This window comes from Listeria grandensis FSL F6-0971, from assembly GCF_000525835.1.
GTDB lineage: Bacteria > Bacillota > Bacilli > Lactobacillales > Listeriaceae > Listeria_A > Listeria_A grandensis.
Window position 1 is genome coordinate 1 of sequence record NZ_AODD01000035.1, and the last position, 57,671, is coordinate 57,671.

At 42.7% G+C, this 57,671-nt stretch carries 57 protein-coding genes, 2 pseudogenes and 1 riboswitch (1 of these 60 running past the window's edge); of the genes and pseudogenes, 21 read left to right on the forward strand and 38 right to left on the reverse strand.

Features of this window, described 5'->3' with window-relative positions:
• From PGRAN_RS14330 to celB, 4 genes are all read right to left on the reverse strand, one after another.
• Positions 1 to 214: acyltransferase family protein (locus PGRAN_RS14330; protein WP_036068160.1), on the reverse strand; the 214-nt coding region annotated here is incomplete at its 3' end.
• A gap of 146 nt (positions 215 to 360) precedes the next feature.
• Positions 361 to 1,086, reverse strand: coding sequence for a glucosamine-6-phosphate deaminase (locus PGRAN_RS14335; protein ID WP_036068161.1), 726 nt, complete (start codon positions 1,084 to 1,086; stop codon positions 361 to 363).
• Positions 1,087 to 1,107: 21 nt separating this feature from the next.
• On the reverse strand, positions 1,108 to 2,424 hold the full coding sequence (locus tag PGRAN_RS14340) for a 6-phospho-beta-glucosidase (protein WP_036068162.1): 1,317 nt from the start codon (positions 2,422 to 2,424) through the stop codon (positions 1,108 to 1,110).
• Complete coding sequence (gene celB / locus PGRAN_RS14345; RefSeq protein WP_051998677.1) at positions 2,421 to 3,764, reverse strand: PTS cellobiose transporter subunit IIC; 1,344 nt, start codon at positions 3,762 to 3,764, stop codon at positions 2,421 to 2,423. Before celB ends, PGRAN_RS14340 begins: the two co-directional genes overlap by 4 nt.
• Before the next feature lie 212 nt (positions 3,765 to 3,976).
• Here celB and PGRAN_RS14350 point away from each other — a divergent pair, with 212 nt between their 5' ends.
• Both PGRAN_RS14350 and PGRAN_RS14355 read left to right on the forward strand, forming a co-directional pair.
• Positions 3,977 to 4,729, forward strand: coding sequence for a MurR/RpiR family transcriptional regulator (locus PGRAN_RS14350; protein ID WP_036068163.1), 753 nt, complete (start codon positions 3,977 to 3,979; stop codon positions 4,727 to 4,729).
• Between the two features lie 24 nt (positions 4,730 to 4,753).
• Positions 4,754 to 5,620 carry an alpha/beta hydrolase gene (locus tag PGRAN_RS14355; protein WP_036068164.1) on the forward strand — a complete coding sequence of 289 codons (867 nt, stop codon included), beginning with the start codon at positions 4,754 to 4,756 and terminating at the stop codon, positions 5,618 to 5,620.
• Positions 5,621 to 5,680: 60 nt separating this feature from the next.
• On the opposite strand, the gene PGRAN_RS14360 is transcribed toward PGRAN_RS14355, so the two are convergent.
• The gene (locus tag PGRAN_RS14360) at positions 5,681 to 6,871 is read right to left on the reverse strand and encodes an ROK family protein (RefSeq protein WP_206537382.1); all 1,191 of its coding nucleotides are present in this window, start codon (positions 6,869 to 6,871) and stop codon (positions 5,681 to 5,683) included.
• Between the two features lie 181 nt (positions 6,872 to 7,052).
• Here PGRAN_RS14360 and PGRAN_RS14365 point away from each other — a divergent pair, with 181 nt between their 5' ends.
• Together PGRAN_RS14365 and PGRAN_RS14370 are read left to right on the forward strand one after the other, a co-directional pair.
• Positions 7,053 to 7,871, forward strand: a complete 819-nt coding sequence (locus PGRAN_RS14365) for a purine-nucleoside phosphorylase (RefSeq protein ID WP_036068166.1) — start codon at positions 7,053 to 7,055, stop codon at positions 7,869 to 7,871.
• Positions 7,872 to 7,930: 59 nt separating this feature from the next.
• Positions 7,931 to 9,148, forward strand: a complete 1,218-nt coding sequence (locus tag PGRAN_RS14370; RefSeq protein ID WP_036068168.1) for a nucleoside permease — start codon at positions 7,931 to 7,933, stop codon at positions 9,146 to 9,148.
• A gap of 59 nt (positions 9,149 to 9,207) precedes the next feature.
• Here the strand turns inward: PGRAN_RS14370 and PGRAN_RS14375 are convergent, their stop codons facing one another.
• Positions 9,208 to 9,648, reverse strand: a complete 441-nt coding sequence (locus tag PGRAN_RS14375) for a universal stress protein (RefSeq protein ID WP_036068171.1) — start codon at positions 9,646 to 9,648, stop codon at positions 9,208 to 9,210.
• 244 nt (positions 9,649 to 9,892) lie between these two features.
• Between PGRAN_RS14375 and PGRAN_RS14380 the strand changes: the two genes are divergently transcribed.
• Positions 9,893 to 10,348 (forward strand): MarR family winged helix-turn-helix transcriptional regulator, encoded by a 456-nt coding sequence (locus PGRAN_RS14380; protein WP_036068173.1) that lies wholly within the window; start codon positions 9,893 to 9,895, stop codon positions 10,346 to 10,348.
• A gap of 4 nt (positions 10,349 to 10,352) precedes the next feature.
• Positions 10,353 to 10,712 carry a Lin0512 family protein gene (locus tag PGRAN_RS14385; protein WP_036068178.1) on the forward strand — a complete coding sequence of 120 codons (360 nt, stop codon included), beginning with the start codon at positions 10,353 to 10,355 and terminating at the stop codon, positions 10,710 to 10,712.
• Between the two features lie 67 nt (positions 10,713 to 10,779).
• Here the strand turns inward: PGRAN_RS14385 and PGRAN_RS14390 are convergent, their stop codons facing one another.
• Together PGRAN_RS14390 and PGRAN_RS14395 are read right to left on the reverse strand one after the other, a co-directional pair.
• Complete coding sequence (locus PGRAN_RS14390) at positions 10,780 to 12,294, reverse strand: ABC transporter permease/substrate-binding protein (RefSeq protein ID WP_036068180.1); 1,515 nt, start codon at positions 12,292 to 12,294, stop codon at positions 10,780 to 10,782.
• Positions 12,291 to 13,265: an ABC transporter ATP-binding protein gene (locus PGRAN_RS14395; RefSeq protein ID WP_036068189.1), complete on the reverse strand. Its 975-nt coding sequence runs from the start codon at positions 13,263 to 13,265 to the stop codon at positions 12,291 to 12,293. Before PGRAN_RS14395 ends, PGRAN_RS14390 begins: the two co-directional genes overlap by 4 nt.
• A 244-nt stretch (positions 13,266 to 13,509) precedes the next feature.
• Here PGRAN_RS14395 and PGRAN_RS14400 point away from each other — a divergent pair, with 244 nt between their 5' ends.
• Positions 13,510 to 13,974, forward strand: coding sequence for a DUF1877 family protein (locus PGRAN_RS14400; protein ID WP_036068192.1), 465 nt, complete (start codon positions 13,510 to 13,512; stop codon positions 13,972 to 13,974).
• A gap of 452 nt (positions 13,975 to 14,426) precedes the next feature.
• Here the strand turns inward: PGRAN_RS14400 and PGRAN_RS14405 are convergent, their stop codons facing one another.
• The 23 genes and pseudogenes from PGRAN_RS14405 to PGRAN_RS14515 form a co-directional block, all read right to left on the reverse strand.
• Positions 14,427 to 15,728 (reverse strand): pyrimidine-nucleoside phosphorylase, encoded by a 1,302-nt coding sequence (locus tag PGRAN_RS14405; RefSeq protein WP_036068193.1) that lies wholly within the window; start codon positions 15,726 to 15,728, stop codon positions 14,427 to 14,429.
• Positions 15,729 to 15,748: 20 nt separating this feature from the next.
• A pseudogene (deoB, locus tag PGRAN_RS14410) lies at positions 15,749 to 16,929 on the reverse strand (phosphopentomutase).
• A gap of 15 nt (positions 16,930 to 16,944) precedes the next feature.
• The gene (locus PGRAN_RS14415) at positions 16,945 to 18,126 is read right to left on the reverse strand and encodes a NupC/NupG family nucleoside CNT transporter (RefSeq protein ID WP_036068195.1); all 1,182 of its coding nucleotides are present in this window, start codon (positions 18,124 to 18,126) and stop codon (positions 16,945 to 16,947) included.
• 192 nt (positions 18,127 to 18,318) lie between these two features.
• Entirely contained in the window at positions 18,319 to 19,332 is a 1,014-nt protein-coding gene (locus tag PGRAN_RS14420) for a LacI family DNA-binding transcriptional regulator (protein WP_036068197.1), read from the reverse strand.
• Positions 19,333 to 19,397: 65 nt separating this feature from the next.
• On the reverse strand, positions 19,398 to 20,072 hold the full coding sequence (deoC, locus tag PGRAN_RS14425; protein ID WP_036068199.1) for a deoxyribose-phosphate aldolase: 675 nt from the start codon (positions 20,070 to 20,072) through the stop codon (positions 19,398 to 19,400).
• A gap of 82 nt (positions 20,073 to 20,154) precedes the next feature.
• Positions 20,155 to 21,090: a sugar-binding transcriptional regulator gene (locus tag PGRAN_RS14430; RefSeq protein ID WP_036068201.1), complete on the reverse strand. Its 936-nt coding sequence runs from the start codon at positions 21,088 to 21,090 to the stop codon at positions 20,155 to 20,157.
• Between the two features lie 332 nt (positions 21,091 to 21,422).
• Positions 21,423 to 22,225: pseudogene (locus tag PGRAN_RS14435) on the reverse strand (amino acid ABC transporter ATP-binding protein).
• Entirely contained in the window at positions 22,222 to 22,932 is a 711-nt protein-coding gene (locus PGRAN_RS14440; RefSeq protein ID WP_036068203.1) for an amino acid ABC transporter permease, read from the reverse strand. The pseudogene PGRAN_RS14435 and the gene PGRAN_RS14440 overlap by 4 nt, the downstream one beginning before the upstream one ends.
• A 21-nt stretch (positions 22,933 to 22,953) precedes the next feature.
• Positions 22,954 to 23,658: an amino acid ABC transporter permease gene (locus PGRAN_RS14445; protein ID WP_036068205.1), complete on the reverse strand. Its 705-nt coding sequence runs from the start codon at positions 23,656 to 23,658 to the stop codon at positions 22,954 to 22,956.
• A gap of 21 nt (positions 23,659 to 23,679) precedes the next feature.
• The gene (locus PGRAN_RS14450) at positions 23,680 to 24,507 is read right to left on the reverse strand and encodes an amino acid ABC transporter substrate-binding protein (protein WP_036068208.1); all 828 of its coding nucleotides are present in this window, start codon (positions 24,505 to 24,507) and stop codon (positions 23,680 to 23,682) included.
• Between the two features lie 11 nt (positions 24,508 to 24,518).
• Entirely contained in the window at positions 24,519 to 25,058 is a 540-nt protein-coding gene (locus tag PGRAN_RS14455) for a GNAT family N-acetyltransferase (protein WP_036068211.1), read from the reverse strand.
• 12 nt (positions 25,059 to 25,070) lie between these two features.
• Positions 25,071 to 26,396 (reverse strand): LLM class flavin-dependent oxidoreductase, encoded by a 1,326-nt coding sequence (locus PGRAN_RS14460; protein ID WP_036068214.1) that lies wholly within the window; start codon positions 26,394 to 26,396, stop codon positions 25,071 to 25,073.
• 18 nt (positions 26,397 to 26,414) lie between these two features.
• A complete protein-coding gene (locus tag PGRAN_RS14465; RefSeq protein WP_036068216.1) occupies positions 26,415 to 27,416 on the reverse strand; it encodes an LLM class flavin-dependent oxidoreductase in 1,002 nt (333 codons plus the stop codon).
• Positions 27,392 to 27,676 carry a glutaredoxin family protein gene (locus PGRAN_RS14470; protein WP_036068219.1) on the reverse strand — a complete coding sequence of 95 codons (285 nt, stop codon included), beginning with the start codon at positions 27,674 to 27,676 and terminating at the stop codon, positions 27,392 to 27,394. The genes PGRAN_RS14465 and PGRAN_RS14470 overlap by 25 nt, the downstream gene beginning before the upstream one ends.
• A 16-nt stretch (positions 27,677 to 27,692) precedes the next feature.
• Positions 27,693 to 28,238: an NADPH-dependent FMN reductase gene (gene ssuE / locus PGRAN_RS14475; protein WP_036068222.1), complete on the reverse strand. Its 546-nt coding sequence runs from the start codon at positions 28,236 to 28,238 to the stop codon at positions 27,693 to 27,695.
• A gap of 102 nt (positions 28,239 to 28,340) precedes the next feature.
• Positions 28,341 to 28,451, reverse strand: a riboswitch (SAM riboswitch).
• Between the two features lie 171 nt (positions 28,452 to 28,622).
• Positions 28,623 to 29,552: an ABC-2 transporter permease gene (locus PGRAN_RS14480; protein WP_036068224.1), complete on the reverse strand. Its 930-nt coding sequence runs from the start codon at positions 29,550 to 29,552 to the stop codon at positions 28,623 to 28,625.
• Positions 29,533 to 30,165, reverse strand: a complete 633-nt coding sequence (locus PGRAN_RS14485; protein WP_036068227.1) for an ATP-binding cassette domain-containing protein — start codon at positions 30,163 to 30,165, stop codon at positions 29,533 to 29,535. The genes PGRAN_RS14480 and PGRAN_RS14485 overlap by 20 nt, the downstream gene beginning before the upstream one ends.
• Before the next feature lie 137 nt (positions 30,166 to 30,302).
• Positions 30,303 to 30,881, reverse strand: coding sequence for a VanZ family protein (locus tag PGRAN_RS14490; RefSeq protein ID WP_077914714.1), 579 nt, complete (start codon positions 30,879 to 30,881; stop codon positions 30,303 to 30,305).
• A 26-nt stretch (positions 30,882 to 30,907) separates the two neighbouring features.
• A complete protein-coding gene (locus PGRAN_RS14495; RefSeq protein ID WP_036068231.1) occupies positions 30,908 to 31,429 on the reverse strand; it encodes a VanZ family protein in 522 nt (173 codons plus the stop codon).
• Between the two features lie 24 nt (positions 31,430 to 31,453).
• Positions 31,454 to 31,864 carry a hypothetical protein gene (locus PGRAN_RS14500; protein ID WP_036068233.1) on the reverse strand — a complete coding sequence of 137 codons (411 nt, stop codon included), beginning with the start codon at positions 31,862 to 31,864 and terminating at the stop codon, positions 31,454 to 31,456.
• A gap of 93 nt (positions 31,865 to 31,957) precedes the next feature.
• A complete protein-coding gene (locus PGRAN_RS14505; RefSeq protein ID WP_479481396.1) occupies positions 31,958 to 32,302 on the reverse strand; it encodes an avidin-fold protein in 345 nt (114 codons plus the stop codon).
• A gap of 95 nt (positions 32,303 to 32,397) precedes the next feature.
• The gene (locus PGRAN_RS14510; protein ID WP_036068240.1) at positions 32,398 to 32,976 is read right to left on the reverse strand and encodes a nitroreductase family protein; all 579 of its coding nucleotides are present in this window, start codon (positions 32,974 to 32,976) and stop codon (positions 32,398 to 32,400) included.
• Positions 32,977 to 33,042: 66 nt separating this feature from the next.
• Positions 33,043 to 34,383 (reverse strand): metallophosphoesterase, encoded by a 1,341-nt coding sequence (locus tag PGRAN_RS14515; RefSeq protein WP_051998678.1) that lies wholly within the window; start codon positions 34,381 to 34,383, stop codon positions 33,043 to 33,045.
• A 509-nt stretch (positions 34,384 to 34,892) separates the two neighbouring features.
• Between PGRAN_RS14515 and PGRAN_RS14520 the strand changes: the two genes are divergently transcribed.
• Together PGRAN_RS14520 and PGRAN_RS14525 are read left to right on the forward strand one after the other, a co-directional pair.
• Positions 34,893 to 35,324, forward strand: a complete 432-nt coding sequence (locus tag PGRAN_RS14520) for an SMI1/KNR4 family protein (RefSeq protein ID WP_036068242.1) — start codon at positions 34,893 to 34,895, stop codon at positions 35,322 to 35,324.
• Positions 35,325 to 35,501: 177 nt separating this feature from the next.
• Positions 35,502 to 35,900: a (deoxy)nucleoside triphosphate pyrophosphohydrolase gene (locus PGRAN_RS14525; protein WP_036068243.1), complete on the forward strand. Its 399-nt coding sequence runs from the start codon at positions 35,502 to 35,504 to the stop codon at positions 35,898 to 35,900.
• Between the two features lie 64 nt (positions 35,901 to 35,964).
• On the opposite strand, the gene PGRAN_RS14530 is transcribed toward PGRAN_RS14525, so the two are convergent.
• Positions 35,965 to 38,988 carry a DUF3427 domain-containing protein gene (locus PGRAN_RS14530; protein ID WP_051998679.1) on the reverse strand — a complete coding sequence of 1,008 codons (3,024 nt, stop codon included), beginning with the start codon at positions 38,986 to 38,988 and terminating at the stop codon, positions 35,965 to 35,967.
• Between the two features lie 285 nt (positions 38,989 to 39,273).
• On the opposite strand from PGRAN_RS14530, the gene PGRAN_RS14535 reads away from it, so the two are divergent.
• Complete coding sequence (locus tag PGRAN_RS14535; RefSeq protein WP_036068244.1) at positions 39,274 to 39,681, forward strand: (deoxy)nucleoside triphosphate pyrophosphohydrolase; 408 nt, start codon at positions 39,274 to 39,276, stop codon at positions 39,679 to 39,681.
• Between the two features lie 13 nt (positions 39,682 to 39,694).
• Here PGRAN_RS14535 and PGRAN_RS14540 read toward each other — a convergent pair whose 3' ends face one another.
• Positions 39,695 to 41,125, reverse strand: coding sequence for a DEAD/DEAH box helicase (locus PGRAN_RS14540; RefSeq protein WP_036068245.1), 1,431 nt, complete (start codon positions 41,123 to 41,125; stop codon positions 39,695 to 39,697).
• Positions 41,126 to 41,477: 352 nt separating this feature from the next.
• Between PGRAN_RS14540 and PGRAN_RS14550 the strand changes: the two genes are divergently transcribed.
• The 4 genes from PGRAN_RS14550 (at position 41,478) to PGRAN_RS14565 (ending at position 46,906) form a co-directional block, all read left to right on the forward strand.
• Positions 41,478 to 42,899 carry a CapA family protein gene (locus PGRAN_RS14550; protein WP_036068248.1) on the forward strand — a complete coding sequence of 474 codons (1,422 nt, stop codon included), beginning with the start codon at positions 41,478 to 41,480 and terminating at the stop codon, positions 42,897 to 42,899.
• A 324-nt stretch (positions 42,900 to 43,223) separates the two neighbouring features.
• Entirely contained in the window at positions 43,224 to 44,189 is a 966-nt protein-coding gene (locus tag PGRAN_RS14555) for a cation diffusion facilitator family transporter (protein WP_036068249.1), read from the forward strand.
• A gap of 225 nt (positions 44,190 to 44,414) precedes the next feature.
• A complete protein-coding gene (locus PGRAN_RS14560; RefSeq protein ID WP_036068252.1) occupies positions 44,415 to 45,896 on the forward strand; it encodes a DHA2 family efflux MFS transporter permease subunit in 1,482 nt (493 codons plus the stop codon).
• A gap of 104 nt (positions 45,897 to 46,000) precedes the next feature.
• Entirely contained in the window at positions 46,001 to 46,906 is a 906-nt protein-coding gene (locus tag PGRAN_RS14565) for an AEC family transporter (RefSeq protein WP_036068255.1), read from the forward strand.
• Between the two features lie 58 nt (positions 46,907 to 46,964).
• Here the strand turns inward: PGRAN_RS14565 and PGRAN_RS14570 are convergent, their stop codons facing one another.
• From PGRAN_RS14570 to PGRAN_RS14585, 4 genes are all read right to left on the reverse strand, one after another.
• Positions 46,965 to 47,915, reverse strand: coding sequence for a quinone oxidoreductase family protein (locus PGRAN_RS14570; RefSeq protein WP_036068256.1), 951 nt, complete (start codon positions 47,913 to 47,915; stop codon positions 46,965 to 46,967).
• A 124-nt stretch (positions 47,916 to 48,039) separates the two neighbouring features.
• Complete coding sequence (gene rlmN, locus PGRAN_RS14575; RefSeq protein WP_036068258.1) at positions 48,040 to 49,155, reverse strand: dual-specificity RNA methyltransferase RlmN; 1,116 nt, start codon at positions 49,153 to 49,155, stop codon at positions 48,040 to 48,042.
• Between the two features lie 63 nt (positions 49,156 to 49,218).
• A complete protein-coding gene (locus PGRAN_RS14580) occupies positions 49,219 to 49,908 on the reverse strand; it encodes an aspartate/glutamate racemase family protein (RefSeq protein ID WP_036068297.1) in 690 nt (229 codons plus the stop codon).
• A gap of 81 nt (positions 49,909 to 49,989) precedes the next feature.
• Positions 49,990 to 50,811 (reverse strand): alpha/beta hydrolase, encoded by an 822-nt coding sequence (locus PGRAN_RS14585; RefSeq protein WP_051998680.1) that lies wholly within the window; start codon positions 50,809 to 50,811, stop codon positions 49,990 to 49,992.
• A gap of 448 nt (positions 50,812 to 51,259) precedes the next feature.
• Here PGRAN_RS14585 and PGRAN_RS14590 point away from each other — a divergent pair, with 448 nt between their 5' ends.
• The 7 genes from PGRAN_RS14590 (at position 51,260) to PGRAN_RS14610 (ending at position 56,007) form a co-directional block, all read left to right on the forward strand.
• Positions 51,260 to 51,679: a permease prefix domain 1-containing protein gene (locus PGRAN_RS14590; protein WP_036068260.1), complete on the forward strand. Its 420-nt coding sequence runs from the start codon at positions 51,260 to 51,262 to the stop codon at positions 51,677 to 51,679.
• Entirely contained in the window at positions 51,676 to 52,314 is a 639-nt protein-coding gene (locus PGRAN_RS14595) for a hypothetical protein (protein ID WP_036068261.1), read from the forward strand. The genes PGRAN_RS14590 and PGRAN_RS14595 overlap by 4 nt, the downstream gene beginning before the upstream one ends.
• 64 nt (positions 52,315 to 52,378) lie before the next feature.
• Positions 52,379 to 52,807: a hypothetical protein gene (locus PGRAN_RS14600; protein ID WP_036068262.1), complete on the forward strand. Its 429-nt coding sequence runs from the start codon at positions 52,379 to 52,381 to the stop codon at positions 52,805 to 52,807.
• A 169-nt stretch (positions 52,808 to 52,976) separates the two neighbouring features.
• Complete coding sequence (locus tag PGRAN_RS15890) at positions 52,977 to 54,131, forward strand: hypothetical protein (RefSeq protein ID WP_051998681.1); 1,155 nt, start codon at positions 52,977 to 52,979, stop codon at positions 54,129 to 54,131.
• Entirely contained in the window at positions 54,118 to 54,993 is an 876-nt protein-coding gene (locus PGRAN_RS15895; RefSeq protein WP_051998682.1) for a polysaccharide lyase family 8 super-sandwich domain-containing protein, read from the forward strand. Before PGRAN_RS15890 ends, PGRAN_RS15895 begins: the two co-directional genes overlap by 14 nt.
• Entirely contained in the window at positions 54,896 to 55,330 is a 435-nt protein-coding gene (locus PGRAN_RS16465) for a polysaccharide lyase beta-sandwich domain-containing protein (protein WP_159101158.1), read from the forward strand. Before PGRAN_RS15895 ends, PGRAN_RS16465 begins: the two co-directional genes overlap by 98 nt.
• Positions 55,331 to 55,647: 317 nt before the next feature.
• Positions 55,648 to 56,007 (forward strand): immunoglobulin-like domain-containing protein, encoded by a 360-nt coding sequence (locus tag PGRAN_RS14610; RefSeq protein WP_036068264.1) that lies wholly within the window; start codon positions 55,648 to 55,650, stop codon positions 56,005 to 56,007.
• 45 nt (positions 56,008 to 56,052) lie between these two features.
• Here the strand turns inward: PGRAN_RS14610 and PGRAN_RS14615 are convergent, their stop codons facing one another.
• A protein-coding gene (locus PGRAN_RS14615; RefSeq protein ID WP_036068266.1) for a PTS sugar transporter subunit IIA crosses the window boundary here: on the reverse strand, positions 56,053 to 57,671 show its 3' portion. The gene runs 124 nt beyond the window's last position; only the last 1,619 of its 1,743 coding nucleotides appear in the window; its start codon lies beyond the right edge, outside the window — the gene reads right to left on this strand; its stop codon occupies positions 56,053 to 56,055.

A 57,671-nucleotide genomic window follows, 5' to 3' on the forward strand; every position in this document is an offset into this window, starting at 1 on the left:
TAAATTTTTGCTCTTGCGACAAAGTAAAGTAACCACTTAGTAAAATAAACAATGGAACTGCTGTGCGTGATATCGAATCATAGAAGTTCGCGATCGCAAAATTCGTGTTCATTTGGGTGGCATTCCCTAAAAGATGCGTAGCAGATACATGAATAACAATAACCATCAAAATCGATAAACATCTGAGCAAATCTAGATTATCTTTTCTCTCCATTCGGTCTTTTCTCCCTTTAGAAATGCTTTATTTGGCAACACTTAAGTATGTAAGTTTTCCTTCTAAGGATACTACATAACGGAATAATACTCAATAGAATAAAAAGTCTTGCTCCGAAACTTTTTCTGGGCAAGACTCTTTATTGCTTATAAAAGTGCGTTTTGGTCTACAAAAATAAATGCACTGTTATGATTTCTGAGTACAGTCACCGGCCAGTCGTTCGTTACTTTTTCTTCGAGAAGATGAGCGATAGCCGCTGTTTTTTTCTCACCGTTTGCTACTAGTACGGCGGTTTTGGCTTCTAAAATATGCTTCACTCCTAGCGTGATCCCCTTGGTGCGGTCAACTTCTTGTGTGAAGTACTTTTGACCGACGCTTTGGGTGGTGCTGTCGAGATCAATAATATGGGCATAATTTTCAAAGCTGACACCTGGTTCATTAAAGCCAAGATGGCCGTTCACGCCAACGCCTAGTAAAATAAGCGCTAGTCCGCCATGACCTTCTATAAATTTATCGGCTGCTTGGCATTCTCCTTCTAGGTCAGCAGATTTGGCGTTGAAGTAATGGTAATGGGATGCGTCAATCTGAGCAGGACCGAAGAGCTCTTTTTCTAAATAATAGAGACAACTCCCTTCATCGGCTCCGTCCAACCCTACCCATTCGTCAAGCTCTACAAAATAGGCTTTTTGAAGGTTAATTTCACCGGATTTATGTGCGGCAACGAGTCGGCGCAATGTACCCACAGGCGTGTCTCCACCAGCGAAACAATATAGTCCTGTTGGTGCCTGTTTGAATTTTTCAATCACGAGTGCTGTTGCGGCGTCACTCATCGCCTCATAGTCTGCTGATACTGTCAAATTAAGTCCGTTCATTCTGTCTCCATCTTCCTCTCATCATATATTAAATTGCGGTAAGTATTGTTGGTGCGCCTCGAGTAATTCATCTAAAAGCTGATGCGCTATTTTATCGCTTGGCACAAGTGGATTAACCGTCATTGCAAGCAGTGCCGTATTGTAATCTCCTGTCACCGCAGCTTCTGCCGCCAAGCGTTCAAAGGTTTTAATCGACTGCACGAGACCGTTTACTGCGATTGGTAGCGCCCCTGTCGTCAATGGAATTGGGCCATGGCTCGTAATCACACAGTTCACTTCCACCGCTGAATCTGGATCAATGCCAACAACGGCGCCATTATTTCGCGTGTTCACCGTTTGGATGTCTCGTTTATCATTATAAATGGAATGAATCAAATTGCAAGCGGCTTCACTGTAATAAGCGCCACCACGTTGTTCGAGTTGTTGCGGCTTTGCGGCCAGATCTAGATCTTTATACAATTCAAAAAGTTCGGTCTCGACACGTTTCACGACTTCTGCTCTTGTTCCCTCTTTCGCAACAGACGCCTGTTGTTCGGCAAGCATCGTTGCAGTCTGGTAATAGTAACGTAAATAACCAATCGGAACCATGCCAAGTGTGCTCAAGAAAAGCGGGTCCCAGCCGATGTCCGCGATATTTTTCAAGGAAATGCCATCTTCCTTTTTTGTCATTCTTGCCATGACGGTTGGCGTGACATTCTTGCCGCCAAGATAGACATTTTTGGCAAAGACCATATGGTTGAGTCCAGCAAATTCGACGTAGATACGAGACATATCCACATCCAGTTCTTTGGCAATACCTTTTTGGATACCGATCGGGCCGTTGCAAAGTCCGACTACTTTTGTGATGTTACTGTAGCGCAAAACAGCTTCGGTGATCATACCAGCGGGATTGGTAAAATTAACAAGCCAAACATCAGGGCAAAGTCGCTCGATATCGCGGCAAATGTCGAGAATGACGGGAATTGTTCGTAAACCTTTGAAAAGTCCGCCGGGACCATTTGTTTCTTGACCGATAACATTATATTTTAGCGGGATACTTTCGTCTAGTATCCGGGCTTCTAGGCGCCCTACTCGGAACTGTGTTGTTACAAAATCAGCATCTTTGAGCGCTTCCTCCCGATCCATACTTAAATGAATCTCCATTGGGATACCTGCTTTTTCGACCATGCGTTTAGCTAATGCGCCGACAATTTCTAGTTTTTCCCGGCCTTCTTCCACATCAACAAGCCATAATTCACGGATCGGTAACTCCTCATAACGATTGATAAATCCTTCGATAAGTTCGGGTGTATAGCTTGATCCACCGCCAATTGTAGCGATTTTTAATGTTCTCTTCATTTTTCAGGACTCCCAACTTCTTCATGTATTAATACTTGCTCTTCTTTATATTTTTGGGCATCCCAGACTTTGAAGAATGGCCAGTAGATTAGCATTGCGATCAAGATGTTAATGATTTGCATGATAGATCCTGAAATTTTGCCACCGGTTGCTAAAAAGCCACTGATGATTGGCGGTGTTGTCCATGGCAAGGCGATCCCCGCCGGTTTCGCGACTAAACCTGAGTCCATCCCAAAATAAGTCACAATTACGAGAATGACTGGCGTTAAAACAAATGGAATGATGAAATATGGATTTAACACGATCGGTACACCGAAAACCATGGGTTCACTGATGTTGAATACACTAGCTGGTCCGGAAATTTTAGCGAGTTGTTTCATTTGCTTACTTTTAGCTCGCCAGAATAGTAGGATGACGAGGCCGAGCAAAGCTCCTGTCCCACCTGGCACGATCCATAATTCGTAAAATTGTTGCGTAATGATGTTCGGTAATTCTTTTCCTGCTTGGAATGCTGCGCGGTTAGCGTCCATATTGGCGAGCCAAACCGGATTTGTGAATGCGCCGATAATAGCGTCACCGTGTAAGCCGATGCTCCAAAGTAGCGCGATAATGATGACTGTTACGATCATGCCAGGAAGTGTGCTACCGATATAATGCATTGGAATCCCGATAACCGTCGAAATAATTTCGTTGATACTCGAAAACGGTGTTAATTCAATGAGTAGACGCAAAATCCAGATTGTCGTAATGGTTATAAATCCCGGGATCAGGGCCATAAACGACTTGCCGACCGCTTCTGGAACTCCAGCAGGCATTTTTATCACCCAGTTTTTCTCAAAAATAATGCGGAAAATTTCTGTGGCAAGTAAGGCAATAACGATAGCCACGAACAGGCCTTGGCTTCCTGTAAGAATCGTTGGGATAACTCCACCAACATCGTACGCCGTTTTACTTCCTTCAGGTGTAAATGATGTGATTTGCGGGATGGTTAGGATGAAACTAACTAAAGCTACCGCGCCACTCATCAATGGATCGGCAGTTTTGTATTTCTCAGCGAGCCTATAGGCGACACCGAAACAAGCCAAAATTGCCATAATATTATAGGACGCCTCTACTGGATAGCCTAGTTTCACTTGCCACTGTGCGCCGAAAATATTAGCCATGAAATCCTCATAACCCGGAATCGGTAAATATTGAATAATCATAAAGACAGAACCAATAATTAAAAATGGCATTGCTAGCATGATGCCGTCGCGAACTGAGGCTAAATGTCTTTGAGCTGATAATTTAGCTGCGACTGGCGCCAACCGATTTTCAAGAAATGCATAGAACTTATTCATTATCTTTTCTCCTCACCTTTTTAAAATCATAAAAGATAGCGCTTTCTTATTTTCATTATAGTATGCTAGATAGCTAATTGATATAGCACCCGTCTATTTAGAAAAGCGTTTGCAAAGATGAAATTTGTGTCAGGGAAGTAACAAGTTGTAACCCTAGATGTTATATGCTAGACTTTTGAATAAGGGTATGAAAAATAGGAGGTCGAAGCGTTGTGCTGTTTTTAGATAAAACGCCTGAATTAAGCGATGTGGATATGATGATTTACAAGTTCATCACCGCCCATTTGGACAAAGTTTGTTTGATGCGAATTCGCGATTTAGCGGATGCAACACACGTTAGTACCGCGACGATTTTGCGATTTTGCCGAAAATTTGACTGCAGTGGTTTCTCGGAGTTTCGGGTACGTTTACGGATGTATACAGAACGCGCAGGAGCGACACAAGTGGACTTAGCGGATGAAACAACGTATATTGATTTTTTAAAAAGAACCTCGCAATCCGAGTTTAAAGGCCGCATTAGGCAGGCAACAAAATTATTAAAAGACGCAGAATTAGTCTTGTTCGTCGGCGTTGGCTCCTCGGGCATTGTCGCAGAATATGGCGCGCTTTACTTTTCTTCGTTATTCACGCTGGCACTTCACATCGAAGACCCACTGAATCACCCATTCAATCACCTCTCTAAAGGGCTTTCCGGAAAGCTATGCATCATCGCTATCTCCGTGTCTGGCGAAACGAGCGAAGTGATTAAATATATCCAACATATCAACGCCCACCAATGCAAAATTCTCTCCATCACAAATAGCGAAAAGTCCACGGTGGCAAGACTTTCCGACGTTAATATTCCATATTATATCCATCGTGAAACCTATCAAGGCGCGGACATCACCTCGCAGCTTCCAGCACTTTACACCGTCGAGTGCATCGCTCGCGAAATTAGACGTAAACTTGATAATGAAGCAAAATAACACCCCAAAGAAAGGATTTTCCTCATGAAAAAAATACTAGTAAGCCTTCTTATGCTATCGCTCATTCTTGCTGGCTGTGGCCCTTCGAAAGCGAGCGAAAAAGAGCTGCAAAATCTACCAAACCTTTCCTCCCAAACAGCACTCGTTCTCGTTCACGGGACTGGGGGCGGGACTGGCACTTTTGATGGTTTTAGCAGCACTTTCATTGATAAATATAAAGTTTCCAATCAACGTATTTCTCTTGAAATCAGCACCGATGGGAAATTAAACTACCACGGAACCCTCACCAAAAAGGCCCAACATCCAATCATCCAAATCGGCTTTGAGGATAGTATAGATGCAACAATCACACAACAAGCTGACTGGTTACGGATCGCACTAAAAGACGTCGCGAACCGCTATGGCTTCACTAAATTCGATGGTGTTGGACATTCCAACGGCGGTCTTGTTTTATCAACCTACGCACAAAAATATGCCCAAACCACACCTGAATTAAAGCGCTTAGTAGCTATTGGCTCACCATTTAACGATCTCGAAAGCGATGATAACGCTGGCGACCTAACATTTGACGACGTTCCAAAGACAACGCCGCTACTCCGCACTTATGAGGACAATAGCGCAAAAATAAGCCCTGATTTACTCGTATTATCTATTGCAGGTGACGTAGACGACGACAGCTTTTCCGATGATATCGTCCCCGTTCTCAGCGCTTTAGGATCCCGTCTCATTTTTAAAGGTCATTCGAAAGTGTACCTAGAAAGCTACTACAAAGGGGAAGAGTACGACCACCGCACAATGTTCGCTAATCCCGATATTCAAAAAAAAGTCGCTTGGTTCCTATACGATTACCCCGGCAACAAAAAGGAAATCCAACTCGCCAAGAATGAATAAATCATCGTCCCCCCAGTAAAGATTACATGTATATTGGGGCTGATTTACTTGGCTTATCTTCTATCTCAAGAATTGTTCGAGAACCATGCCTCCTGCCCCCTGAGCCACGATTTCGTAAGACTCTTTTGCAGGATAAATGGTTGTTTTTATTTTTGGGAAGGCTTTTAATCGTTCTTCGGTGATTCTTTTGACATCCTCGAAAAAAGTACCTTTTGGAACGAGGGTTCCGCCGCAGACCACCGTATCGGGTTGCGTCATCAAAATTAGATTAGAAAGCGCGATACCGTAGTAATAGGCCGCGTTTTTCAAAGTATCATGGCACATTGGGTCGCCCTTCTCTAGTGCCTGAAAAATCGTGAAATAATCGATATCATCGGGATTGGTCACAAGCTCTGATAGGATCGATGGTTTGCCTTGCTTTAATTCGTGACCAATCTTCGCTTTAATCGCAGATAAAGAACTGTAAGTATGCAGGCAACCATAAGAACCGCAATAGCAGCGCGAACCATTCGTATCAATAATCGTGTGTCCAAATGCGTTCGTCATCCGGCTCTGTCCTGACGCTACAATACCACCCACAATTTCAGCGCTACGGATCTCCACATCCACCGTCGTTAGCAAAAAACGCTCGCTCGTCTGCCAATAATGCAAGCGATATTCTGCGAGAGCCGCAAAATTCACCCCGCTACCAACCGTGATATACGTCGGGATTTTACTCGCTAAATAGTGCTCAATATCATGCGGCGTTACATCACTGTTCTCACTTATTTGATCAAGTGCATCGTCAATTGAGATTCCGATACCAAGAATATCGGCGATTGCTTTTCCTTGTTCAGCAAGTAAATCAAGCAACTGTGCCGTGAACATATCGAGTGTTTCATACATGGAAACTTGCTTCCTCATCTGAATTTTCTTATGTCCCAACTCTTTTAAATTAAGGTCAGTGAGGACAATCGTGGAATAAATATTAGTGACCTCGATGCCGATTAAATAAGCTTTCTCTGGATTAATACGATATAAAATCGGTTTTCGCCCGCCTGTTGAAACACCTAATTCGTTACTTGTAATCAGATCATTTTTACTCAGTTCATCGAGCAGTCTGGCGCATGTGGCAGGCTTCATTCCAGTCGCTGCTAACAACTCTTCCACCGTAATCGATGCATGCTTACGGATTAGGTTATATAAAATTTTTAACTTCTTTATTTTAGAACTCTGCGTTGTTCGAAACGTCTCCAACATATTGCTAACCACCGTAACGCCCCCCTCTTGTATAGTAAAAATGTATCAAATACCAAACTAAAAAGCAATTTCGAGCACTTTTTATCAAAATGAAAAAAAGTTATTTACATTCCGATTCATTCATGTTAAGATTACGTTGAAAGCGCTTTACAGTTTTTTGTAAAAGGCTAATGATGTCGAGGAGGAAATAACGATGCATAAAACAGAACAAATTAATGAGGCTCTCAGCTATATTGAGCAATTAACAGCGGTGAAACCAACGATTGGTATTATTTTAGGATCGGGGCTTGGGCCTTTTGCGGATACGATTGACGATGCGATTCATATTCCGTATAATGATATTCCGCATTTTGCAAAATCTTCGGCTGTTGGGCATGCGAATGAGCTTGTTATTGGTCGTATAGGCGATAAAAACATTGTTGCGATGAAGGGGCGTTTCCACTACTATGAAGGGTTTCCGCTAGATGAAGTCACCTTCCCAGTCCGTGTTATGAAAGCGCTTGGTGTGGAAAAATTGATTATTACGAACGCTTGTGGCGCTGTCAATACAGACTTTAATCCTGGTGATTTGATGTTGATTACAGACCATATTAATTTGACGGCAAATAATCCATTAATGGGACCGAACAATCCGGAGCTTGGTGTGCGATTCTTGGATGTTTCAGAAGTCTATAGTAAGCGCTTGCGTGGTATCGTTAAAAACGTAGCAACAGACCAAAACGTGACGCTACGCGAAGGTGTTTACGCTTGGTGGACTGGCCCAACATACGAAACACCAGCGGAGATTCGCATGATTCGCGGTTTCGGAGCGGACGCGGTTGGTATGTCGACAGTTCCCGAAGCACTGATTGCGCGCCATGCGGGAATTGAAACGGTCGGTATCTCGTGCCTGACTAATATGGCATGTGGTATTTTGGACCAGCCACTTAGCCATGATGAGGTTATTGAGACAGCAGAACGTGTGAAAGCTACTTTCTTGAAACTTGTGGCGGAAATCATTTCTAGATTCTAATCGTAGATACTTTTTATCATATTGGAAATAAGTCTAGCTAATTTGGAAGGGAGAACATCATGGGGATTAAAACGCGTCTTCGCTTTATGTCATTTTTGCAGTACTTTATTTGGGGGAGCTGGCTGATTACGCTCGGTTCTTATATGATTAACACGCTTGATTTTTCGGGCGTCGAGGTTGGGATAGTTTATAGTTCAAAGGGGATCGCCGCTGTGATTATGCCGACTTTGATGGGGATTGTTGCAGATAAATGGATCAAGGCAAACTACTTGTATACCGCATGTCATTTGATTTGTGCTGGGGCATTGTTTTATGCGGCAACTGTGTCGGATCCAACCGTGATGTTCTGGGTGATGTTGGTAAACGCCATGTTCTTCATGCCCACGCTCGCACTATCTAATACGGTATCTAACTTCCCACCAATTCGTGTGTTTGGGACAGTTGGTTTCATTATCGCGATGTGGACAATCAGCTTTGCAGGTCTTGAACTTAGCAACGTACAGCTTTACATTGCGGCGGGCGCATCGCTCTTACTCTCGCTTTATTCGCTAACGATGCCGGCCATTCCGACGGCGAACAAAAAGAAAAAGCAAGGCTGGGTCAACATGCTCGGTTTAAATGCTTTCGTCCTTTTTAAAAAGCCGAAAATGGCCGTGTTTTTCCTTTTTGCAATGTTACTTGGAGCCGTGTTGCAAATTACGAATACGTTCGGTAACCCGTTTCTGCATGACTTTGGCTTAAATCCAGCGTTTGCAGACAGCCTCGCGGTGAAATATCCTTCGATCTTACTGTCCGTGTCACAAATGGCTGAGGTTGTATTTATCTTAGCAATTCCTTTCTTTTTGAAACGCTATGGCATTAAAACGGTGATGTTGGTCAGCATGGTTGCATGGACGCTGCGTTTTGGACTGTTTGCATTCGGCGATCCGTCACCACTTGGTACGGTACTTCTACTGCTTTCGATGATTGTTTATGGCTGTGCGTTTGATTTCTTCAACATTTCTGGCGCCATTTTCGTGGAACAGGAAGTTAGTAAGGACATCCGAGCAAGCACCCAGGGCTTGTTCATGACGATGGTAAATGGCGTCGGTGCTTATGTTGGGGCAATTTTGAGCGGTATGGTTGTCGATTACTATACGATCGATGGCGTCAAAGATTGGCAAACGATCTGGCTGATTTTTGCGGCCTACACGCTTATCTTGGCGATTGTCTTCCAGTTTACTTTCCACTATAAACATGAGCCTGAGAAAATGAAAGATTTAGAGATTACACATTAATCAAAAACGCATGATATTAGCTAGCTCCCATTTTCGAGCTACGAATATCATGCGTTGTCTTATTTCTCCCGAACTACTAATACATCACAAATCGCGTGTTGTAAAACATGTGCGGAGACACTTCCTAGAACGATTTTCTCAATACGATTGAGGCCCGTTGCACCACAAATCAGAACATCTGCGTCGAATTTGGCGGGGAGATCACGAGCGAGTAAGGTTTTAGGATTTCCAATTTCGAGGAGCGTGTGTACTTGCTTGATGCCTGCTTCTCCGGCCAACTTCTTGTATTCAGCCAGCCTAGCCGCCGATTCTTCATAGGCTGCTTTTTCCAAGCCTCCATCATAAGAAATATTCGGCGAGAATGACCGGATGTCCACAATGCTTGCAAGTCCTAGTTCCGCCCCCGTTGCTTTGGCAAGTTCTACCGCTTTCAAAAAGGCGATTTCAGCTTGTGTTGATCCATCTAAAGCTACTAAAATGCGTTGATATTTATTTCCCATCATCATCAACTCCTTTATTAGACCTTACCCTTATATTCTATTTTTGATACCTACTTTTGAGAAAAAGTTTCAAATTCGGGCTATTATTTTCCTCTCTTAAACGCTGGCTGTGACGCCTTCTTCGCTAGCATTTATAGTTACTAAATGCTTAAGTGGTACTGCAAAATTGATCAAATGCCACATTCCTACTTTTCTCAATCTGTGCTATACTGAATTTATATTTTGTTAAAAAAGGGGATACATTATGGACAAAGAGGATCGATTAAATCAGCAGATCGCTCTATTTTATTTTGCTTACAAAACGTTTGTTGAAACCGCTGATAGGCTCATTGGGAAACATGGCATTACGCGTACGCATCACCGAATTTTATTTTTCGTAGCGCATTCGCCAGGTATTAAAATGAACGAGCTGTTAACACTGCTCGAGGTTTCGAAGCAAGCACTGCATCAACCGTTGTTAGAATTAAGGGAAAAGGGATATATCATCATGGAGCCGTCTGCTAAGGACAAGCGTATTCGTTGCCTGTTTTTGACGGAAGCTGGGGCCGAGATTGAAACAGAGCTTGGGGAGGCTCAAAGGCGTCAGATGGCCGCGGCTCTATCGGCAAGTGATGATCCCGATGGCAAATTTTGGACGAAAGTCTTAGAACAATATGCAAAAGAACGACCAGGATTAGCATTTTTTAAAATAGGAGCGTGATGAGATGGAGAAAATATTGTTTATCCAAACTGGTTTCGGTGTGGATGTACATGGCCAAGATATTACGAAAGCTGCGATTCGGGCAGTGAGAAATGCGATTTTTACGAACTCGATGCCGGGAATTGAAGACTTATTGCCGGGTAAAGACCTGAATAATATGGTGGTCCATGTGAAATTGGCGTTACCGATAGATGCGGATTTGCTTGATTCCGATGCGATTCGGGCGATTATTCCTTATGGCACAGTCACGGTAGAAACCATGTCAGGTGGAATGCTTACGACAAGTGGCATTTTTCTAGCGGACAAAGCGGACAAGAATGATTTGATGTATATTGTGAATGCATCGGTCGAAACAGGCTACTAAACGCTATAGCAAAAAGGAAGACAGGAATTGGTGTTCTATGACCAGTTCCTCGTCTTCCTTTTTTTGATTAGTTTAGTAGGCCTTCTTTTTGTAGATAGTTCTTCGCGACTTCTTCGGCAGACTTGCCTTTTACATTGACTTCATAGTTCATTTCGCTCATTTGTTGATCGGTGATTTTACCTGCTAGTTTTTCTAGCGGGGCTTTTAGCTCTGGATATTTTTTCAATGTTGATTCGAGCATGAGTGGTGCGCCTTGATATGGCGGGAATAGTTGCTTGTCGTCTTTTAGTACTTTGAGTTTGTATTGGGCGATTTCGCTATCTGTTGAATAGGCATCAAGCGTGTTGATATCGCCTGCTTTCAGAGCGGAATAGCGCAGTTTTGGCTCCATTGTTTTCAATGAATCGAATTGTAAACCATACTGTTTCTGCAACCCCTTATAACCATCCTCCCGATCAGAAAACTCCAACGTAAAACCGGCTTTAACAGAGGCTTGCACAGCTTTTAAATCAGAAATTGTTTTCAGATTGTAAGCTTTAGCGAATTGTGGTGCAACTGCGACGGCATACGTGTTATTGTATTTCATCGGTTTCAGTAGTGCCATCTTCTCATTTTTTGCAAGTCCATCGCGTGCTTGCTCATAAACGGCTTCTGGGTCGTGATTTTTCGCTGGTTCTTTGAGGAAGGTTTCCAAAACAGTGCCCGTGAACTCAGGGTAAATATCGACATCGCCTGATTTTAACGCATTGAAAACAAAACTCGTTTTTCCGAGATTCGGTTTTACTTTGACGCTCAGGTCGGTATCATTTTCAATTAGCTGTTTGTACATATTAATCAAGATTTCTGGCTCCGAACCAAGTTTTCCGGCAATCACGAGTTCTTTTTGCGGTTGCGTGAAATATGGCACGATGATGATACTTGCCGTCACGACGAGTGCACCAGTAATCGTGATGAGTGTACGCTTGAATGTCGCTTTTTCCATGTAGCGCAAAATGACGTCAAACAGGATCGCCAGTAAAGCTGCTGGAATTGCACCGAGCAGGATCAGGCTGTTGTCATTGCGGTCAATCCCGAGTAGGATGAGATCCCCCAGTCCACCAGCTCCGATTAAAGCCGCAAGCGTCGCGGTTCCGATAATAAGAACCATCGCCGTTCGGATACCAGCCATAATAACGGGCATCGCGAGCGGTAGTTGCACTTTATAAAGCTTCTTCCACCTGTTCATTCCCATTGCTTCGGACGCTTCCATTAAAACTGGATCAATTTCTTTAATTCCAGTATATGTATTCCGCAAAATGGGTAACAAGGCATAGATTACAAGCGCGATAATCGCCGGTACCGTCCCAATTCCAACTAATGGGATCAGCAAACCTAGCAAGGCAAGTGATGGAATTGTTTGCAAAACCGCCGTTACTTGAATAATCGGCTCAGCGGCACGCTTATGGTTCGTTAAATAGATTCCAAGCGGCACAGCGATAAATACAGCAATAAAAAGGGAGACGAAAGATAATTCGATGTGTTGAACTAACGCTGCCCACAGCGCATCCTGACGCACCTGAAACGTATCGATTAATTTACTCATACATGCGCAGCCTCCCTCTCTAGTTGTTTAGCTAGGAACTGGATGACATGTTGCTGTGTAATCGTTCCAACGAGTTTGCCGTCCTTGGCAACAGATACAGACGTCTGACTCGCTAATTGTTGCAAGATAACTTCCACTGCAATTGACTCCGCAAAATCAGCCTCTCCAGCAACAACCTGCGCCTCGAAATAGCCTTGTTCCAACATATCATGCACGGTAAATTTAGAAGATAGCACGTGCTTGTTCACATTGCCTGACTCCAAGAAGTTTTGCACAAATTCATTCGCTGGATTTTGCAAAATTTCATTCGGCGTATCGCATTGTACGACTTCGCCATCCTTCATAATACAAATTCGGTCGCCAAGCATAAGCGCTTCCTGCATATCATGTGTTACAAACACGATTGTCTTTTTAATTTTGCGCTGCAAGACAATCATATCTTGTTGCAATTTCTGGCGACTAATCGGGTCTAGCGCGCTGAAAGGTTCATCCATCAAAATAATTTCGGGGTCAGCGGCCAGCGCACGAACAACGCCGACACGTTGTTGCTCACCACCTGAAAGTTCCGCCGGTTTCCGGTTACGATAGCTTTCCGCGTCCAAACCAACACTATTTAGTAGCTCAGTAATGCGATCATGCGTCTTCCCCTTCTCCCATTTCTTCAGTTCCGGCACAACCGCGATATTTTCCTCGATCGTCATATGCGGAAAAAGCGCGATTTGTTGCAGTACGTAGCCAATATTCCAGCGCAATTCGTGAATGTTATAATCACTAATCCGCTTCTCGTCGATATAAATAGTCCCCGTCGTCAGTGGAATAAGGCGATTAATCATCTTCAGCGTCGTTGTTTTGCCACAACCACTCGGCCCGATAAAAACGAAAAACTCACCATCTTTTATGTCCAAATCGATGTTTTTGACGGCATGCTCGCCATTTTGATATTGTTTCGTTACATTTTCGAAGCGTATCATGAGTCACTTCCCTCTCCATTTTGTCATTAAAACATGTTTATCTGTTTACCCTATTTTTCAAAAGTAGAAACATTTGTTCTTAATTTTACCACGTTCATATAGAAAATTACACCGTTTAGCATTTCGTTGACAAATCAACTAAAATTGAGCATAATAAACTTTATCATGGTAAAGCATTTGGTTTTATCTTTTTCGATAAACAAAATAAACCAACTAGGAACAACTTGAAAGGAGAATAATAAAAATGGGATTATGCGGTTATTATTATTACATTGACGAGCCAGGCATGCGAGAAATAAAAGCAGGAGATGAATCCGTTTTTACGATGCCGATGTTGCTGTCACTTGATGAATATTGGGAAGTTATTCATTATATATTTTGCAAGAAGACAAGAAATGGGCCGTCGCCGTGGGGCTATATTGTTCCACTTCGGATCGAAAACGAGATCCGCGATGCTTTGGCGACTGTTTATTTTATCTATCCAGAACAAGTCCGTATGGCGAAAGAAGCTCTGTTTAGCATTACCGAAGAAGAATTCGTCGCGATGTATGATTTCAAGCAACTAAAAAAGAGTGGTCTTTACGGTATAAACTGGCGCACGAAAAAGGACAAATTAGACAAAGACCTTCTATTAAATTTCCGAGCTCTGCAGACCTTTTTCAATAAAGTATCGCAGAGTGATGATTGTATTATATTTTATGTCGTGTAGATGAAAAGCTGAAAACGCCCGTTTAGCATCGACAGAAATTGTTAGGAGGCGCAGTGAAAACCCTCTTTTGGTTTTTACGGAGGCACCGAAATTTCCGAGAGGCTGGCGTTTGAAGCTAGATCTGATGAAAAGCTGAAACGGCCCGTTAGATCCGACAAAAATTGTTAGGGGGCGTAAGAAAAGTCCTCTTTTGACTTTTTTGGAGGCACCGAAATTTTCGAGGATCTGGCCGTTGAAGCTAGATCGCGAAACAGAGCTACGCCAAACAACTCCGCATTCCCGCAAACACGATCTCCAGATGAAACCATCGCCCTATAAAAAACAAGTAACTACGCCACTCTAAAAAACATGGCGTAGTTACTTGTCTAAATCAAACTATAGTGGACTCTTCCACTTCTTATTCACTTAGCGTTTCGTTCGCGTAACATACACGGAGCTGTTCTCATTTTAATCTACTCCGTAATCACCGTATGAATCAACTTTGGCGCTTCCGCTTTATCGCTCACCCGAATATTTTCGTAAATCTTCGCTTCAACCGCCTTCACGTCTTCTTTATTCGCGTAAATCGTTACAAGTGGCTCACCTGCTTCCACTTTATCGCCGACCTTCTTACGCAACATAATTCCAACAGCCAAGTCGATCTCGTCTTCTTTCGTCGCACGTCCGGCACCTAAAAGCATCGCTGCAATACCTATTTCATCTGCGACAATCTCAGCAACTACACCGCTTTCCTTAGCCGGTACATCGATCTTGAATTGCGCTTGTGGTAACTTGCTAGGATCATCCACAATCGAGCCATCACCGCCTTGGTTATCCAAGAAATCCTTGAATTTCGCCAAAGCTTTCCCGTTCGCCATAACCTCTTTCAGCATCGCACGCGCCTCATCCAAATCCTTCGCTTTCTTAGCAAGCACAACCATTTGACTTCCCAAAATTAAAACCAATTCCGTCAAATCTTCTGGTCCTTCACCTTTTAGCGTATCAATCGCTTCTTGTACTTCCAAAGCGTTCCCAATCGCAAAACCTAGTGGTTGCGACATGTCTGAAATAACCGCCATCGTTTGACGACCGACATTATTCCCAATCCGAACCATCGCATGCGCCAAATTTTCTGCATCTTTATCGGTTTTCATGAATGCGCCTGCACCCGTTTTAACATCCAACACAATCGCGTCCGCGCCAGCTGCAATTTTCTTACTCATAATCGAGCTTGCGATAAGTGGAATCGAGTTTACCGTTCCTGTAACATCGCGCAACGCGTATAATTTTTTATCAGCAGGGGTTAGGTTACCGGATTGACCAATTACTGCGACTTTATCACGGTTTACCAAGTCGATAAACTGCTCTTTCGTGATTTCTACGTGGAAACCTTCAATCGCTTCTAGTTTATCAATCGTGCCTCCTGTATGGCCTAACCCGCGTCCAGACATCTTCGCAACTGGCACGTCAAGCGCTGCAACAAGTGGCGCCAATACAAGCGTCGTCGTGTCGCCCACACCGCCTGTCGAGTGCTTATCTACCTTGATTCCTTCAATCGCGGACAAGTCGATCGTTTCACCAGAATTCACCATCGCCATCGTCAAATCTGCGCGTTCTCGGTCTGTCATATCTTGAAAGAAAATCGCCATAGCCAAAGCACTGACTTGATAATCAGGAATCTTACCAGCCGTGTAACCATCGACTACAAACCCGATTTCTTCGGTCGTTAACTCTTTGCCATCACGCTTTTTCGAAATTACGTCTACCATTCTCATATTCGTTCACCAATCCTTTTTTATTTTAAGTCGTTTAGGAAGCTTGTGCCGTATTCAGGCATTTTTACTTTAAAATTATCTGCGACGGTTGCGCCCAAATCGGAGAATGTTTTGCGCAAATCAAGTTCTTTGCCGCCGTCTTTGAATTGTTTGGAATAAGCTAAAAGTGGCACGTATTCGCGTGTGTGGTCGGTGCCGCGGTATGTTGGGTCGTTTCCGTGGTCAGCGGTGATAAGTAGCAAATCATCTTCTTGCATGTTCGCGAACACTTCTGGAAGTCTTGCATCGAACGCTTCCAATGCATCACCATAACCGATCGGATCGCGACGATGTCCAAACAACGCATCAAAATCAACCAAGTTTAAGAAACTCATGCCATGGAAATCTTCCGTCAACAAATCGATAAATTTATCCATACCGTCCATGTTTGACTTCGTGCGAATCGATCTTGTTACGCCTTCATCGTCAAAGATATCCGAGATTTTACCGATTGCAATCGAGTCTAAACCACCATCTTTCAAGTGATCCATCACCGTTTTATCAAATGGTTTTAGCGCGTAGTCATGCCGGTTCGAGGTCCGTTCGAATGTTTTCGCAGTTTTACCGACAAAAGGACGAGCAATGATGCGACCTAACATGTAAGGCTCATCGCGCGTAATTTCGCGGCAATACTCACAAATGCGATATAATTCTTCGAGTGGGATTAATTCTTCGTTCGCCGCGATTTGCAGTACGGAATCAGCAGACGTATAAACGATCAAAGCGCCTGTTGCCAATTGTTCCTCGCCAAGTTCTTCCATGATTTCCGTACCACTCGCCGGTTTATTTCCAATTACTTTACGACCAGAGAAATCTTCAATTTTTTGAATCAACTCATCTGGGAATCCGTCTGGAAATACGCGGAATGGCGTGTCGATGTACAGACCCATGATCTCCCAATGCCCTGTCATCGTATCTTTCCCTGCGGACGTTTCTTGCATTTTTGTGAAATAGGCTTGTGGCTTGTCTACAACTGGTACGCCTTCGATTTCGCGAATATTAGATAGGCCAAGCATCGCCATATTCGGCATTTTCAGCCTCCTTTTTCGCGGGCAATGTGTCCTAATGTATCGACGTCAAAATCGTCAAATTGTGCCGCGTCTGGCGCTTCTCCAATACCTACCGAGTCCATAACTACAACGTGAATTCTTTTAAATGCCATTTTTAAAAAACCTCCTTAATAGATTAAGCCAACGATTGTGGCTGTTAAGAAACTAACTAATGTGGCGCCGAATAACAGTTTCAAGCCGAATCTGGCAACAACGATACCTTGTTTGTCGTTCAGGCTTTTGACTGCTCCAGCGATAATGCCGATGGATGAAAAATTGGCGAAAGATACTAGAAATACGGATACAATCGCGGTTGTTCTACCTGAGAAATTGAAATTGCCATTTTTCAAATCGGTCATCGCGACGAATTCATTGGATACCATTTTCGTTGCCATGATGCTTCCGGCTTTGACCGCTTCATCCCATGGAACACCGACCAGAAATGCGAACGGTGCAAAAACGTAACCGAGTAATTCTTGGAACGAAAGTCCGAAAATACCACTGAAAATGGCGTTGATCATCGCGATAATCGCAACGAATCCGATCAGCATCGCAGCAACGGTAATCGCCACTTTGAAACCGTCCATAATGTATTCGCCTAACACTTCGAAAAAGCTCTGTTTCGCTTCTTCTTTGACTTCGAGAATATCTTCTTGCTCGGTGACTTCGTATGGATTAATCATGGAAGCGATAATGAAACCACCAAATAGGTTAAGAACTAGCGCAGTTACGACATACTCTGGCTTTAAGAGTACCATATAAGAGCCGACGATGCTCATCGAAACGGTTGACATCGCGGAAGCACAAAGCGTATACAAGCGATGTTTCGGCAGCAAGCCAAGTTCTTTTTTCACGGAAATGAAAACTTCAGATTGGCCGAGAATTGCGGATGCGACGGCGTTATATGATTCTAGTTTCCCCATTCCGTTGACTTTACTTAACGCAAGACCGATATATTTAATGATAAACGGTAGGATGCGCCAATGTTGCAAAATCCCAATAAGCGCAGAAATAAAGACAATTGGCAGTAACACACTTAGGAAAAAGGACATTTGACCCGTGTTGACAAGTCCTCCGAATACAAAGTTCACACCTTCTGCAGCGTAGGATAACAGTTTGCCAAAACCATCTGCAATCCCACTAATAAGCCAGTTTCCTGCGCTCGTGTTAAGAAGGATAAAGCCTAAGATGAACTGTAAAACAATCATGACGATAATCGGTCTAAATTTCACTTTTCTGCGGTCATTACTCGCGATCCAAGCGATGCCTAAGACAACAATCAAACCAATAATACCAATTAGATATTTCATTATGAATCCCCCAATAATTTAAAGTATAGAACAATTATTGCTATGTTTAGTAAAGCGGTTTATCAAGAATACTGAAACCTTTTTCAGCAAGCGTTTACATTCGCTTCTTAAAAAAGTAAAACGGTTTACTAAAAGTAAGTATATCATCATTAACAAGAGATGGGAAATGATATCCCTCTCTCGTTTTGATTTCTATTCTGCCTCAAGTCTCTTAGCGCTTTCGCGGACAATAAGTTTGAGCGGCATTTTTTTGTTTGCCATTTTTTCAGTCGGGTTTTGAATCGCTCTGAGCAAGTATTCTGCCGCGGTTTTGCCGATGTCGTAGATCGGTTGGCGAACGGTGGTTAGCGTTGGCGCCATGTATTCGGCGAGTTCAATGTCGTCAAACCCCACAATCGAGAGATCTTCTGGAATCGTGATACCTAGCTCCAGCGCCGCGCGGTAAGCTCCGACCACCATTTGATCATTCGTTACGAACAGCGCCGTGATATCTGTCGTTTCAAGTAGTTTTTTCGTTGCGATGTAGCCGCCAGACATGGTTTGATCGCCTTCCATAATCCACGTGGTTGAAGCCGAGATTCCATGTTTCGTAAGGCAACCTTGATAGCCTTGCAATCGCTCCTCCACAGAGTAAAACGAGTCATCCGATGTAATGATACCAATCTTCGTGTGCCTTAGCGCAACGAGATGTTCCGTCGCCATGTATCCGCCTTCATAATCATCGATAAAAATATTGCCTTCTTCCCGGTGATGCCGTTTACGATCGAGCAAAATATACGGTTTATGCAGTGTCTCCAATTGCGTAAACACATTCGACGCCAGAATATTCGGGCTCGCAATAATCAACCCATCCACAGCCCGATGCAAAAGTTCCTCGACGTATAAATCCTCGCGCGTGCTGTCCTGCGACGAGTTACACAATAAAATCATATAATCATGCGCATTCAAATAGTCTTCCGCGCCCTTCACCATCTGCGAAAAAAATGGGTCCGTCACTTCCGGTACAATCATGCCGATCGTATTCGTCTGATTCGTCACCATATTTTTCGCAAAAAAGTTCGGTTTATAAGCTAAATCTTTCGCGGTTTGAAACACTTTATTTCGTGTCGCTTCACTAAAACGACTCCCTTTTCCATTTAGAATCTGGGAAATCGTCGTTATCGAAACGCCCGTTTTTTCTGCAATATCTCGAATCGTTACACCCAATATGGCTCGCCTCTTTCACAGGAAAAATTACTTCTCCTCCATCATGCCACATTTTAATGATTTTGTTAATAGTTATCTTTTGGATTTGCGTCATTTCCTGAAACAATCGATACGCCTGCGCTTGCTCCAATACGAGATGCGCCTGCTTCGATCATTTTATCCACGTCTTCTTTCGTACGGATTCCACCGGATGCTTTCACGCCGATATCTGGCCCAACTGTTTTGCGCATCAATGCGATATCTTCTGCTGTTGCACCGCCCGTGGAAAACCCTGTCGATGTTTTAACGAAATCAGTTCCTGCTGCTACCGCTAAACGGCATGCGCGTTCTTTTTCTTCGTCGGTTAGTAGGCATGTTTCGATGATAACTTTAACTAATGCTTTGCCTTTCGCGGCATCGACAACGGCTTTGATATCAGACTCGACTAATGCGTCTTTCTTATCTTTCAGAGCACCGATATTGATGACCATATCGACTTCTGTTGCACCTTTTTGGATAGCGTCTGCTGCTTCGAATGCTTTTGTCACGCTTGTGTTGGCGCCAAGTGGGAAACCAATAACGGTACAAACATCTACACCTGTTCCCGCTAATTGTTCGTGTGCTAACTCGATCCAAGTTGGATTGACGCAAACAGATGCAAAATTATATTGTTTAGCCTCAGCGGTTAATTTTAAAATCATTTCCTTTGTTGTATCTGGTTTTAAAGCTGTGTGGTCGATCATTTTGGCGATATTCGTCATGATTAATCTCCTCGCTTTTCGTTTATTTGTCTTTATCATAATACATCCATGAACGTTTGTAAAGTTATATATGAAATTATGTTCAAAGAAGTAATTCTTTCGCCGTGAACTGATCCGTGATTAATACATTCGCATACTCGCCTTGAAGCGCGCCATGAATTGCGTCAACTTTCCTTGCGCCACCTGCAATAAGGATAGAACGTTCTTTTTGTTTAAGTGACTCCAACTCGATGCCGATTGTGCGAGCGTCAATTTCCGCACTGCAAATCTGACCGTCTTTATCGTAAAAACGAGAACAGATATCGCCGACGCCAATCGTTTGTAGTAATTTTTTCTGGGCATCATTGAAATATCCTAATCGGAAAAGAAGTGCTTCGTCGCGAACAGTTCCTACCGTGAATACAGCGATATTGGCTTGTTTCCCCATTTCAATAATATGATGAATATGGCGATCTTGTTCTACCATTTCCTTCACGGTTGCGTTGTCAAAAATGACGGGAAGTGGCAAGTGACGCGGCATCGTCTGGAAATTTTCAGCGAACAAAGAGATTGTTTCCGATGCATACGTATTGACGTTAGAATGACTAATCCCGCCTTTTAGTTGAATCACTTCGACGCCTCGCACATCTTGTGGGCGAATTTTTTTGGCGACTTCATACATCGTTGTTCCCCAGCTGACACCTAAAATATCGCCATTTGTGACGGTTTCTTCGAGGTATTCAGCGCCCTTTTTGCTAAGGAAATCCGTTATCGTTGTATATTCCGTAGTTGGGGAGAATACGACGTGCGCTTCTCTCAAGTTATATTTTTCTTTGAGCGCGGTTTCGAGTGCGTCTAAATCGGCGAATGGGTCCGTGACTTTGATTTCCACATACCCGCTCTCTTTCGCAAATTGCAAAAGCCTGGATACTGTGGGGCGTGAAATCCCAAGTTGACTAGCAATTTCTTGCTGACTGTAGTCCGATTGATAGTAAAGTCGCGCAACTTCAATGCTGAGTTGTTGTTTTTGTTTATCCATTAAGGTTCCTCATTTCTAAAAGAATGAAACTATGTACGCTATCCCGAATCGTGTCAAGCCATGCCGGGTTGCTCATTTCCATCGCCAATTCCAACTGGTGGCATTTTTTCACTCCTTATCTTCTCATTATAAACAAACTCTATCCGAAATACACCCTATTCATCGATAAAGATTTTGATACGTTTAATTACACAACATGGAAAAGACTCATCCACTGATAAAGAAGAATGAGTCTGCCATAATATTTAACTAATGCAATAAATACTGATTTTAGAACCTCCGTTCAAGAGGATTCTTCTAGACATTCTTTCTTGCTCTAGAAAATTTCTCCATCAATACGCCCTCGACGCATCTCTTTGCCACTCTTCTTTAAGCGGTACAACAACTGGCGGAACTATTACATCGCCTGATATCCGCTTCAAAAACTGGCGAGTTCGTTCTTTTTTTGGTGCACCGAACAGCTCTGCGGGACTGCCTTCTTCAACAACAACGCCATCTGCCATGAACAGGACATGATCGGATACTTCTTTAGCAAACTGCATCTCATGTGTCACAACAACCATCGTCATGCCTTCTTCGGCAATGGCTTTGATCACTGCCAAAACTTCCCCAACTAGTTCCGGATCAAGCGCGGAGGTCGGCTCATCAAATAGGATGACTTCAGGGTTCAAGACGAGAGCTCGAGCAATTCCAACGCGTTGCTGCTGCCCACCTGAAAGCTGACTTGGATAAAAATCGAGCTTATCTCCGAGTCCGACTTTTGCGAGGATGGCTTCACTGCGCATGCGGGCTTCGGATTTCTTTACTTTTTGGGCGATGATAAGCCTTCCATCACGTTTTCGATCACGGTTTTATGGGCGAACAGGTTGTAATGTTGGAAAACCATCGCGGTTTGTTTACGCAAAGCGATGATGTCTTTTTTCGTTGCTTTTTCGGTTGCGACGCTCACATGACCAATGTCGATATGACCGCCATTTGGTTTTTCTAAGTAATTCAGGCAGCGTAGTAAGGTCGTTTTTCCAGAGCCACTTGGGCCTAAAATCGTGATTACTTCGCCTTTATTAATCGTTAAATCAATGCCTTTTAAGACTTCTTGGTCGCCGAATTGTTTTTTTATTCCTTGTAAACGAATCATCCAATCCCTCCTTTATTATAGGCTGTGGCTTTGCGGTCAACGATGGACGCGATCAGCTCCATCACGATCGTGACGCCCCAATAGAGCAGACCTGCTGCGATAAATGCTTCGAGAAACTTGAGGTTGCTTGAGGCCACGATTTGAGCCGTGCCCGTGATTTCTTTAACAGAGACGAGAAAGGCGATTGAGGATGCTTGCAAAAAACCAACCGCAATGTTCGTCAAATTAGGAATCGATTGCGCGAGTGCTTGTGGTAAAATGATGCGCGTCATCACTTGAAACTTCGTCATTCCAACGGAGTAACCGGCCTCCATTTGACCGCTTGGAACGGCGACGATGCCTGAACGGATAATTTCAGAAAGATAGGCTCCAGCGCTAAGTGACAGCGCGATAAGTACGAAAACCGTGATGGGGACGCTGTTGATATGGAAGGACCAGTCGTAGCGCTTCGCTAAACTGTCAAGTAAGAGTGGCAAACCAAAATAAATCAGCATGATGTGCATCACGATTGGTGTTCCGCGAACGAAGGATACATAGCCATTTGCCAGATGATACACGCCCTTGACGTGATAAATACGTGCTAGCGCGACGCCAAGCCCGATTAAAAAACCAAGAATCAGGGGTACAAATGTAAGCAGCAATGTCAAAGGAAGCGCCGTTAAAATTTCTTTAAAAGCCTCCCAGATAAACGGATAATCCAGTTGCATCGTTTGTTTCGCCTCCTTTTCTTAGTCTAATGCCATGATTGGCTTTTTATGCCGATTCACACGTTTTTCAAATGCTTTTGCGAGTTGTTCTAGGACTAGGACGACCGCATAATAAATGATCGACATCGCGATATAAACTTCTAGCGCGTGAGCCGTTGCCGCAATGAGTGTTTCACCGCGCCCCATCATGTCCATCAGCCCAATCGTGAAGGCAAGCGATGTATCTTTCAGCGAACTAATGACCGAATTCGCCACGTTTGGAAATGCGATGCTAGCGCTCTGCGGCAACACGATTCTGAAAAAACTTTGCGACGGGCTCATGCCGACCGACATCGCCGCCTCTGTTTGCCCATAATCGACACCCTTGATCGCACTTCGGAAAATTTCCGAGAAAATTGCCCCATCACGTAGCGCGTAAGTCACAATCACAAAATACGCCGGTGCCATCCGCGAAATATCGACGCCAAACACGAGCAGTAACGCAGGCATTCCGTAAAATACCAAGAACAATTGAATCAACATCGGCGTCCCGCGAATAAAGGAAAGAAACACGACTACCAACTGACTCAAAACTGGGACTCGAAACAACCGAATCACCGCCAAAAGTAAGCCCAAAACAAGCCCAATTATCGTTGCATACAACAAAACCTGTAACGTTATCATCAAATATTCCAGCAACGTCGGAATAAAATCAAAAATCAAATGCCAATCAAATGCCTTCCCCATTCGCGTTTCACCCCTATTTTTTTAGAAATCGACTGTGTAATCCGCACCAAGCCATTTTTTGCTCAATTTACTGACCACACCTTCTTCTTTCAATTCTTTGAGCGCCCCGTCCAAGTCATCCGATAACTGCGACTCATTTTTGCGTAACAAGAAGAAAACCTTTGAGTTCAACACAGGATCTCCGACAATTTTTTGCTGTGCATCGGCCTGATCGTTTAGTAATTTTACCGCGAAAGGCGTTGTAATCGTAGCATCGGCGCGTCCCGTCCTGATTTGATTGGTCGCATCATTATTTCCCGTTCCCGAATACACGATATTAATTTTGTTTCCATGCTCTTTATTATATTTCTCCAAATACACCGCCGAATTACTCGTCGCACTCACGATTGCCGTTTTGCCAGCGAGATCCGCGACCGACTTAATATCCGTATTGGCCTTGTTCACCGCCACCTGCAACGGAAAAACATTATATGGCTCCTTATTAAATAAAAACTTCTCCTTACGCTCATCGTTCACTTCCATTTGATGCGCCACGAAGTCGATTTTATTAGTTTGCAAACTCAGTAATAAATTTGAAAAGTCCATCGTTTTAAACTCAAACTTGTACTGCGGTAATTTCTTATCCAGCGCCTTTACAAGCTCCACATCATATCCCGTCAAATTTCCCTTATCATCGATAAAGCAGATATTCGGAAATTGCGTACCAGTCCCAACTACAATCGTCTTAACATCCTTGCTGTCTTTCGTAAGCGCATCACTAGACGCCCCCGTATCCGTTCCAAGCCCACAACCCACGAGCAAAACACTACTTGCCACTACCAACAACGTCCCAAAAATCCATTTTTTCATCCAATCTCCCCTTAATTCGAATTTACTAGCACGTCCAGATTTCCAAGTTCTGCAAACAGCGATTCATCCAAAACCTTGCGTAAAAAGATAATATTGTCCCCTTCATATTCATGCTCATAAAACCCAACATACCCGCGATGTTCATAAATCGAAACGAGCCAAGGATGCCGCGTCGCCGTCGCCAAGTAAACCGCTGGTGCCTTAACCTGCGCCACTAAAACCTGTTCCTCGACATAATCCAGGAGCGCCGTCCCAACCCCTTGTCGCTTGAAATCCGGGTCCACCGCGAACCACCAAATAAACGGATACGGCTGAATCGAGCGCTCACCTAAGGCCCACGGAAAAGCCACCGTCACCGTCGCAATAATCCTCCCATCGCGTTCCAACACATAGTTCGCATTCCGTCTGATATTCTCCTCCACCGTCGCCAAATCCGCCGTTGCCCCAACAAATTTGATATCCATATCCTTCAATGGCTTGTATCCGCGAATCGACACATCATGCACAACCCCCGCATCTGCAAGCGTAGCTAACCGAATAACATCTCCCACAAAAAAACCTCCTTAGTTTTGCGCCTCAACCTTGCTCGCGTAACGACTTTCCTTAAACGGCAAATCCAAATTTCCACGCAGCGTATCGCTCGCATATTCCCGATCATAATACCCGCGCGCCTCCAAAATCGGAATCACTTTTGCAACAAAATCATCCAATCCCTCACCCAAAACGGGCGCTCCGAAAATGAAGCCATCCGCCGCCTTGCCATCAAACCAAGCGATCAACTCATCGGCGATTCCTTCCGGCGTGCTCACAAAAGCCGATTTTGGCGTCGTCACCCTGAGCGCCACCTCACGCAACGTCAAATTCTCACGCTTTGCCTCCTCCTTAATTTTTCGCGTCGCCGCCCGGAAGCTATTCTCACCGACCGTCCCAATATCCGGAAACGGCTCATCTAGCGGAAACTTCCCGAAATCAAAATGATCAAAAAAGCGACCAAGATACGCGAGTGCCTCCTCGTCTGACACCAAATTCTTAATCTCCTCATATTTCGCGTCCGCCTCGTCTTGCGTCTCACCAACAATCGGTGCAAACCCAGGGAAAATCTTAATCTCATCCGCGTTACGGCCATTCGCCACCGTCCGCGCCTTCACATCCTCATAAAACGCCTGCGCCTCCGCAAGCGATCCACCGTTCGTAAACACAGCGTCCGCACTCTTAGCCGCCAAATCCTTACCCGGCTCCGACGCCCCAGCCTGAAAAACCACCGGCTGTCCCTGCTTCGAACGACCAATATTCAGCGGTCCCTCCACCGAGAAAAAGCGCCCCTTATAATTCAACCGATGCAACTTTTCTTTATCGAAAAATTGCCCCGTCTCGCGATCCCGCACAAACGCGTCATCCTCCCACGAATCCCAAAGCCCTTTCACGACCTCCAAGTGCTCCACCGCAATCTCATAACGCAGCGCATGTTCCGGATGCGTTTTTTTACTATAATTATTCGCCGATCCCTCAAGTGGCGAGGTCACCGCATTCCATCCAGCCCGACCATGACTAATCAAATCCAGCGACCCGAACTGGCGCGCCACCGTATACGGCTCACTATAAGACGTTGAAAGCGTTCCAACCAAGCCAATCCGCGACGTCACCGCAGCCAATCCCGAGAGCACCGTCAAAGGCTCGAACCGATTCAAAAAATGCGGCATCGACTTCTCATTAATAAACAACCCATCCGCCACAAAAGCAAGCGTAAAACCAGCCGCCTCCGCCTTCAAGGCCTGCTCCTTATAAAACTCAAAATTCACACTCGCATCCGCCGGCACACTCTCATGTCTCCACGCGTTCATATGCCCACCAGGACCATGCAACATTACGCCAAATTTAATTTTTCCCATTTCTTCATTTCCCCTTCCTCATCTCACGTCCGCCGTCAAAATTGCCTCACTAATCAGCTGCACCGACCTGAACCGCGCGTCCTGCCTTGTCACCGGCGTATGAATCACAAACTCATCCACATGAAACGTCGCCCGCAATCGTTCCAATTCCGCCTTCACCTGTTGCGAAGTCCCTGCAATAATATTCGCCGTGCGTTCCTCCACTTCAAAATCCGTCACACCAGCCTGTCTCGCAAATTCCTCCGCCTGCGCCACCGTCTGCAAAGTCACCGAGACTCCCGTCGAAAGCGTTACCCGCACCACTTTTTGCTCACCGGCAAGCGCTCGTGCCGCTTCCTCCGTATCCGCCGCCAAAACAGGAACCGCGATAATCAATTCACCGTCCGGATTCGCCGCCCGATAAGCCGTCACAGCCTCTTTCAACACCAGCTCATCACTGTTAATAAATTTCGCAAAACAGTAATTCACGCCTTGCCTACCAGCCAGTTCCGCACTCGCCACACTCGCGCCTAACAAGAAAATATCCGGCTTCGTCGGCGGCTCCGGGTCGACACCAACACCCGCTAGTTCGTGATCCTCAGGCACCGCGCCATCCACAAACTGCTTCAAAAGCGCCAACTGCTCCGCAAAATCCAATTTTCCCGTCCTGCCAAATTGCAAAGCCTTCGTCGAGAGCGGCAAACCACCAGGTGCCTTCCCAACACCCAAATCCACTCGGTTTGGCGCTAACGCGGCTAGCAGATGAAAGTTTTCCGCCACCTTATACGCACTATAATGCTGCAACATCACGCCCCCCGAACCAACACGAATCCGCTCGGTACGCGCCAACAAATGCGATACCAAAACCTCCGGCGAAACACCCGCGAGCAACTTCGTATCATGATGCTCTGACACCCAAAACCTGTGATAACCCCATTCCTCCGCCTTCTCTGCAAACGCAATCGTCTTTTGCAACGCCTGATACGCACTTTGACCATCCGCAATCGGGCTCTGATCTAATAAACTGAGTCTAAATCCCATTTTTCCGCCTCCCTCAAAGCCGTTTCCAGCGCTGGCAAACCGAGCTCCGTCACGCCCCGATATGTATGCCCCCGCCCAATCTCAACGACTGGAACATAACGCACCCCGTATTTCGCCTGCAAAATGTCCCGCTGTTCATCATGGTCCGTCACATCGACCACCTGAAATTCGTGCCCCGCCTTCGTCAAGTAGTCCTTGATCTCCGCACAATACGCACAACCCTGTTTCGCCCAAACCACAATTCCTAACTTTTCCGCCATCTCACTCGTCCCCTTTTCAAATAATTTGTCTCACTTCACGCCTACCAACCGCGACGACCAATTCCGTCAACTGACCACGCAATCGCTCTTCCAACTCCGCATCCCGAATCGGCACAACCGCCGCCTTATCCACCTGCGCATCCACGATATAAACCCCTTGCAAAACCTCCCCCTTCAACACACCGAGTAGCGGCTTAAGTGCAAAATCAATCGCTAACACATGTCCACCGCTTCCACCAGACATAATCGGCAGAACAACCTTATTTTTCAAAATATTCTCCGGCAACAAATCCAAAACCGCCTTCAACACCCCCGTATACGATGCCTTATACACTGGCGAACCCACGATAACACCATCCGCCGCCCCAATATCCGCAACCAACTCGCCAATCCTCACATCTTGAAAATTCGCATGCACCAACGTCTCCGCATCAAATTCCCGTACCGAATGAAAACTAACCTCCACACCATCTCCCTGTAGCACCTCACCAGCATACCGCAAAATCTTATCCGTCCCCGATTGCGCCGAAGGACTACCCGACAATATCACAATTCGACTCATCCCATCCCCACTTTCTTTCAAATCATATATATCCGATCGACTTACTATGAATTAAAACAAAAAAGAACCTCCCTTCCGAAATTGGAAAAGAGATTCCTCTTCTCCCCATTTGCCAGGCTAAATACGCTCGCCTGCTGGAATTAGCACCGTTCTATCACTAGCGGTTGCTGTGGGATCAAAGGACCAGGTTCCTCTCCCAACTCTTAATAAGGAATGTATAATTTTTATGATTGGATGTATCTTACCATCTTCAAAATCAGATGTCAACAAATAATTTGCCTTTTTAGATTAGTTAATTTTTTCACAAAAACGACGAAATATGGCCCATCCTAACATTTCAAGTAGCAAATTTTTTCTATTTCTATCAAATGTAACACCATCCATTTAAAGCTTCGGGCACAGCCTTTTTTTATCCCATTTATACACACAAAATGTTAATACGGCAAACACAGCAAATATGACTACATAACCTACTATTAAATTCGTGCTTTCCCCAGATGCTACATCCATCGTCGCAGCAGATGTATTATATATTTTCGATACAGTAAGGAGCATCAAATTTTTCAAATCAAAGCCACCTAAATTAGGAATGAGTAGCATGTACAAAAATAGCGTAACAATACTAACCAGCGTGGACCGGATAGCTGTTGTCAATAAAAAGAAGAACCATCCAAATAAAATCAAGCCAACAGATTGATACACCGCTTGCAATGGTAATTTTGCCAAATAATGCACGCTTACGTTAGGCTGAACTTGCATCACGCTATTGAATACAAACTGAATGCCTACCGAAATAAGCACAGTAGCCGAAACTGTAGCAATCGCAACAAGCACTATCGATAGCAGCTTACTAAAGAAGAGCGAAGTGTAACCTTTTAATAATAGCTGGTTCTTGATGGTTCCATGCTTAAAATCAAAAAATGCAACGTGACAACTATATATACCAAAAATGATAGGTAAAAACACAATAGCAACAGACGTAAAAATTTGATTCGGAGCATTCAACGGATTCAGCGCAACTTTTGCCGCAATCACACGATAATAATCATACTTCAATACATTACTTATTTCCTCCGAATGACCATCCTTTTTAATTTCTAAATCCTCTGAGAGCGCTTGTTTCAAAGTAATACCATCTTTTTCATACATCTCCATTGTATTATTAAATCTATACTCTTTTTGTTGGAGCGAACTATATTGCGCGTAGCTCGAAAAACCACATAATACAACAAGAAACAGAAGCAATGTGATCACATATTTCGCCTTCCATTGATAAAATAATTGCATCTTGACACTATCCCACATACTTTTCATATACGCTCTCCAGATCTATAAACTCGTTTCTATCTACATGGATTAGCTCCGCGTCATTAATAACAAAAACCTCATCCAAGATTCGATTATAAAAATCAAATTGATGCCCGCACACCAAAATAAGCATGTCCTTTTTACATGATACTAATAAGTTTTTGACTTGTTTACCCGCCTCATAATCTAGCCCATTAGATACCTCATCCAAGATCAGCATTTCGGGATTTGTAAACATCGCAATAAGGATCGACAAAATCTTTTTCTGCCCCAGTGAATATGACCTTACCTTTCTCCTTAAAACGCTATCATCTATGTATTTCAACAACAATTCCCGCTCATCATGTTCCAAATCTCTTCTAACCAGTAAAATAATATTGTCATACGCATTTAAATTACTGTATAAATGTGATTCATCCAAAACAGCCGCAACATTCTTCGGCTTCACAACCTCACCAGAATACGCTTCAAACCCCATGATGCAGTTGAAAAGCGTGGTTTTACCCGCACCATTTCTCCCTAAGAAAAAAATAATACCACGGGAATCAAGCTTCATATTAAATTTAGATAACACTATTTTATTTCTATACTTTTTCTCTAGATTTATGATTTCTAGCATTTTACCACCTCTGTTATTTTTGGCGACTAACCATTACAAAGTGAGGCAGTCGTTACCTTGAAAATCATCACAATGCAACTGCTCCACTGTTTAGAATATAACTGTTTTTATTGCCAATTTCCAGTAAAATATCCTCTCTAAATTATAAAACGCTTCATAAAGGGTACACGTAGAAATAGATAATAATACAAAGCATAGCCAATAATTCCGCCACAAACATTCAATATGACATCATTGATATCCGTTGTCCGCCAAACATTGAGCATCGTCAATTGCCAAATATACTGCAAAATTTCAATGACTATCGACGTCGCTACAACCACCATAATGACACGACCAAACTGCCGCATCCCTCGAAAGTTCACTGGCAATAAAATCGCAAAAGGTATCATCATCACAAGATTCCCACCCAGATTCCTAATAATTATTGAAAAATCTGCATCTAATAAACCGAAAAACTGCATCGGATTTAGGTTAACCACAATCTCCCGATACCGTTGCTCATACTCCCCGATAATGATATTTATCGGAAACAAAGTCACAACAATCAACACGCCTAAATACAAAACAAGAAATAAGCGACTTACTTCTCTGTGCCAATCTATTTTTTTGTTTTTGAGAATAAGTACGACTCGTGTTATCACATAAACACAAATCATTAAAAACATTGGTATTAAGCCATCTATTGTATATTCTTCGTATCCCATTTTCATCATTCACTCTCGATGATACAAATTTTTTATCAGGCTGTTTTACTAATAAAGTAAGCCAAAACAAAACCACTCATATTCAAAATAACATCCGTCACATCCATAAAATGATTCGGATAAATAAACACAATATCTAAAAATAGTTGTACCGATTCAATCATGACCGAAGCGAGCAAACCTACACAGAAAATCCTCCCAAAAGAGAGACTCGGCTTCATCACGCTTACATAAATACCAAGAGGGAATAGTAGCATCACGTTCCCCACTGCTTGATGCCAATCCGCGACAGAGCCATTCAGAAACTGATGAAACGGTACAGCATTCATATAATCCGTTATAACATAACTCCCCGCATCCAAAAAATTTCCAAATATCGTAAACGGAAAAATCACAAACTTAATCAAAAATACCAAATAAACACCAAACAAAATCGTCGCAAAATAATACCTATCCAACTTCTTATCTTTCCAAAAAAATCCCAGAGTTATCGCCATCACGACAAGAATTACAATCGCCAAGATAATAATAATAAACGGATCATATGTTATGTCCATACCAGTTGCTCCTTTAAAAATAATTTAGTCAATAAGCACCTTACCCTTGAAAGGTTGGTTATTTGGCAGGATGCTAGACTTCATATAAGCTCTATATACGCCTCGCCCTTTTGCATACAAGCTAGCTGATGTATCTTTTACATGGGAATAGTTCCAAGAAGCATCCGTTTTTGCCCAGCCAATATAGCCAAGGCTTTGCTGTAAAGTTAATGTGATATGAAATTTCCCTGTTGGCCATTTTGTGGGCGTTGTTGTTACTCTCACTGAACTCCCAGCACCCATACCAAAGCTTCGAGTGTATAATCCACCTTTAAAATCATACGACCCATTCACCGATGCTGCAAGTGCTGATATCGGCAAAACAAAGACTATCATTACTGCAATAATAGAACTAACAATTTTTTTTTCATAACCCCCTACTCTTTTTAGTTTCACTTATAACATCCAAATCGTATCACACACATGCAATCCGAGTCAAATTGTGTTTATTAACTGCAAAAAGCCCCTCAAAAAGGAGCAGTCACTTCTTCAAATCTCTTCCACAATCGATGTCCCTGAATCTCTCTCAAGCCCATTCCATTGCCATTTCTCGTGCATACGAAGTTTCCCATCTGGTAAAAATTCTGGTGTCGAGTGGCAGGTCCCGCTTCGAATTCGTTTGTTAACGCTCACATGATTATAGCGAAAATCCAACGATCCGTCTTTATGCACAACGCCAATCAGCGTTCCACGTTCAATCTCGCCACCCTCGTATGTCCCCGAAATAACATCGCCATCTTGAAAATAATGAAAAATCGTCTTTTCAGACACCTCGCCATTTCCCGAGTTTTCGACCACTGTGAATTTTTTACCCTGATAATTAACGATCAGAATCCCTCCTAGTTTTCGAACTAATCACACAACTATTATAGCACAAAATAACAAAAAAGCTCTAGTCATCTGATGCGCGACTAGAGCCAAATTTTCCGTTATTCGCCTAAATTCTTAACCCACTCATTCATTGCGCGGCGTGGCTTCGCATCAGGGATTTCGTTGACGCGTGTAATCTGCAAACAGCCAACAATCTGCTGCCCATCCAGACCAAGCTCCGTGACAACATCTGGATCAAAAATAAAATTATTCGTCCGCCAAAGCACACCAAGTCCAACTTCCCAAGCCAAGAGCTGAATGTTTTGGATCAACGCACTCGTCGCAGCAATCGCCTCAAAATCCTTCTTGCCACTACCAATAATATCTGTCGTCACGATCAGCGTATAAGGCGGCGCCACAATCTTGCGCTCATTTCCAGCCCGTATCTGCTCGCGTCGCTCATGCGTCAACGGTTCGCCCTGCATGCGCTCCATCGAATTCACAATCGCCTCCACAAAACGGCGCTTCTCCGCTTCCGTCGATAAAACCGCTACATGCCAAGGCTCTATTTTACTGTGAAACGGTGCAAAAGCTGATTTCTCTAAAATGTCATTAATCACCGCACGCTCGATTGGCGTCTCGTCCACCTGTTTGATGCTACGACGTTCCATTATAACTTCTGATATATTTTTACTCATCGATAGTCCTCCTAGTGATAATCATTCTCACTAAGTATAGCATTGAAACAAGCCATTGACCATTATCTAACTTTCATGGATTTCCAACGTGAGGTCATTTTTCGCCTTATTCTTCACTATATCATCAATATATTTTGTCAAAAACTCGCCGTCCGCCGCTTGCCACAAAGCATAGCCCGGCATTTTTTCAATACCCTGCAAATAACTTTTATCACCCGTAAAATACGCAAAATTAGCCTGTTCCATCGTTTTTGCCATCTTGTCAGCATCATCCACATCATACTTCCCTTTTAGAAGCAGTTCGCCCAGAGCCTTTGTATAACCAAACTTACCAAAATAATCTTTCGAATACTGCTGAAAATCGAGAAGATTCGGATCCTTCGAGTTTATTTTTTGGGCATATTTTTCGACATCGACACGTTGCGTTTTATACGATAAACCTTGATTTGGTGCGTAGTTGATGACGCCATATTGCTGCGGATACATCGCCATCGAGCTCGTCGCGACATCATAAATCGTTTTGCCATGGCGCGTATCCGAACGAATATCTTGAATATGCACATGCCCACTCAAGTTGAGCGGAATATCATTCTTCGCAAAAAGCGAGACCGCCGCCTTATTTTGCACAATCGTGAAACCCTTATTTAAAAGTTCACTATGATCCAGCAAATTGTGATGCGTTACCGTAATCAATTTCGCGTCATGCTTCTTCGCCAAATCGATGCATTTCTGAATCCACTCAAACGTCTGCGTGCTAATATAACCATTCGTCTCTGGCGCCCCGAAACGCTTATTATTCTCGTATTCCGACGTATCCACCATCAAAAGCCAGACATCGCTAGACGGCGCCACGAGATAGCTAAGCGTTGTGTCATCGCGCATCACCGCCTCATCATAACCCGAATTATGATAGATCGAGGCAAACTCTTTCGGCGTAATGCTTTCGGCTTTCACCTGCTGATCCCCTTCAAATTTACGAGCATAAGGGTTTAAAATATCATGATTCCCGGGGATAACAAAAGTTTGGACACCTGATTTCTCGATTTCATCCAGTTTCTCCGCCATTTCCTCGTGGCTTACCTTCTCACCATTGTTAGTAATATCACCGCTAAGGACAAGGACATCCGGTTTTTGCGCCTTCACATCATCTACAAAAGCATCGGTAATCTCCGTGATGTAATTCTGCTGCTTGCCGTCACCCGTTGCGAGGTAGGTTTTAAACGCCTGTTTCCCGTCGGTGAGGGTATTAGAGAGATAGTGGATGTCGGTGGCTTGGTAGATGGTGAGAGGTTGGTTTGTTGGGATTTTTGGAGATATATTTGGTTCAGAAGATGGTTCGGTTGGCTGGGTACACCCTGTTAGCGCAAGGACCAGTAACGCGATACATGCAAGTGCGGCTTTTTTCATTTTGCGGAGCTCCTTTGTTTATATATTCACATGGTTTAGTATAACATGAATCTTAGTGATAACAAATAAGGAATTTCAACTCATACCTTCATATATCTTTATGGTATAATATCCTCATAAGTGACTAAAATAAGGAAAGGATGAGTAAGAAGTGGCAAAGAAAATACAACTTCCTAGTGGCAGATTATCTGAACATGCGACTGCGATTGGAAAAAACACAGATGCTTTGGCGTTGAAATTGAGCCAAATGTATCCTACTCTACAGGAACAGCACAAGAATTAGTCTATGATTGCATGGAAATAACCCAATTTTTGCAAGCGTTTCCTAGGGCCTTTTCAAAAGATGTTCAAAACCTGCGCAATGTAGAAAAAGCTTTTGTTGCATCCGAAAAAGACATTGCTAAGTTATTACAAACCGGCGTAGATTTTTCTTGGAAGAAGTAATTAGAAGGAGGCATTCATGGTGCTGGCTCACCCGCACGAGAATTATTCAAAGGAGATAAAAAATAATGGTATACGAATTTATAAGTAATGATACTGAGAATGAATTTTACCAACTTGATAAATCTGAAATCACACAAGCCGAAGCTGGATTAGAGTTGAAATTTCCTCAGCAACTTAAAGACTTCTATTCTGAGATTGGGTACGGCTTCCTAAAAAGCTCTAATTCAAATGTGAACAGATTGATGGACCCTGAATCTGTAAGAGATTTTCGACTACGGAAAAATGATTTTGAATTTTTCCCAGACATTGAAATTTATGATGAATACGAGGAAAATAAATTAATATTCTTTGAAGCCAGTGAAAGTGCACTAATGTCGATTGGAACTACGGATACAGATAATAACATCTATTATTATGATATACCAATAGCAGCTTCATTAGAAGAGTTTTTACTGAAAATGATGGAAAATGATCGATATTATTTTGAGTTACTTTAGGATTAATTAGGGGCCAATACTATTAGACAGTTTTTATCTATATCGACATAAACGAGGAATTAGTAAAATGATAGATCATGAATAGATTCTTATACCTGTTTTCTTACCTTGTTTAGTGTACTCTCATATGATTTTATATTATGATGAGAATAGGAAAAGAATAGGGAGGAAAAGATGATGAAAAAAAATATCCATGTCGTTGGTGCAATCATCATACAAAATGATAAAATACTGTGTGCCCAAAGAGCAGAGAATACATCCCTTGCACTCCAATGGGAATTCCCAGGCGGCAAAATTGAAAAAGATGAAACGCCTCAAAATGCATTGATTCGCGAAATTCAGGAAGAAATGGATTGTAAAATAACTATAGGTGAACAGCTAGAGCACACCATTTATGAGTATGATTTTGGCATCGTCCATCTCACAACATTTTTATGCTACTTAATCCAAGGTGAACCCAAGCTTCTAGAGCACCATGCTATCAAATGGCTGAAACCATCTGACTTATCCTTGCTTACTTGGGCCCCTGCTGATATTCCAGCTGTTCAAAAATTACAGCAACTTACCTTCTCATAAATTTAATTAAGCTTGAATCATATCCTTTCGAGTCTATTTACTCGTCAAGATATGATTCAAGCTTTTAATATGTCAGCTCACCGTATAATTGTTGAGGAATAGGCTGATGGAAACGCCAAGTTACATTCATCGGCTTATTACCATTATTACTAACAAAATCAACTTCACCTAAATAAATAAATGGTTCAGTTACACCATCTTCTTTAGCTTTTTTCCTCACAAATAATTTCACTCTTATTCCTAGTGTTCGGTGGTTAATGAATTGTTCTCCACGAGGCGAAGCCTCACTTGTATTATTTTGTGATTGCCAATGGAACTGACCATTATCGATAAAATAATCATTGTATTCCAAATGGGCTTCAACCTTTTCTTTCTTCATATTAACATAAAGATAGAAACAATTATTATAAAAGTGAACACCTTCTTGATCCATTGCTGACTGATATCTTTCAACACCTTCAAGTATTGCTACATCTTCTTTTTTATATTTTTTATAGAGCTGTAATTTTTCATCAAGAAGGAGAGTCTCTTTACTAAATTCTTTTTCATAACTATGCATACCATAATCCAGGTAGTCATTTAGCAGTTCTTTAAATTCATCAGCCACTAGCATTCTTGATAACTCTTTGTCTAAATGTACAGTCCCATTATCATCTTGGAAACTTCTCTTCAAAAGCTTATTATCCATGAGTCTATTTATTGCAAATCGTATAGAGGCCTGCTCCTTTTCTGCTATTTTTATTGAATATACGTATTCTACATAGTTCTGAACAACTTCTAAACTAACCTCATCCTCTTTCAACAAAATAACTAAAGCAATGTAATCATAAAATTTACGAATCGGAATTAGACTTGAGATACTATCAAATAATTTCGTCAACACACTACTTTTGAAAATTGCGCTGTCAATAGAATCCGCTAGTTCCGTTCTCTGCTTTATTGTATGGATATTTTTATAAGCTCCACCTGATAATAATTGCTTAATCTCTGGAGCATTTTCAAATTTAACAAAGTCGAGTATTTGAACTGTTCTATTACTACCTGTACTTTCCTTAACTACTTTATCAAAATCTTTAAATATAGACTTAATATTATCGGCGGTGTTAAATTTTGTTGTATCAAGAGTTTGCAGTATCTCTTCTTTTACAATCGGGGACAAATCTATATGCAAGTTAGCATTCATTTCTTTAAAATCGTTCTGTATCATATATCGTACTTTATTTTTATCTATATAACCTCGTTCACTATTACCCATCAACGCCACTGGAATTAAATAACTTTTCCTGTGATTTGCAACAAAATCGAGTACGGTGACATATTCTTTGTTTGATGATTTCCGCAAACCTCGGCCAAGTTGTTGTGTAAAAACAATGGCAGATTCAGTAGGACGTAAAAATAAAATTAAGTTTAGTTCTGGGATATCAACACCTTCATTAAAAATATCCACAGTAAATATAAACTGCAAGTCATCATTTGGATTACGGAGTCGTTCAATCATTTCAAGTCTTCTATTGCCTTGATCTTCGCCAGTTAAGCATATACTTCTTATACCTTTTAAATTAAATTGCTCACTCATAAATTTAGCATGTGCTTTATTAACACAAAACCCTAAACCATGCAATGTGTCACCACTGTACTGATATTTTTTCATATTTTTTAATATCAATTCTATCCGTCTGTTAGTATTTAATTGTTTAACTAGTTCATGTTCATCGCTAGAGATTTCGTTTAATTCTAATACCGTATTATCTGAGATACCGAAATAATGAAAAGGCGCTAATAAATCTCTTTCTAAAGCTTCTTCTAATCGTATATTAGAAACTACATTATTTTCCGCTAAATCATATATGTTTACCCTATCGGTCCGCTCTGGCGTTGCAGTTAGCCCCAGCAAAAATCTGGGCTGAAAATGAGCAATCAATCGTTCATATTGCGGAGCCGCTGCACGATGGAACTCATCGATAATAACAAAATCAAAATGTTCCTTTGAAATGATTTCTAAGTCTTTGGCAAGTGTTTGCATCGATGCAAATGTATACTTAGCCAACTCTTTTTTCTCACCAACATAATAAGAAAATGATTCAGAGTTATCATCAAAAACTTGGTGGAATGTCTTGCGAGCATTTGTTAAAAGTTCTATACGATGTGCCACAAAAAGAACTGAACTAGCTCCAATATCCTTTGCAGCAAATGCAGCCAGATAAGTTTTCCCTGTTCCTGTAGCTGCAATGGCAAGCCCTCTAGTATGTCCATTATCCATAGATTTTTGTATATTTGACAGGGCCTCGTCTTGCATTGAATTCGGTTTTAACTCACCTGAATCCAGCGTTTGAGAATTGTTAAAGCTAGCTTTATATATGGATTTCCCATCTTTAATTCGGCAATATTCTTTATAACCACTAACATAAGTATCATCTAGACAAGCAATGTTCTCATGATTCCAAAGGTGTTCGAATCTCAACTGACCCGTTTTTACAACACTATCTGATTTTTTCTCATAAGTACGTAAATTCCACTCCTCTCCATATTTCAATGCTGCTTTTGAAATATTAGAAGAGCCTAAAATGATTGAGTCGACATCATTTTTGCGGTAAAAAATATAGGATTTAGCATGAAAACTATCTACACTACTTTGCGGTTGATAAATTCTTGTTTCGATATTCGGGTATTGTAATAGTGTTTCCATTGCACTTGGTTCTGTAATATTTAAATATGTAGTGGTAATAATTCTACCTTTAATACCTGCTTGTTGGAGCTGATCTAGAGTACTCACCAACAAACTTAATCCTGAGGTTCGTATGAAACTAACAACAATATCAAAACTATCGCATGTTAATAATTCTCGCTTCAAAACAGCCAAAAGCTGCTCAGCCTCGTTGTAAATTAACTTAGTTTCTCCAAATTCCGATACGTTTAATGATTCTTCGTCAAAATATTTATTTTGTTGCCGCCCCTTTTTAGGGCCCTCTTTTCTCCCCCCCAGAATCTCTAAGTTTACTTGCTGCGTTTGTTCATCAATGACGTACTCTGCAACAGATTCACGAACCTCATCATTCCCGTTACTATGCTCATAAATATCTTCATCCATTTCTATCTCAATCCACCTTGTTAGTAAATTTCCACTATTCTTATTATAGCTTATTTGGCTATTTTTTACCTCCAATCCATGTAATTTTATTGTTTACTTGATTATAAGAATATTATCTTATTTCTATGGATTAAAAATTTAGCAACAAGCCCTCTACTTGTAATTTTTGCGATGTTTCTCTTGCTTTCTTCGCACATTATTCCAAACAATCATTGTTATATACTACAAAATACACGAATCAAAGGTTAATATGCTATGATAAAGTTTGAAAAAGGAGGAATCCCCATGCAAAAAGATATCCATGTCGTCGGTGCCATCATTCAAAAAAACAATAAAACCCTCTGTGTCCAACGTGCTGATTCTGCGGTAAACGGCACTGATTGGGAGTTTCCAGGCGGCAAAATCGAACCAGGTGAAACCCCAGAACAAGCACTCATTCGTGAAGTCCAAGAGGAAATCGGCTGTGTCATCACGGTAAATCAAGCGTTTGACCACACCATTTACGCCTACGAATTCGCCAATGTCCACCTCACCTGTTTTCTTTGCGAACTCGTCACCGGCGAACCAACTTTGCACGTCCACCAGGCGATGAAATGGCTCGATGCTAGCGAAATGCCTAACTTGAAATGGTCACCAGCTAATCTCCCCGCCGTTAAAAAACTACAGCAAAAAATGCCTAATCGCGCTGACTAGGCATTTTTTTGCGTTATCTACGTGCTTTGCTTACTTTCAACTTCTTACCTTTTACAGTCACGGTTTGCATCGCCTTCACGACCTGCGCGCCCTTACCGTTCAGAATCTCCACAAACGACACGTTATCCTCAATCGTGATAATTCCGATATCATCCGCGCTAACCCCGTCCAATTTCGCAATCGTCCCCACGAAATCTACCGCACGTAACTTCTTCTTCTTGCCACCATTAAAATAAATCTTCATAATATCTTTGCTCAACGCCGCGCTCTTATCTTTCTTCACGACTGGTGCTTCTTCCATTTTTTCATCAAAAGCTGGTTTTCGAGCCGACACAATCGCTTCATTTGGCAAATCAACTTGCGGAATTTCAAAGCCAATATACTCCTCAATTTCACCGATAAAACGATTCTCAAACGGCGTGACAAAAGTAATTGCCTTCCCGCTCCGCCCAGCGCGCCCTGTCCGGCCAGTCCGATGCACATAACTCTCTTTTTCAAGCGGAACATCGTAATTTACCACGAGCGATATGTTCTCAATATCAATCCCGCGCGCCGCCACATCCGTTGCGACTAAAAAGCGGAACATGCCGCGTTTAAAATCGTTCATTACGCCAAAACGATCTTCTTGCGTCAAGCCACCATGAATTTTCTCAGTGGGATAGCCCATACGGCGCAGTTGATCATACGTATCATCCACACGCTCTTGTGTCCGACAGAAAATAATCGCGCTCTCTGGATTATGCACAATCAACGTATCTCGTAATGCCACCATTTTGCGATCATCTTTTACCGTCACTTTTTCATGTGTAATATCCACCGTTGTCAGTCCCGTTGCAGCAATTTCAACGTGTTGCGGCGCCTTCATGTACTTATCGCTAAGCATCGCAATATCCGTCGGTAAGGTCGCCGAGAAAAGCATCGTCACGCGATTCTTCGGCAGAGATTGAATGATCGCCTCGACTTGCTCAATGAAGCCCATGTTCAGCATCTCGTCCGCCTCATCGATGACCAAATAGCGCACCTTCTCAAGGCTCAGCGTTCCTTTTTCGATATGATCGAGCGTTCGACCTGGCGTACCAACAACAACATGGCTTTTCTGCTTCAGCTCGAGTTTCTGCTTCGCAAAAGGAGACTTACCAAAAATCGCCGTCGCCTTGATGCGCTTAAAGCGACCAATGTTCGTAAAATCCTCCTTGACCTGCACTGCCAGTTCGCGCGTCGGCTCCAAAATCAATGCTTGTGGTTTATTCTCGTTCCAATCCACGAGTTCACAAATTGGAATCGCAAACGAAGCCGTCTTGCCGCTCCCAGTTTGAGCCTTCACAACGACATCCTTTTCCGCTAAAACAAGCGGCACAACAGCGCGTTGCACCTCCGTCGCCTCCGTATATCCCAAACCAGCCAACGCCTTCTCAATATCCGAACCAATATTATCAAATCTCATAACTCAACCTCAATCTTTTTTTGTGTTTTTTTAAGTATAACATGAAAAGCTGAGACGGCCCGTTAGATTCGAAAAAAATTGTGAGAGGCTGTAAGAAAAGTCCTCCCTTGATTTTTTTGGAGGTTGTGTAAATTTCGAGGACCTGTGAATTGGATAGCTGTTTCATTCCACTCAACTGCATATTGAGGTTCTAAAAAAGCACACGACTCTTTTCAAGAACCACAACAAAGCTAGCTCTGGAGTTACTGCTCTCGATTCTCACAACACCAATAAAAATCCACATTTTAACATTGCCATCCCCCGCCACACATAATATACTAAAAGAAAACAAGCTCTTGAAAGGAGCAGAGTAATGAAGAAAAAAGCATTTTTCATATCAGGCATCATCATTTTAATTTTTGCAGTGGGGATTTTTTGGACAGTTCACTCTTTAAACCAAACAGCAAAGCCAGAACCGCTCAAAACCCCCACCCAAGAATCCGTGCAACAGCTCTCCAAACAAACGAAAGCAACACTCCAATCCTTGGCCGATTCCGGTGGCGATGCGGTTTCACAAAAGCAATTAGCCGCCCTAATAAAAAACGCCAAACAATACAAATTAACAAGCGATACCAACAGTAACTACATCAAAAATGTCACCGCTTGCCTCGAAACGTTGCAAAAATATAAATCTGGTAAGGCTGATAAAAAAGCACTTGGCGCCGTCTATCCAGCTTTCGTTACCAGCGAAACCAAGCTGACTGACATCGCGAAAACCTCGCAATACCAATGGTTTTATGCAGCCGCGGCAAACTATGAACAAGGTCTCAAGCAAAAAGGCGTCATCACGCTAACAATGGTTGGCGACAACTCTTTTGGAACCTATCCAGAAACGCCTGAACACCTCAAGTTCGATAACGTCTTCCAAAAAAATAACGGAACAAACACCTATGTCTACCAAAACTGCTTACCGTGGTTCAAATCTGATGACTACACCGTTATCAATGCGGAAAGTGCCTTCACAAACGCGACAAAAGCCGAAGTAAAGATGTGGCGCATCAAAAGTGATCCAGCGCATGTTGCCTTTTTGCCAGCAAGTGGAGTTGACGCGGCAAACCTTGCCAATAACCACACCATGGATTATTTCCAAGTTGGTTATGACGATACACTTAAAGCCTTCAAGGATAACAAGATTCCCGTTTTCAACAAAGACATGCCGCTCATTACCAAAATCGGCGGTATCGAAACCGTCCTACTTGGCTACGATTGCCGTTCCAGTCAACAATCCGCGAGCTATCTTGCCAAAATCGAATCTGACGTTAAGAAATATAAAAAACCAAATAATCTAGTCATCGTGAACATGCATTGGGGTGTCGAATATCGTGAAACACCTGTCGATTATCAGACCCAATATGGTCACGCCATTATTGACGCAGGCGCTGACATCATCATGGGCTCCCACCCGCATCGCCTAGAAAGCGTTGAGAAGTATAATGGTAAATATATCGTGTACAGCATGGGCGATTTCGCATTTGGCGCCGATCCAACATTGCTTTCCCGCATGACATCGATGTTCCGATTGCGCTTCACAGAAGATAATGGTAAAGTAGTTCTTAAAAACCTGTCTATCGTTCCGACTTACGAAAATTCAGATGGTAGCCTAAACGAAAATAACTACCAACCACTTCCCGTTTTTGGCGATGATGCAAAGAAAATCGTAAATGAACTAATCCGAATAAGCAAACCAATCCAAGGCGGCGTAACCGAGTACGATTACTTTGATCCGTTCATATGAAAAGCTGAGGCGGCCCGTTAGATCCGAAAAAATTTTGAACAGGCGCAAGAAAAATCCTCCCTTGATTTTTTTTGGAGGCTGTGTAAATTTCGAGGATCTGGTCGCCGAAGCTAGATCCGATGAAAAGCTGAACCAGCCCGTTAACTCCGAAAAAATTTTGAACAGGCGCAAGAAAAATCCTCCCTTGATTTTTTTGGAGGCTGTGTAAATTTCGAGGAGTTGGCCGGTGAAGCTAGATCTGATGAAAAGCTGAACCAGCCCATTAACTCCGAAAAAATAAGGAAACACACTACTTGTCCTAAGAACCAGAAAGAAGGAATTCATTTGAAAGAAATATTTCAGCTTTTAAAAAAGGGAAACAAATCTGCACTCACCGCGGCAATCGTTAATGTACTTGTCTCTATTATTAAAGGAACTACTTACATCTTCACCGGTAACGTCGCGATGTTCGCCGAAACGCTACACAGTCTCGGCGATGCTGCCAATCAATTTTTCGTGTTCGTTGGTTCTGCACTCAGTAAAAAGCGTCCGACAAAGCGCTTTCCGAACGGTTTTGGTCGTGTCGTGAACCTCGTCCTTCTCGGCGCCGTACTTATCGTTGGTATCATGGCGTTCGAAACGATCAAAGAAGGTCTAGCTCACATTTTCCATCCGACAGAATCAACTGGTTTCCTCATTAACCTGCTTGTTCTCGGGGTTTGTACGATTCTTGAGGGCTTCGTGCTCGTGAAAGCAATGCATGAAATCGCGCATGATGTTGGTCTAGAATCCCGTGGGCTGAAGCTTTTCAAAGATAGCCTCGCGAATTTTGGCAAAGCAAAAGCGGCAACCCGTCTTGTTTTTCTAGAAGATTCCGTTGCAACAGGTGGCGGACTTTTGGCAATGATTGCAATTATTATTTCCTATTACACGCCTTATCACCAAGCTGAGGGCATCGCGTCTATCCTCATCGGTATCCTCATGTTTATCGTTGTCGGCAAGGTGTTCCTCGATAATGCAGCCGGCGCGATCGGCGAGTCTGACGAGGTGATGCAAGTTCAAATTGGCCAGCTTGTCATGACAGACCCAGACGTGCAAGATATCCAAGTTATTACTGTACTAAAAGAAGGCGATTTTTTCCATGTTGAAGTCGAGGTCGAACTCGATCCAGAGATGACGCTCGCTCAGGTGGATGACGTCAAAGATCGGCTCGAAGAAAGTATCCTAGCTGTAAAAGGTGTCGTCGATGTCCTCGTGACATTTGATGAAGACGATGCTATCAGTAATTGGGAATACGGCGATGGTCGGTAAATTTTACAATCAAAAATACGGTGAACAGAGTTTTCTTTTCTGTTCGCCTTATTTTTTTGCCCTCAAAACATGCGAAGCGAGGCCCACAAATAAAGATAGCGCCATCATTTATACACTCCAAATTTTTTTTAGAGTTTTTCATTGACTCTTTTCCTAATTTGACCTATAATAATCAAATAGTTAATTAAGTGAACTAATTACTTTTAAATCAAAAGGAGATTGAACATGACACAAACTACACACACGGAAAGACCTGTTGACATTCAGGGGAAACCTTATAATCGTTTGTTACTAATGACAGTAATGCTTGTGGGGGCATTCGTTGCTATCTTAAACCAAACAATTCTATCAACAGCTCTTCCACACATTATGGTCGATTTAAACATCACAGCATCTACAGGACAATGGCTAACAACAGCATTCCTACTTACAAACGGGATTATGATTCCGATTACGGCTATGTTAATCGGTAAAATCAACTCGAAAACACTCTTTTTAACAGCGATGATCGTCTTTACGGTCGGTACAGTTATCTCTGCTTTCTCAGATAGCTTTGCTTGGTTACTTGCTGGACGTATTGTACAAGCAGCTGGGGCCGGAATTCTAATGCCTCTCATGCAAACGATTTTCCTACTTATTTTCCCACCAGATCGTCGTGGGGCAGCAATGGGGATGGTCGGATTAGTTATCGCTTTTGCGCCAGCTATCGGGCCTACTTTATCAGGTTGGATCGTTGATAGCTATGATTGGCACATGCTTTTCATCATCTTGATTCCAATCGCCGTTCTTGATATTATCTTTGCCTTTTTCGCCATGAGAAAAGTGGTGGAACTAACGAATCCGAAAATCGATATTATCTCGATTGCGCTTTCAACACTTGGTTTTGGTGCCCTTCTTTACGGCTTTAGTAGCGCGGGTACAGACGGTTGGACAGACGGCCTTGTGCTTACGATGTTCGCAGTCGGTGTTATTGGTTTAGTCCTATTCGTATGGCGCCAACTGAAAATGGAAAAACCGATGCTCGAACTTCGCGTTTTCCAATCACCAGTTTTCACACTTTCAACAATTATTAGTGCCATCGTCATGATGTCGATGATCGGCGCAGAAATCGTCTTACCGCTTTACATTCAAAATATTCTCGGCGAAACCGCGCTACACTCTGGACTATTACTACTTCCAGGTGCCATCGTGATGGGTGTTATGAGCCCGATTACCGGTATTATTTTTGATAAGATTGGTCCGAAATTGCTCGCAGTCGTTGGTATGACATTACTTGTCGCGGGTACGATTCCATTCATGTTCTTGACGAAAGACACGTCAACTACGTACATTATCGTCTTCTACGCCGTGCGTTTCTTCGGTATTTCGATGGTCATGATGCCGATGTCAACTGCTGGTATGAACTCGTTGCCACTGAACATGATGAGTCACGGTACCGCGGTAAACAACACGATTCGCCAAGTTGCAGGTTCGATTGGTACAGCGATTCTGATTACTGTATTAAGTAACGTAACGAAGAGCAACATGCCTGAAAAAGCTTTAGCGATGACTGATCCAAAAGGTTTTGCTAGCCAAGCGATGACGGCGAACTTAGATGGTATGAAAGCTGCATTCCTTGTAGCTGTCGCCTTCGCAGTAGTCGGCTTGATTCTGAGCCTATTCGTGAAAGATATTCGTCCTAAAGGTAAGAAAACCGTAACAAAATAAAAAGGACACAAAAGCAAGGCCTCGCTGAAAAATAGTAGCGCGGTCTTGCTTTTTTTATGCTAAGATAGTAAAAAGGTTTGCTAACTAAGAAAAGGGTGTTTTAGATGGAATTTGTTTTGATTTTGTTGCCGATTTTCGGAATTTTTGCGATTGGGTTTATTGGGCAGAAAACCCTGAAATTTGATATTCCGAATTTATCGAAGTTGACGCTTTATTTGATGTCGCCGTTTTTGGCGTTTAATACGTTTTATACGAATAAATTGACGATGGACTATGCGTATTTGCTGATTTTCGTCGTTGGGCTTTGTTTGTCGATTATTGCGATTATTTATGTGATTGCGAAGGTGATGAACTATGATATTCAGGATGCGTGCGCGATGATTCTCGCTTCGGCATTCATGAATAACGGGAATTACGGGACGCCTGTTGTGTTGCTGATTTTCGGCGCAGCGGGGCTTGATATTGCGGTTATTTTGATGGTCTTGCAACAACTTGCGATGAGTACGATTGGGGTCTTTTTTGCGGCACGAGGAAGTTCGCAAAACGCAAGTATGAAAATGGTCTGGCAACGTGTGGTCCGGATGCCAGTCGCTTATGGGGCGCTACTTGGGATTGTCTTGCAATTAATACATATGCCGATTCCTGCTGGCGTCATGACGTGTGTGAAGCTCGTTGGGGACGCCGCGATTCCGACGATTATGATCGTGCTTGGTATGCAACTCGCGGTCATTTCCTTCCGCCGAATTGATATTCCGAAAGTCTCCATCTCACTCATATTACGACTACTCATCTCACCGCTGATCGCCGTTTTGTTTACGCTCATTCTGCCGGTCGATCCAATGACGAAGCAGATCATGATTTTGCTTGCAGCCATGCCAACCGCCGCGAACACAACTTTACTCGCCGTGCAATTCAATACGAAGCCAGACTTGGTTTCCAGTACAACTTTTATCAGCACAGTGCTCAGTATTGTCACCATTCCGGTTGTTTTATGGCTCATTTTCCCTTAGAACATCAAAATAGCAGGCAAGTTGGATCTTTAGACGGATCCTTCTTACCTGCTATTTTTTATGGTATTAGCAAAATTTTACCGGTACTCTTTCTGCTTTCCAGTAAATCGTGTGCCGCTTTTCCTTCTGATAAAGCAAATTTCCGCGGCTTATTCACCGTTATGTTGCCCGTACTAATCATTTCAAAGAGGGCATGGGAACGCTTGATTCGCTCTTCTTTACTCGTTAAGAAACTCCACAAGTCGCCTCCAGTCAAGGTTTTCGATGAATCCATCAGCATCCGTGGATCAACTGCAGCAGGATCACCGCCAGACATGCCGTAAAAAACCACCGTTCCTTTATCTCGTACAGCTTTGAAACTATCCATCAGCGTCGAACCCACAGAATCATAAGCAACATCGATTTTTCCTGCGAGTTTCTCAGCCCAATCATCACTATATAGCAAAACTTCTTCTGCTCCAAGTTTCCGTGCAACGTCGGCCTTTTCTTGTGTGGAGGTCAGCCCAATCACTGTTCCACCAAGGGATGTGATAATTTGTGTCAACATTTGACCGACCCCACCTGCAACAGCATGAACGAGCGCCACATCCCCGTATTTAATCGCGTAACTATCTTTTGCCAAATAGCTCGCCGTCAAACCTTGAAGCAGTACAGAAGCCGCGACATCGTCTCGAATGGCATCTGGAATCGGAATCGCTTGCGTGACAGGCACAGCTACAAGTTCAGCATTAGCCATCGGAACGTCGACAAACGCGACCCGATCCCCAATCGCAAACTCCGTCACGCCTTCACCGATCACCGTCACAACCCCTGCGCCTTCATACCCCAGCACATACGGCGGCTCCCCAACAAGATGATAGTTCCCTTTACGTCGATAAATATCCGCAAAATTAAGCCCAATCGCCGTCGTGCTAAGCAGTATTTCCCCTTTTCCCGCCACCACATCTGGAATATCCACATACTGCAACACATCCGAATTCCCAAACTCATTAAAAACCAATGCTTTCATAGCCCGCGTCTCCTTTATGTAGAAAAAGCCCGCAAAATCTCTCAGTGCGCCTACAAACACTCATTTTTGTGGGCACGCTAAGGTTTTGCGGCACGAGTTCATTTTTATTTCACTCTAGCTCTTCTTATTCTGCAGCTGCTGCTTGTTCCGCCTCTGCTTTTTCACGCATCCGTTCTCGAACGCCTTTTTTCTTAATTTGTTTACTGCGCAACTGGCCACACGCCGCATCAATATCTGTCCCATGTTCGCGACGAACGACACAGTTAATGCCTTTACGCTTCAAAGTTTCATAAAAAGCGTCAATAACCTCGGTATCGCTACGTTGGTACTGATCATGCTCGTCGACTGGATTATATGGAATCAAGTTCACCCAAGCCAGATGACGTTTCTCACCGATTAAAGCCGCGAGTTCAAGCGCTTCCTGCCTGTGATCATTGACATCTTTTAGCATGATATACTCATACGTAATACGGCGATTCGTTTTCTCCAAATAATACTCGACCGCCTCCATCAATTTCTCAAGTGGGTACGTCTTGTTAATCCGCATCACGCGCGTACGCAAATCGTTGTTCGGCGCATGTAAAGATACGGCCAAATTGACACGAATATCTTCATTGGCAAAATCAATAATGCGCGGCGCTAAGCCACTTGTTGAAACCGTAATGTGACGCGCTCCAATCGCTAGACCCTTCTGATCGTTCACAACGCGAAGGAAATCCATCACATTGTCATAGTTATCGAACGGCTCGCCGATACCCATGACCACGATATGGCTGACACGATCGCCATTACCCTTCGAATCCAGGTAAAGTTGCACGTTCATAATTTGCTCCACAATCTCACCAGCATTCAAATCACGCTGTTTCTTCAACAACCCACTCGCACAAAAAGTACAACCGATATTACATCCCACTTGCGTCGTCACACAAACACTCAAGCCGTAAGAATGCGTCATCATTACCGTTTCAATCAAGTTACCATCCGATAGTTGGAATAAATATTTCGTCGTACCATCTTTAGATTCCTGTTTGATTTGTTCATTTAAGGTGTGCATCGTGAAGTTTTCCTCCAACATATCCACACATGCTTTATTCAAGTTCGACATCTGCGCAAATTCCGTGACACGTTTGACATAAAGCCAGTCCCACACTTGCGTTGCGCGGAATTTCTTCTCGCCTTTCCCCTCAAACCAGTCGCCAAGCTGCGCCATCGTTAACCCGTAAATCGAGCTTTTTTCCATTCTTTAAAAACCTCTTTTCAAAATTTCATTACGCCTTATCCAAATTATAACGGTTTTAGTCCCTTATCGCAAGGCTTCCTTTGCCGCATACTTAGCGTGAAGTTCCGCCGTTTTAAAGATCGGTAATGTGACATCTTCATCTCTAATCAACAATTCCAGTTCCGTACATCCCAAAACAACGCCCTGCGCCCCTTTTTGACGTGCTGCTTCAATAATAGCCAGCATCCGCGCTCGCGACTGTTCACGTATCACACCGAGACATAATTCCTCAAAGATAATCTGATTTACCTCAGCCAAGGCGGGCTCATCGGGGATTTGAACCTCTATACCGCTCCCCGCATAACGCCCTTTGTAAAAGTCTTCCACCATTGTGTATCGCGTCCCGAGTAGTAAAATTTGCGTCAATCGCTGTTCCTGAATAGAACGAATCGTTGGCTCCGCAATATGCACAATAGGAATTTCAGTCGCATCCTCCACCTGTTGCGCCACCTTATGCATCGTATTCGTACAGATTAAGATAAAATCCGCGCCGGCTTGCTCTAACTTGACCGCAATATCCGCCAGTATACGCCCCGCCTCATCCCATTCACCGCTATGTTGAAGTTGCTCAATGATGAAAAAGTCCACGCTATACAAAATCAGCTCCGCCGAGTGTAGTTCGCCTAGCACATCGCGCACTTCCTCATTTATAATCCGATAATATTCCGTCGTTGATTCCCAACTCATCCCGCCGATCAGCCCGATTGTTTTCACTGCCCCCACGCTCCATTTCTCCTTCATTATAAACTCTCTCCACACAAAAAACGACCAGTAACTGATCGTTTTCGCTTTTTACTAATAGATGAAGTCCGCTACAATCCCATCCACTGTCGTATTTTCATGTAAGTCACTGTGTTGCGCATTGGCACCGGTCACAACTTCCTCGCTATAATTCGCCACATTCCCTGCAAAAATTAACCGTGAAGATAAGGCGCTCTGAACCGGCACAACACCGTCAGAAACCGCGTTATTATCCAAGTCTCCTGCGATCGAGAGCACTTGCAATTTGGCATCCAAGTTCGTACTATCATCAATATACTGCTGCAATTCCGTTGTTCTGTTAGCTACGTCTGTAAAATCCGTCGTTGCCGCATTATCATCCCCATCTAAATCATTAAACGGCGTTCCAATCACAACCAATTTTTCCATTATAGGAGCCGAATCATCTGCTAATTTTTCCGCATACGTCGTCAACGCCAGCCCTCCGTTTGAGTGCCCAATCGCATTATATTGCGTCACATTGTATTTTTTCTGAATATCTTTGATTACCGTGGCCACCCAAGCCGCCTCTTGGTCAATCGGCGCATCGTTATTTTCAAATACGACTTGGATAAATGGGTTTTTTGACTTATTGCTCAGCGTTCCTTGATATTCCAATGTACCATCTTTTTTTACTAACACGATTACCTTGTCTGTGGATTTCCCGTAAGTCTCTGTAATCCGCGAGATCATGCCATTAAATGAGTTCGCTGTCCCATGCGTCCCGTGAACGAGCACAATCGGTGTCGTCTTAGATAGGTCAACATCCTTGATCTTCGCTGAGTAGGCCCTAATCGATCCAAACACCGCTATCGCTAAAAATATACAGCCTCCAAATAACGCTAATTTATGCCACATATCATGCTCGCCCCTTCCGCTTTTTTCTATAACTTACTTTACCCATAAAAGATGAACAAATTGTTACCAAAATATTAGAATTTGAAGAAGTTTTGGAGACGGGGGGTGAACGTCACAGTAATGCGAGACTTGCGCTCCTATGTATATAGTGGCTTTCTAATTTATCTACTTATCTTTGTTCTGCATACATTCCTAGCTCTTCTTGTAATAATTCCTCGTTTGCTTAACGTATATTTGCATTTGTTTCTTTTCTTCGTTTCCTATCAACACTTTGGTTTCGCCTACTCGCTTCGCTCCTAGCCATATTGGGGTTCTAAAAAAGCAAAATACGCTTTTTAAGAACCCCAATAATTACTTTGACACATAGAGTAATTCGTGTTATCATTACTCTATCAGATAGAACACTGTGCGCGCAGTTGTATTTTTGAATACTTTGGAGGTTTTGGAAATGATAACTATAAAAAAACATGTGGATCTATTATTCGCAGATATTCCGGTGACGGAGGAAAGTTTATTTATGAAGGAAGAAATTTTGCATGGCTTGGAAGATAAGGTGGACGTCTTAATGGCTCACGGAAAATCGGAAGAAGACGCCATCAATAAGGCAATCGTGGAACTTGGGGACTTGACGGATTTACGCATGGAACTCGCGGAATATCGTGTGAAGCCACCGAAATCTTACCTCGCTTGGACGCATTTTCAGTTTTCCATCGTCGGCGCGGCTCTCATTATCGGTCTGCTGTTATTCATCAATATCTACTATACTCCACACGTTCTCTGGGTCGTTTTCCCAGCTTTCGGTATTGTTTGGTGGCCACTTGCGATGTACTTTAGATGCTTACGCGTCCAAGGGGAGGTCATGAATTGAAAGGTTTAGTCAGCTTCTCTATCGTTGGTAGTGCCATTTGTATGTTCTTTCTCGTCATGCTCAATTACTTCTTGACGCCTACGCTTGATTGGAGTATGTATCCATGCATCGCCTTGCTACTTTGGCCATTATCCATGTATTTCGTCTACCGCCAAAATTTGAAACAGTTCGCTTTCTTCACCAGTACGGTGTTCATTATCTTGCTCACTGTTATCAATTTGCGTGAATCGCCTGAAGTACTATGGGTTTTATACGCGCTATATCCGCTTGTTTTCTGGCCTGTCTTTACGGCGTTTGGCGAAAAAGCATACACGTTGACTGCCGCGATCATTGGTGCTACACTGACAATCGTGTATTATGCCCTACTGAATATCGCTTTTTCACCGAGTTATCCGTGGGTTATTGTCATTATTTTTGCTGTTGGCTGGTGGCCTTTATCGCTTTACCACGCGCGTCATAGAAGCTTTTTCGCATTCTCTATTCAGGCCAGTATTTGGCTTAGCGCCTTTGTTATCGCTATGAATTGGGCGTTTTCTCCTGGTGTGATTTGGGCCATTTATCCGATTTTTGCTGTCGTTTGGTGGCCTTTATCAATGTACTTTTTTAGTGCAAAACGTCACATGACAACTTTATAATTCCGCTCATGTATGTTACATTCAGATAGAAGTAAAAATTTTATTTGAAGGAGCTATTGTAAAGATGGAAAATCAACCAGACGAAAAAGCTATTTTGCGTAGTCAACTAACCAATCCACGTTGGATGACATTGGCGCTCGCGATTATTTGTTCTTTGTTCGCATTATTTACCTTGATGGGCGTATTCTTCCTATTCACTTTATCGACAGCAGGAGTAAAAGCGGATGCCGTGCAAGCCCTACAGGTAGCACGAATTTTAGCGGCTGTATTTTGTGTGTTCTACGCTATATTCGCCCTACTATTATTCAATAATTATTCAAAATTACGAAAAGGTATAGTAGTTCCGAAAATGCTCTACTTTGCGCTAAGTGTTTTCGTCATTCTGTCAGCAGCAAATAGCATTTTTAGCGGGCAACTAGGCGGTGTTTTCTTACCATTAATCATCCTGTTATTTTCGATTAAAATCATCCTAGATCTCGGTAAAATAAAGTAATATAATTTACAAAAAATATAGAAGTGTTGCATTTTTGACAATACTTCTATATTTTTTGCGTTTTTTTGGTGTTTTGACCGACATATTTAAGGGTAACTTGTTAAATGAGTTACTTATATACGACTAAATGTGTCTAAACTGTGAAAAAATACAAAGGAGGGCGATTACCATGAAAAAATATTGGATTACTTTTTTCTTAGTTTTATCATTACTACTCGTCAATGGAGAGAAAACATCCGCTCAAACAGTTGCGGAGCAAAATACATCGCTTAACAATTGGAAAATATCTTTGACTGGAAAAGCTTTTCCAAATTCAAATACTGCATTAAAATTAACCTTAGCTGAAAATGAGCGGAGCATGCAACATGCCGTTTTGAGTCGCTTGAATAAAGACCCTAAAAAAAATTATCTTTTTTCAAATGTGACCGCTTGGAAAACAAATTCAACCCAAATCACCATTACTGCTACCAATATTGAAAAAATGGCGACGTTGTATCAAACACCTAACTCCATCTATTATCGTAATGCTGCATTCAAACAAGATATTCTCTACTCCCTACAATGGTTTTACAGCCATATTTATAATGAGAAAGTAACAAACGCTTATGGGAACTGGTACGACTGGCAAATTGGTACACCGATTTCACTCGTCAATAGCCTTGCACTTATGAAAGCAGAGATTCCTTCCGCACAGCTACAATCATACTTAAAAGCCATCGATCGCTTCGCCCCAGCAACTGCCAGCGACCGGTACATTGGAACAGGAGCCAATCGCATTAATAAAGGATTTATCGTGACGATGCGCGGTGTTATTGGAGGCAATCAAGCCAAAATTAACCTCGGAGCTGAAATCGTGAAACGTGTCTACACTCCAGTGACTTCTGGTGATGGTTTCTATGCAGACGGTTCCTTTATCCAACATACAAATACGCCCTACACAACCGGTTATGGTGCTGAGATACTTGCACGTAGCGCCGATTTTTATCAGTTGCTCGCTGGTACGAAAACACTTAGCGGCTTTAAATCCCTTCCAACGATTTTTACTTATCTCGATACCACTTATCTTCCTGTTCTGTATAAAGATGAAGTGCTAGATATGACTCGTGGTCGCGGAGCCTCCTTAAAAGCGATCTCAAACCAACAAGTAGCACAAACAATGCTCTATGACATGTTCACCATCAGTCAAAAAAAATACAAATGCGTCCTATCGTGGGAAATATGCCAATATTACAAAATCTTCAATTATCAGTCAATCACTAAAAGCCGATTTCTACAAAAACCTTACCCTAGCACAAGCGCAATCATTCCAAATGGTCCTACTTAACAAAAATATTCCAACAACCTATCCAAATCGGACACAAAATAAAATGATGGCCGGTGCCAGCCAAATGATCGATTTCAAACCAAATTATGTTGCCGGACTAAGCATGTTTTCCAAACGTATCTCCGCTTTTGAAAGTATCGCTGGGCAAAATAAACTCGGTTTTTACACAGGAACCGGCGCCCTTTATCTTTACAATGGCGATGAGGCTTTTGAAGGTAACTACTACCCAACAGTTGATATGACTAGCCTTGCTGGGACCACCACCGATCATAAAACACGGCCAATAACGTCCGATAATGCCAAATATCTCAATCCCCAAGCCTGGTCGGGCGGCGTCTCTGATTTACAAAACGGTGCAGCAACTATGCACTACAGCATGAAAAATGTAACAGGCAGTTCGCTTGAAGCGCGCAAATCTTGGTTCTTTTTAAACGGAAAAATTGTGGCGCTCGGGGCAGGAATCACTTCCAAAGAGAATTTAAACACGGAAACAATTGTCGAAAATCGTAAATTACTTAATACTAATTTGAATAGCTTTATCGTTGGCGGTCAAACAATCAATCTTGGTCAAACAAAAACAATCACTAAAACAAAATGGGCTTATCTAAACGGCGCGGCTCCAAGCCAAAGCATCGGATACGTCTTCCCAACTGCCACAACCGTCACCGCTTATAAAAAGACACGATACGGTAACTGGAACACACTCAATATTCGCAATGCTTCCTCACCGGTAAGCGCAAATTATGCGGGCATTACCATCTCACATGGCAGAAAACCAGTTAATAAATCCTATAGCTACATCCTATTACCAGGAAAATCCAAACAAGCAACCGAAGCGTATAGTAAAAAAAATCGATGTTGAAATCCGTGCTAACAACCTCAACCAACAAGCCGTCTTCGATAAATCACAAAATCTTTGGATTGGAAACTTCCGTCAACTCGGTACAGTCAATGGTTTTGTCGGTCAAACTCGCGGCTCCATTATGGTTCGCAAAACCGCAACCTCAGAAAAAGTTACCCTTGCCGATCCAACAATGGAACAAACAAAAATCATATTCCTCGTTCCAAAAATGACTGGCCATAAACTAAAAAGCAAATCTCCTGAAGTCAGCGTCACCACATCCGGAAAAAATTGGCGCATTCAAGTCAACACAGCAGCCAAAAATGGCAAATCATTTAGCGTTCTTTTTGGAAAATAAATCACAAAACGCCGTATCAAAAAAGATGCGGCGTTTTCGTTTATTTAATATATGACATAAAGTACATTATTGAACTAAAAAACATGCTTGCTTTACGGAAGTTTTGCATTTTTTAACCTGCTCCTTAGTGCTATCATTGTATACGTAGTGGCACCAACGTTGCTACAACATCTCAGAATGTCTATTAGCTAAGAAAGCCCAGCCTACCGGTACATAAAATACCTCGAGGCCCGATATTGGCCGTTGCCTAAAGATGAAGCCATTCTATACAAAATGGAGGACAACTAATCATGAATAACTCAATGAAGAAATGAACAATGGTAACAATCGCAGCAACAATGCTTGCAACTTCAGTGGTAGCAACTCTTCCGACAGATGCACAAGCTGCAACATCATCCCTGTCTGCCAGCACATTAAACAGCTTTTCTATTACATCACCACAACTATTAAATTTAACAAAAGATGGTTTTTCCGGTAAGTATGGTTCTGACATCACTTCAGTTAAACTTCTTGCAGAAGGTAGAGTGGTAAGTGTTGCTACTTTGTCAAACGGAACTTATTCTTTTAGCGGTTTACTAAGCGGCAAAAAAATCCGTTCTACTGACTTCGTTAGCGTGATCGGTTACAATGCACAAGGTAGCGAACTACACGAAATCGTTTTAGATATCACGGAATAATATATGAGAATAGGGCAGGAGTTACTCACAAACGTAACTTCTGCCCTATTTTTCTATGCAAGCGATAAACGCCGCGTAATTAGATAAACCTAAAATCGTCTCATCGTCGTGCTCATTAAGTACATAATATAAGTAGCTAAACACCTTCAATTCTGTACTCACGTTTGGATTCACACAAGCAAATAAAGCATTTTGCACCACCGTACCGTCGACTTGAACAGGATTAGCCAAATGCACAAACACTGCAAAAAAAGCTTGACTTCGTTGTGTCGTACAATGAGGCAACGCAAGATGGTTGATCACTAAATTATTTCCCTTTTGCTCTCGTTCCTGAATTTTCAATGCTTCGTCTGGGCTTAAAACCGCCTTCTCCACAAGCTGCTCACAAATGCCATGAACAATCATGTCCCAATCTTCATCCGCCTTATTATCATAATCCATCGCTAACTCTTCCGGAAAAAAAGTACGAATATTTTTGCGAACATCAATTTTTTCTAACGTATCTTGTATTGCTTGTAATTCGATCTTGGTGATGACTTGCTTGATATCAATACACTCCACATCCACTTGAATATCTTGAAACATCGCATGATTATTCAAAAGTAGCTTAATCTCCTGTTGTTCAAGTATTTGCTGCAACTCTTGTTGGTGCGTCACGACAATGACTTCCACGGTCTGAATTTCCCGCTCCATCATTTGTTTATTAATACTGGCCACCGCATATTGATCCGAGAACAAAACGACCTTCGCCGACGCCTGTTTTATCCGTTCCATCGCACATGAAAAATATAAACCAATCAAATCAATATCGTATAGCTCCATTCCAAACACGGCATTCGCACTCGCCACAAAAGTGATACTGAGATCAAACGCTAGCGGATAGACCGCCTTAATGTTAGCGATATTATGCAATTTACGATCGTGCAAAATAATCGGATATGCGATACTTCGCTTTAAATGACCCGCCAACTGTTCCACAAGCTCCATGTCATAAACCGGCGTACTATACTGTTCTGCCTGTCGCTGTAAAATCAACTGCAACTCATTTGTCGTAATAGCCGCACTTTTTCGCTGCTGTGTTTCAATAAAATCATGTAGCAAGCGATGCGCTCCCGGTGAAATCCCTAGCTCTTCTAGAAAAGTCATTTTTGGAACGTCCAGCGCAACGCCATCATCTCCCAATACCATCGCTGCCAGCACCAAGCTCACCAAATGCGCCGAATGAATATTAGGATAAACACGAGCCGTATCCATCTCCCGAATTATTTGTAACATATGAAGATAGTCATTCATCGTAATTTCAAGGCGCTCACAGAAAAAAGCAGGATTTTTATCAATTAAATTCGCTAACAAAATCATTTTTCTAAAAAGCGGCTCATTTAAATAGTGCCCATAGTTCGGTTTGGACTTAATATCTAATCGGTTCGCATAATGCGCCCGCAAAAAAACGATTTTTTCAGATAGGACTGGCTTAGAAAGAAATAACGTCGCTGCTAAATCATCAAGCGTTCGAAAATCATGACGTAATAATTCCAGCAAAATAAGCTCATCGTCGTACATAGACTGATGCAAAAGGTTTCTGTAAGCTTGCCGCTCATGAATCTGCAACTGATACCCGCCGGCTTGACTAGAAGTAATTTCCCCTATCGATCGCAAAAGATGAT

What these genes read in the sequence shown, in the direction of transcription:
- PGRAN_RS14550 (WP_036068248.1), top strand. Translation starts at nt 41,478, where the DNA reads ATGAAGAAAAAAGCATTTTTCATATCAGGCATCATCATTTTAATTTTT.
- PGRAN_RS14565 (WP_036068255.1), top strand. Translation starts at nt 46,001, where the DNA reads ATGGAATTTGTTTTGATTTTGTTGCCGATTTTCGGAATTTTTGCGATT.
- PGRAN_RS15895 (WP_051998682.1), top strand. Translation starts at nt 54,118, where the DNA reads ATGGTCCTACTTAACAAAAATATTCCAACAACCTATCCAAATCGGACA.
- PGRAN_RS14560 (WP_036068252.1), top strand. Translation starts at nt 44,415, where the DNA reads ATGACACAAACTACACACACGGAAAGACCTGTTGACATTCAGGGGAAA.
- PGRAN_RS14600 (WP_036068262.1), top strand. Translation starts at nt 52,379, where the DNA reads ATGGAAAATCAACCAGACGAAAAAGCTATTTTGCGTAGTCAACTAACC.
- PGRAN_RS16465 (WP_159101158.1), top strand. Translation starts at nt 54,896, where the DNA reads ATGGCAGAAAACCAGTTAATAAATCCTATAGCTACATCCTATTACCAG.
- PGRAN_RS14415 (WP_036068195.1), bottom strand. Translation starts at nt 18,126, where the DNA reads ATGAAATATCTAATTGGTATTATTGGTTTGATTGTTGTCTTAGGCATC.
- PGRAN_RS14430 (WP_036068201.1), bottom strand. Translation starts at nt 21,090, where the DNA reads ATGGATAAACAAAAACAACAACTCAGCATTGAAGTTGCGCGACTTTAC.
- PGRAN_RS14570 (WP_036068256.1), bottom strand. Translation starts at nt 47,915, where the DNA reads ATGAAAGCATTGGTTTTTAATGAGTTTGGGAATTCGGATGTGTTGCAG.
- ssuE (WP_036068222.1), bottom strand. Translation starts at nt 28,238, where the DNA reads ATGAGTCGAATTGTGATATTGTCGGGTAGTCCTTCGGCGCAATCGGGG.
- PGRAN_RS14465 (WP_036068216.1), bottom strand. Translation starts at nt 27,416, where the DNA reads ATGGGATTTAGACTCAGTTTATTAGATCAGAGCCCGATTGCGGATGGT.
- PGRAN_RS14520 (WP_036068242.1), top strand. Translation starts at nt 34,893, where the DNA reads ATGGTATACGAATTTATAAGTAATGATACTGAGAATGAATTTTACCAA.
- PGRAN_RS14400 (WP_036068192.1), top strand. Translation starts at nt 13,510, where the DNA reads ATGGGATTATGCGGTTATTATTATTACATTGACGAGCCAGGCATGCGA.
- PGRAN_RS14470 (WP_036068219.1), bottom strand. Translation starts at nt 27,676, where the DNA reads ATGGCGGAAAAGTTAGGAATTGTGGTTTGGGCGAAACAGGGTTGTGCG.
- PGRAN_RS14355 (WP_036068164.1), top strand. Translation starts at nt 4,754, where the DNA reads ATGAAAAAAATACTAGTAAGCCTTCTTATGCTATCGCTCATTCTTGCT.
- PGRAN_RS14515 (WP_051998678.1), bottom strand. Translation starts at nt 34,383, where the DNA reads ATGAAAAAAGCCGCACTTGCATGTATCGCGTTACTGGTCCTTGCGCTA.
- PGRAN_RS14485 (WP_036068227.1), bottom strand. Translation starts at nt 30,165, where the DNA reads ATGCTAGAAATCATAAATCTAGAGAAAAAGTATAGAAATAAAATAGTG.
- PGRAN_RS14510 (WP_036068240.1), bottom strand. Translation starts at nt 32,976, where the DNA reads ATGAGTAAAAATATATCAGAAGTTATAATGGAACGTCGTAGCATCAAA.
- PGRAN_RS14385 (WP_036068178.1), top strand. Translation starts at nt 10,353, where the DNA reads ATGGAGAAAATATTGTTTATCCAAACTGGTTTCGGTGTGGATGTACAT.
- PGRAN_RS14490 (WP_077914714.1), bottom strand. Translation starts at nt 30,881, where the DNA reads ATGATGAAAATGGGATACGAAGAATATACAATAGATGGCTTAATACCA.
- PGRAN_RS14450 (WP_036068208.1), bottom strand. Translation starts at nt 24,507, where the DNA reads ATGAAAAAATGGATTTTTGGGACGTTGTTGGTAGTGGCAAGTAGTGTT.
- PGRAN_RS14525 (WP_036068243.1), top strand. Translation starts at nt 35,502, where the DNA reads ATGAAAAAAAATATCCATGTCGTTGGTGCAATCATCATACAAAATGAT.
- PGRAN_RS14585 (WP_051998680.1), bottom strand. Translation starts at nt 50,811, where the DNA reads ATGTGGCATAAATTAGCGTTATTTGGAGGCTGTATATTTTTAGCGATA.
- PGRAN_RS14460 (WP_036068214.1), bottom strand. Translation starts at nt 26,396, where the DNA reads ATGGGAAAAATTAAATTTGGCGTAATGTTGCATGGTCCTGGTGGGCAT.
- PGRAN_RS14380 (WP_036068173.1), top strand. Translation starts at nt 9,893, where the DNA reads ATGGACAAAGAGGATCGATTAAATCAGCAGATCGCTCTATTTTATTTT.
- PGRAN_RS14375 (WP_036068171.1), bottom strand. Translation starts at nt 9,648, where the DNA reads ATGGGAAATAAATATCAACGCATTTTAGTAGCTTTAGATGGATCAACA.
- PGRAN_RS14535 (WP_036068244.1), top strand. Translation starts at nt 39,274, where the DNA reads ATGCAAAAAGATATCCATGTCGTCGGTGCCATCATTCAAAAAAACAAT.
- PGRAN_RS14610 (WP_036068264.1), top strand. Translation starts at nt 55,648, where the DNA reads ATGGTAACAATCGCAGCAACAATGCTTGCAACTTCAGTGGTAGCAACT.
- PGRAN_RS15890 (WP_051998681.1), top strand. Translation starts at nt 52,977, where the DNA reads ATGAAAAAATATTGGATTACTTTTTTCTTAGTTTTATCATTACTACTC.
- deoC (WP_036068199.1), bottom strand. Translation starts at nt 20,072, where the DNA reads ATGACGAATATCGCCAAAATGATCGACCACACAGCTTTAAAACCAGAT.
- PGRAN_RS14530 (WP_051998679.1), bottom strand. Translation starts at nt 38,988, where the DNA reads ATGGATGAAGATATTTATGAGCATAGTAACGGGAATGATGAGGTTCGT.
- PGRAN_RS14370 (WP_036068168.1), top strand. Translation starts at nt 7,931, where the DNA reads ATGGGGATTAAAACGCGTCTTCGCTTTATGTCATTTTTGCAGTACTTT.
- PGRAN_RS14335 (WP_036068161.1), bottom strand. Translation starts at nt 1,086, where the DNA reads ATGAACGGACTTAATTTGACAGTATCAGCAGACTATGAGGCGATGAGT.
- PGRAN_RS14590 (WP_036068260.1), top strand. Translation starts at nt 51,260, where the DNA reads ATGATAACTATAAAAAAACATGTGGATCTATTATTCGCAGATATTCCG.
- PGRAN_RS14340 (WP_036068162.1), bottom strand. Translation starts at nt 2,424, where the DNA reads ATGAAGAGAACATTAAAAATCGCTACAATTGGCGGTGGATCAAGCTAT.
- rlmN (WP_036068258.1), bottom strand. Translation starts at nt 49,155, where the DNA reads ATGGAAAAAAGCTCGATTTACGGGTTAACGATGGCGCAGCTTGGCGAC.
- PGRAN_RS14495 (WP_036068231.1), bottom strand. Translation starts at nt 31,429, where the DNA reads ATGGACATAACATATGATCCGTTTATTATTATTATCTTGGCGATTGTA.
- PGRAN_RS14445 (WP_036068205.1), bottom strand. Translation starts at nt 23,658, where the DNA reads ATGGGGAAGGCATTTGATTGGCATTTGATTTTTGATTTTATTCCGACG.
- celB (WP_051998677.1), bottom strand. Translation starts at nt 3,764, where the DNA reads ATGAATAAGTTCTATGCATTTCTTGAAAATCGGTTGGCGCCAGTCGCA.
- PGRAN_RS14395 (WP_036068189.1), bottom strand. Translation starts at nt 13,265, where the DNA reads ATGATACGCTTCGAAAATGTAACGAAACAATATCAAAATGGCGAGCAT.
- PGRAN_RS14440 (WP_036068203.1), bottom strand. Translation starts at nt 22,932, where the DNA reads ATGCAACTGGATTATCCGTTTATCTGGGAGGCTTTTAAAGAAATTTTA.
- PGRAN_RS14405 (WP_036068193.1), bottom strand. Translation starts at nt 15,728, where the DNA reads ATGAGAATGGTAGACGTAATTTCGAAAAAGCGTGATGGCAAAGAGTTA.
- PGRAN_RS14365 (WP_036068166.1), top strand. Translation starts at nt 7,053, where the DNA reads ATGCATAAAACAGAACAAATTAATGAGGCTCTCAGCTATATTGAGCAA.
- PGRAN_RS14540 (WP_036068245.1), bottom strand. Translation starts at nt 41,125, where the DNA reads ATGAGATTTGATAATATTGGTTCGGATATTGAGAAGGCGTTGGCTGGT.
- PGRAN_RS14390 (WP_036068180.1), bottom strand. Translation starts at nt 12,294, where the DNA reads ATGAGTAAATTAATCGATACGTTTCAGGTGCGTCAGGATGCGCTGTGG.
- PGRAN_RS14480 (WP_036068224.1), bottom strand. Translation starts at nt 29,552, where the DNA reads ATGAAAAGTATGTGGGATAGTGTCAAGATGCAATTATTTTATCAATGG.